Below are 57671 nucleotides of genomic sequence, written 5' to 3'. Positions count from 1 at the left end.
CCGCGAGGTTTGCGCGTCGGCCAGGACTACGTGGTCGATCCCGTAGGCCAGCACGGCCCCGTCGGGACTCACCGCAAACGCGCTGAGAGAGTCGACGCTCAACCCAAACCCATGAGGTCGCGCGGTGACGCTGCTGAGATCGATCCAGGCCAGGCCGTCGAACGCCGAATTGACCAGCAGCTTATCGCCGGATGCCCAGGCGATCTGATCGATGAAGTCCGGCAGCGTCCCGTAATACGTCAGCCCGCGACGTTCGGGTGCGCTCGTCGGCGTAGCGGTGTACGTCGCAGTCGGCGTCGCGCTCGGCGTGAAGGTGGGCGTCGGCGTGACTGCCTCCCCACCGAACAGCCGGTTTGCCGTCGCCTGTACTGCCGCCGCCGTTTCCGTCTGGTCCGGCCCCGTCAACGTGCCGGTCGGGGACTGCCGGAGTTCGATGCCCTGTACCGGCGCAATCGACAGCATCAACAGCCCTATCGTCAGGAGAGAAAGGACAAACAAACTCGACCGTATGCGCATCGTCGTTTCCTAAAGAGTCCTGCTGTCTCATAAATCCATACGGTTCCAGTATAGAAGGGTAAGTTGAGATACTTCAACTCACTACCGTAATCGCTAAGTCGGCTACATGTCACATGCAGCGCAAAGGCAGTCGGTCAGCGAAAAGATGCCCTTGACGGCGCGCGGAAAGTATCATAAACTGAACGACGTTCATCATTGAACGTCGTTCAGTATAATACGGCGTTCAAAAGGATGGGTCTATGGAGCCGGATGGGCCAACCCGCCAGAACCGGATCGAACGCAGGAAAGCCGCCACGCGGCGCAAAATCGTGGACGCAGCCAGCCGGTTGTTCAAGGCGTACGGCTTCGACGCCACCACGATGGAGCAGATCGCGGAAGAAGCAGATGTCGCCAAGGCGACGCTGTACAGCTACTTTCCGGCCAAGGAAGCGATCCTCAACGAATACGTGAAGCAGGCGTTTCAGGAACAAAACGCCGACAAGCGCGCGCTGCTGCGGGATCTGCCGGATACGCGCGCGCGCCTGACGGCGATCCTGAACGAGCTGATCAAGCGGGTGCAGGCACAACACGCCATCTTCGAAAAGTACCTCGCCTACCGGGTCCAGAACGTCGTCTCGCTGCATCCCCCGGAGGGCGGGACGGTCAAGAGCGACTTCGACTCGTTAGCAGACGAGATCATCACGCTGGGACAGGCCGCGGGCGAGATTCGCGCCGACTTGCCGCGCGACATGCTGATCGACCTGTTCGAGTTCGTGTTCGTTGAGGTCGCCAAGCGGTATTACATGCAGCCGGACGCATTCGATGCGCGCGCGGCGGTTGCGCAGGGGGTGAGCCTGTATCTGAACGGCGCCAGCCCTGCCCCGTAGATCCGCTCCGCCTCGACCTCGCCTCGATTATCCGCGCCTTCGGGCGCACCACTCCATGCAGGAGAATCCACCATGCCCAGCATGAAGAGCCGTATGGTGATCATGATGCTCAAGCACGGCCACCTGTTACAGGGCCAGTTGAAGCGCCGGACCGTGATCGACATGAATACCTCGATCCTCGACTACCGCGCGGAGACGGATCGCGCCGCCGGACTGATCAGCAAGCCGCCGGAAGGGATCGACGTCGTGTCGGTCCAGATCGGCGACGTGTACGCCGAATGGATTCAGCCGCCTCAGGCCGCGCACGACAAAGCGATCCTGTACTTTCACGGCGGCGGGTACGTCTGCGGATCGTGCCGGGGCCACCGCCAGCACGTCGCCAAGTTCGTGAAGGGCAGCGGCGTGCCCGCACTGCTGTTCGAATACCGCCTCGCGCCGGAGCACCCCTACCCGGCAGCGCTCGATGACGCGCTCGCGGCGTACCGCTGGCTGCTCGATCAGGGCACCGATCCGTCACGCGTCGTCTTCGCCGGAGATTCGGCGGGCGGAGGGCTGGCCCTGGCGACGATGCTCGCCGCACGCGATCAGGGCACGCCGCTGCCCGCAGGCGCGGCGGTGCTCTCGCCGTGGACCGACCTCAAGTGCACCGGGGACTCGATCCGCGCGAAGGCGAAGGTTGATCCGTTCACGCCCAAGGGCGCGTGGCACGTTTTCAGCCACTACTACACCAAAGGCAGCGACGCGGGCCACCCCTGGATCTCGCCGCTCTACGGTGACCTGAGCGGGCTGCCGCCCGTGCTCATCGCGGCGGGCGACTGCGATGGGCTGTTCGACGACTCGACGCGCTTCGTGGAGAAAGCGCAGCGGGCTGGAACCGACGCGACGCTGATCGTCGGGGAAGGGCTGTTCCACTGCTACCCGGTCTGCGCGCCGATGTTCCCCGAAGCGACGCAGGCGATGGCCCAGATCTGCGCGTTCATCGCGGCCCGCGCGGCGGCGTAGAGCGAAAAACGATCCACCTTCTTTCGGGGAAAGAAAGCGGGCAAAGAAAGCCGGAGTTCGCCCTCGTTCCCTGTCGCGGAAGGCGGCAGGGAGCGGGGGCCATGTGTGGGGGCAGCGCCCCAGCGCCCGGTTTCCTCACAACATGGCGTGCCCGCCAAAACACAGTAGAATCGGCCCAGCGCAGTCACCTTCTGGAAGCGTATGGGCACATCACCTTCAACCACACTGGTCATTCCCGGCAAACCCCGGCCTTATATCATGGCACACCGGGGCAACTCGATCGAGTGCCCCGAAAACACGCTGGCCGCGTTCCGGCGCGCGTTGGCCGATGGCGCGGACATCCTCGAAACGGATCTGCACCTGACGGCGGACGGAGAATTTGTGTGCATTCACGACGCAACGGTCGATCGCACCACGTCCGGCAGCGGGCCGGTGGGCGCGCTGACGCTGGCGCAGATCAAACGCCTGAGCGCGTCGTATGGCCGCGCCGGGTTCGAGATCGAGCGCGTCCCGGCGCTGCGCGAGGTCGCGGCGCTGCTTCCGCCGGATGTGGCGCTGGCGCTGGAACTGAAGACGGATCGCTTTCTGGAGCCGGACGTATGCCGCCAGCTCGTCGCAACGCTGGACGAGTGCGGCATCCGCGCGCAGACGGTCGTGCTGTCGTTCAGCCTGAGCCGCCTGCAAGCGGTGCAGGCCGCCGCGCCGGACATTCCCACCGGCCTGATCACGCTCAATAACCCCACCCCCGCGCCCCCCGTGGCGCTGCTTGGCCCACTGTGGCCGCTGCTGCTGCTCAACCCGTTTTACGTCCGGCAGGCGCACCGCCAGGGCAAGGTCGTTTGCCCGCTCGACGTGCAGTCAGAGCGGCGCGCCCGGCTCTACCAGCGTCTGGGCTGCGACGCGATGATGTCCAACGATCCCGGCGCGCTCGCCCGCGCCCTGGGCCGGACACCCCCACCCACCTAATCACGAAAGGACCCTGCATGTCTAGCACCACCTACGAAGCCCTCTTCGCGCCGATCCTCGCGGACGTCGAGGCGGAAATGCGTGCTGCCCGCCGCGAGCAAACCGAGATCGCGCCGATCCTGTGGAATGTGATCGATTACCAGTTCGGCTGGGACCTGGACGAAGGCGACAGCATGGCGCAAAAAGTCACGGGCAAAAAGATCCGCCCGCTGCTGATGGCGCTGGTCGCGCAGGCCGTGCGCGGCGAGTACCGGCACGTGCTGCCCGCCGGGGCCGCGCTGGAATTCATCCACAACTTCACGCTGATCCACGACGACGTGATGGACAGCTCCACCGACCGCCGCCACCGAGCCGCTGTCTGGACGCAGTGGGGCGCTTGGCAGGCGATCAACTCCGGCGACGGGTTGTACGCGCTGGCGATGCTCGCCAGCACGCGCCTGCGGCAGATCGGCACGCCCGCCGAAAAGATCGTGCGCGTCTTCGAGGCGCTGTCGCGCGCGTGCCTGCAAACCGCCGAGGGCCAGATCCTCGACATGGACTTCGAGCACCGCAAGCAGGTGAGCGTGGACGACTACGTGACGATGGTCGCCAACAAGACCGGTGCGCTGATCGAGTGCGCGGCAATGGTCGGGGCGGTGCTGAGCACGGATGACGAAACGATCGTCGAGCACTATACGCGCTTTGGCCGCGACCTGGGGATCGCGTTCCAGATCCGCGACGATTACCTCGGCGTGTGGGGCGACGAGGCGCAAACCGGGAAATCGGCCACGAGCGACATCCGCGACAAGAAGAAGTCGTACCCGGTGCTGGTCGCCTTCGAGCGCGCCTTGGAGGCCGACCGCGAGCAGATGGACGCGATCTACCGCCAGCAAACGCTCTCAGACGCAGACGTACAGGCCGTATTGGACGTGCTGGCCCGCACCGACGCGCAAACCCACACCGACCAGATCGCGCGCGACTACTACGACAGCGCCATGAATCGACTGGCGCAAACCGGAATCAACAACGCGGCGCAGGACGCCATCAGGCAGTATGCAGCATTCATGGTCCGCCGCGCGTACTGAAACGAACGAGATTGTGCAGATTAGCCAAAATGGTGATGGAAAGGATGGCGTATAATTCCGTGCCATATTCTGGTCAAGCTGTCACTATAAAGTTAATGGACGTGCATGTAAGTCCCTTAGTTTGACAAGCGTTCACAAATCCTGGTACGATGCACGAGAACATGCTGCACGCCAGCTTTCGTATGGGTACAGACGGTACGGAAGCTGTTCAGATCCACCAAAGACCGTCTCAGGCGTCACAAGGAGGTGATCAGCACACCTGTTGTCACGCAGTATCCCAACTCCCTTGGGCGCGCAGCGCCCCCAGTCTGATTGCACGGTGAAGTCCCTTACGTAAAGTGCGTTACAACCGAGGAGAAGTCTAATGCAAAAGTTCAAGTCCCTCCGGTTCCTGCTGCTGGTCGCCCTTCTCGCCATTGCGATTAGCCCCGTGGCGGCGCAAGACGACGAAGCGACGGTGACGGTCGCGCCCGACGATCCGATCACTATTGTTGTTGCCACCGACCTGACCGGCCCGATCGCCGAATTTGGTCTGGACATCGCGCAAGCTGTTGAAGTCGCCGTGGCCGAAATCAACGACGCTGGCGGCATCGATGGTCATCAGATCGAACTGATCACCGAAGACGACCGCTGCTCCGGTGACGAAGCCACCACCGTGGCGAACCGCGTTGTGTCCAACCCGCAGGTTGTTGCTGTGGTCGGTCACATCTGCTCCGGCGCGACGACCGCTGCCTCTGACGTATACGAAGAAGCCCGCATCCCGATGATGTCGCCCAGCGCGACCGCCGCCGGTGTGACCGAGCGCGGCCTGGACGTGGTGAACCGCGTGGCCTTCCGTGACGACGTTCAGGGCGTGGTTGACGCCAATTACATGTACAAGGTGCTCGGCCTGACCAAGATCGCCGTGATGCACGACAACGACACCTACGGCCTGGGTCTGGCGGAAGTCGTCCGCGACACCTTCACCGAACTGGGTGGCGAAGTGGTTGCCTTCGAAGGCATCAGCGTGGACGACCAGGACTACCGTTCGGTGCTGACCCCGCTCGTGACTGAATCGCCCGAAGCGATCTACTTCGGTGGTTACGTCCAGCAGGCCGTGCTGCTCGTTCCGCAGATGCAGGACGTTGGTCTGGGCGACGTGATCTTCTTCAGCGACGACGGTGTGTACGGCGAAGCCTTCATCGAAGGTGCGGCGGATGCGGCTGAAGGCGCGTACGCGAGCTTCGCGGAAACCCCCGAAACCGACCCCGAGCGTCTCGAGAACTTCGACAGCACCTACGAAGAAATGTTCGGTGTTGCGCCGGAAGATCTCGGCCCGTTCCACTACCACGCGTATGACTCGGCCAAGATGATCCTGGCCGCGATCGAAGCCGTGGCCGAGCCGCAGGACGACGGCAGCCTGGTGATCGACCGTGAAGCCCTGGTCGCCGCCGTGCGCGGTACGGCTGACTACGACGGCCTGACCGGCACGCTCACCTGCGACGATAAGGGTGACTGCGGTGCGGGTTACATCGCCATCAATACGGTTGAAGACGGTGCGTGGGTCGCGGTCGAAGTGCCGGAAGACCTCGTTGCCCCCGAGGCCATGGCGACCGAAGCCGCTCAATAACAATCAGGTGTGGGGGAAGGCAGTCATGCCTTCCCCCCTTTTTTATCGAATGTTACCAGTGCCGCGCATTGGATCTGGCTCTGGCCGCTGGTAGAATTTTGCGCAGTTCCGAGCACTGCCCGTCGCCCATTATCTCGGCGGGTCGATTATGTCCCTGCAGGGGGGGACACGGCGTGTACGCCCGTGGAATGCCACCGGCGGGCGTCGCCCTGGATGGAGGATAGCATGGCGGAAGTATCCCAGGCCCGCCGTTTCAACCGGTTCATAGAATTGGATTACGAACAACTCAGCGGTCGCTATTTTTCGTACGGCGCGCTGTTGGCCGTGTTCCGCATTTTGTGGGACATCGCCCGCACATCGGGGCTGCTGGGATCGTCGCACGAGAGCACGCTGCGATCGATCAGCTCGGCGGCAGGGGACATCCTGGGCGTCTATGCCGCCCTCGGCGTCATCGCGCTGATCTTCATCCTCATCAGCCGCGCGCGCAGCGATGAAAACATCTCGTCTTTTAAACTGGTGACCAACGTCGCGGGCGTCATTATTTTCCTGCTGTTCGCGGCACGGGTCAGCAACGTGGTCGAAACCGATCAATATCCCATCGCCGTGTGGGGCCTCCAGCTCACCAACGGGCTGGTATTGGGCGGGGTGTACGCATTGGTGGCATTGGGCTACACCCTGGTTTACGGCATCCTCTTTATGATTAACTTCGCACACGGCGAAGTCCTGGTGCTGGGCACGGTCGGCGGCTGGTTCGCGCTGGCCTACGTGTTAAGCCTGGGCGACGGCGTCTTCGAGGTCGGCGCGGCCAGCATCGCCAGCGTGATCCTGGCGCTCGTCGTCGGCATCCTGTTCCTGCCGCTGGAAACCATCGCGTCGCGCTTTGGTCGCAGTGAACGGACCGCGAACGTCGAGGTCAGCTCGACGTGGATGCTGACCCTGTTTTCGCTGCCCATTCGCTTCGGCGTGGGCGCGCTGGCCGGATACGCGCTGCTTCAGGCGCTCGGCGGTTTCGTGCCGAACGTTTACGAAGTCGTCAACACGGTCCTGGCCCTGCTGTTCATCGTCGCGTGCGGTATGCTCACCTCGACGCTGACGGCGGTCGCGCTGGAACGCATCGCCTACCGCCCGCTGCGCCGCGCGCCGCGCCTGACGCCGCTCATCAGTGCGATCGGCGCGTCGTTCTTCTTACAGCAGGCTATGGCGAATATTTTGGGGCCGCAGCAGCGGTTCTACGAGCGCCCCAAGCTGATCAGCGGCACGATTGACATTAACATCGGCAGCCTGGGCGTGATCCCGGTGACCAAAACCGGCATCATCATCGTCCTGGTGTCGATCCTGCTGATGGTGGTGCTGTACCTGTTCGTCCAACGCTCTCGCACCGGGCGCGCGATGCGTTCCGTGGCCGAAGACAAGGACACGGCAGCACTCATGGGCGTAGACGTCGATCACGTGATCGTCGTGACCTTCGCCATCGGCGCGATGCTGGCCGGAGCGGCGGGTGTGATGTTGGGCTTCCACAACCTGTCGTTCAACTGGCGCAGCGGGTTCATCCCCGGCTTGAAAGCCTTCACCGCGGCAGTGCTGGGCGGCATCGGCAACATCCCCGGCGCGATGTTCGGCGGCTTTTTCCTGGGACTGGTCGAAGCGCTCGGTCCGATTGCGCTGGGCATTCCGGCGGAATACAAGGACGTCATCGCGTTCAGCCTGCTGGTGCTGGTCTTGATCTTCCGCCCGACCGGTATCTTCGGTGAAGTGCTCTCGGAAAAGAAGGTCTAGCGATGATCTACGGGCGTGTTCAATCCTTCATTGCTTCCATCCGGCCAGGGCTGAAATCGGGCTTCATCGCCGGGCTGATCATCTCGTTCCTGATCCTGATCGGCGTGCCGGTCAACATCCCGAACCTGACCGTGTTCCTGATGCTGTTCGTGGCCGGGATCTTCGGCGTCCGCATGGGCCGCCGCCTGCGCGATGACGGCATCGCCAAGGTGCTGTGGAACGGCGTGGCGGTCGGCGTCGGCGCGACGATCGTGCCGTTCCTGCTGATGTCGCTCGTCAACAGTTGGCAGGCCCACAACATCGACGTCAAACAGTACTTCAACGCCGTTTCGACCGAAACCACCTCGATCCTCTCCGGCGTGCCGGAAGACGAGCTGTTCCCCAACCCGCCGACCAACCCGCTGACGGGCGAGTACCTGCGCGAAGACGCGGTTGCACGCACCGATCCCATGCGCCTGACGTTCGATAAGGACACGGCGCTGGTGCTCCAGTTCGGCCTGACCGGCGACTCGCTGTTCGACATCAATCTCTACATCGGCGGCTTCTACGGCTTCATGCTGCTGCTGGTCATCGTCTCGACGCTCAGCGCAGGTCTGACGCTGGCCGCCATCCGCGCCGATCTCTCCCGCTATCAGGAGAACATCTCGACCGGTCTGGGCGGCAACCCGATCACGCACTGGGGCATGCTGCTGCTGCCCCTGATCCTGTTCGGCCTGTTCTGGCTGACGCGCGGGCAGGGCGGCGGCTCCAAGCCGCTGATCGACCTGGGCGGCAGCGCGCAGCAGGTGCAGTTGTTCACCACCTTCCTGATCATCCTGTTCGGGCTGGTGTCGATCCGCTCGGCGCAGCCCAACGATCACGGCCTGTCCCCGGCGACGCAGTTCGGCATCATCACCGTCATCGTCGCCAGTTTGGCGGCGCTGGCGGCGTGGCGTATCAACGCGGCGGGCGCGAACTTCATCGGCCTATCGAACGAACCGCGCGGCAGCGAAGTCCTGAGTATCGGCATCATCGTGCTGGCGGCCTGCGGACTCATCATCCAGAGCTGGGTGGCGCTGCTGAAGCCGGGCCGGTTCGAGTCGCAGCTTGCGGGCGCGTCGATGATCGCCGTGGTCGGCATCCTGCCGCTCTACCTGAACCAGTACCAGAACGACGTGCTGACCTGGGTCGGCATCAACGTGCTGCTGGGGCTGGGCCTCAACATCGTGATCGGCTATGCGGGCATGCTCGACCTGGGCTACGTGGCATTCTTCGCGCTCGGCGCGTATGCCTACGCGTTCCTGTCGTCCAACCAGACCGTGCTGGACGACAACAACCAGCCGACCGGCCTGCGCTTCGCGGGCAACGACGAAAAAGTAGTCCAGATCGCCGCGTGGATCACCCTGACCGCCATCGTCGCGGGTCTGGTGATGTACTTCGGGCTGCGAATCTGGCAGCGCTCGAAAGCCGCCGCCGAACTGAACGCGCAGCCCAGCCGCCGCCTGTTGAAATCGATCAAGCCGTACCCGTCGAACGGGACGTCCGCGCTGCTGATCCTGATCGCAGTGGCGGCCAGTGCGGTGGCGGGCATCATCCTCGATCGCACCGGCGTCTATGACAAAGTATTCCACGGCACATCGCCGTTCCTAATCGGGTTGATCGTCGGCTTCTTCGTGGCGGGCATCGCCGGAATCATGCTCGGCATCCCGGTGCTGCGCCTGCGCGGTGACTATCTGGCGATCGTGACGCTCGGCTTCGGTGAGATCATCCGCCTGCTGTTCACCAACCTGCGCGACTTCACCGGCGGCCCGCAGGGGATTCTGCAAATCCCCCGCCCGCTGCCTGACGACGCGAAAGGCTCGATCACGTATCTGGCGCTGGTGTACCTCGTGCTGATCGGCGCGGCATTCGTCGCGTTCTTCTCGACGCGGCTCAAGGCCTCGCGCATCGGGCGCGCGTGGAACGCCATGCGCAGCGATGAAACCATCGCGCAGTCGATGGGCGTGAACCTCGTCCAGACCAAGCTGATGGCCTTCGCCATCGGCGCGGCCTTCGCCGGGATCGGCGGCGTGCTGTTCGCAGCCCGCCAGCGCAACATCTACCCGGCAGACTTTGACCTCAACGTCAGCATCACGGTGCTCAGCCTCGTCATCATCGGCGGGATGGGCAGCATCCCCGGCGTGATCATGGGCGCAATCGTGCTCATCGGCATCCCCGAAATGCTGCGCGAGCTGGCAACCTACCGCATCCTCGCCTTCGGCGCGCTGCTGGTGGCCATCGTCATCATCCGTCCCGAGGGTCTGCTGCCTGCGCCTCCGACACAGCTTGGCGAGCGCGCACGGCAGTTGGTCGGCGCACGAAAGGAAAGCGAGTCATGACCGGCGGAACCGAATCCCAACAGCCCGTCCTCCGTGCGGTCGGCGTCACCAAACGCTTCGGCGGCCTGACCGCGGTCAGCGACCTGGAACTGACGATCATGCCCGGCGAAATTGCGAGCGTGATCGGCCCCAACGGCGCGGGCAAAACGACGTTTTTCAACTGCGTCAGCGGTTTCTATACGCCCGAAGAAGGTGAGATCCACTTTTTGGGGCATCCCATTCACGGGCTGCGCCCCGACCAGATCACCGCGAAGGGCGTGGCGCGCACCTTCCAGAACATCCACCTGTTCAGCGGCATGACCGTGCTGGAAAACGTGATGGTCGGCGCGCACGTCAATCTGGCCGCGACGCCGGTCGGCGCGCTGCTGCGGCTGCCGATCAACGGCGCGGAAGAAAACGCCGCGCTGGCGAAAGCGTACGAGCTGCTCGAATTTGTCGAGTTGGCCGATTCGGCGGATCTGCTGGCGACCAACCTGCCCTACGGCAGCCAGCGCCGCCTGGAGATCGCACGCGCGCTGGCAAGCGACCCGGCCCTGCTGCTGCTGGACGAGCCTGCCGCCGGGATGAACCCGCAGGAAACCGAGCAGACCATGAACTTCATCCGGCGGCTGAGCGACGAGCGCGGCCTGACGATCCTGCTCATCGAGCACGACATGGGCGTGGTCATGAGCATTTCCGATCAGGTGACCGTGCTCGACTACGGGCGTAAGATCGCAGAGGGCACACCCGAAGAGATCCAGAAGAACCCGCTCGTCATCGAAGCCTATCTCGGCGCGCCCGCCGATCAAATCGTGTCCGGCTTCCTGGAGAGCTGACCCGCGTAAACCGACAGGACGGTAAGCAACATGCCACTGCTAGAGGTCGAGAACCTCCACACCTACTACGGGAAAATTCACGCCCTGAAGGGCATTTCGCTGACGGTTGAAGAAGGCGAGATCGTGACCCTGATCGGCGGTAACGGCGCGGGCAAAACGACCACGCTCAACAGCATCAGCGGCGTCGTGCGAAGCGGCGAGGGACGCATCGTCCTCAACGACGAGGACATCACGCACCTTGCGCCCCATCACATCGTAGAACGCGGGATCGTACAGTCGCCGGAAGGCCGCAAGATCTTCTCGCGCCTAACGGTGATGGAAAACCTGGAAATGGGGGCGTTCACGCGCCACGACACGCAGGAAGTCGCCCGCGACCTGGAATTCGTGTTCCACACCTTCCCGCGCCTGCGCGAGCGCCAGAGCCAGCTCGGCGGCACGCTGTCGGGCGGGGAGCAGCAGATGCTCGCCATTGGCCGCGCGATGATGTCGCGCCCGCGCGTCCTGCTGCTGGACGAGCCGTCGATGGGTCTCGCGCCGCTGCTGGTGCGCGATATCTTCCGCATCATCGTCTACCTGAACGAGCGCGACACGACGATTCTGCTGGTCGAGCAGAACGCGCTGATGGCGCTGGCGATCGCACACCGGGGCTATGTGCTCCAGACGGGCCGCATCATCCTGTCGGACACTGCCGAGGCGCTGCGCCAGAACGAGACGGTCCGTGCGGCGTACCTGGGCGAGCACTAGCCGCCCACTTGAGGGGGAGCAAGCTTCCGTGAAACGACTGAGTACATTATTGATCACGATGCTGGCGCTGGCCCTGCTCGTTTCGGCCTGCGGCGGCAGCCCCAAGGCCCGCGCGCGCGACATGGTCACCTACCTGCCCGAAGAGATTGGGGAATGGGAGCTGGCTGACCGCACCGAACTGCTGACCAGCACCATCACCAGCATGGGTCACATCACGCTGTCGTACGAAGGCCCCGACGACGCGATCGCGTATATCGTCGTCGAGGCGCACCCGTCAGAGGACGCCGCCGACGTGGCGATGGTCAGCCGCGAGCGCGAGCTTCAGCTTGACGGGCTGACGCTCGAAGCCGATCGCGCGCCGCAGCAAACGACCGCCCAGCTTGCGCAGACGGATCGCGTACGTTACGCGCTGCTGAAAGAGGGCGATCTGGTGGTCGAGATCGACGCCATCGCCGCCGAAGGCGAAGACCCGGTCAGCGACGACAACTTCGCCGCCCTGCTGGACGCGGTGCGCGGCGGGCTGGCGATGACTGTGGAAGACTAGCGCTTGAGTTCATAAGAGCAGTTGAGCGGCGCGCTTTCGTACGGGAACGCGCCGCTTTTTGTGCCATCCAACACCCGGGAGGTGTGACCTCCGTGCGTTGCAAGTCCTGGTCCGCGCATTATACTCTCTGTCCGATGAGCACCGACTGACCCACTACGCGATCCGCAGGCAAACAACGGGCCTGCTAAGAGACAGTTACGGAAGGAACCCATGTCTGAATTCGACCAAAAAGCGATCAACACCATCCGGATGCTGGCCGTCGATGGCGTACAAAAAGCCAACTCCGGTCACCCGGGCATGCCGATGGGCGCTGCACCGATGGCCTACGTGCTGTGGACGCGCTACCTGAAGCATAACCCGCACGATCCCAAGTGGATCGACCGCGACCGCTTCATCCTGTCGGCGGGCCACGGCTCGATGCTGCTCTACTCGCTGCTGCACCTGACCGGCTACGACCTGCCGCTGGAACAACTCCAGCAGTTCCGCCAGTGGGGCAGCCTGACCCCGGGCCACCCCGAATATGGCCAGACGGTGGGCGTCGAAGTCACCACCGGGCCGCTGGGCCAGGGCTTCACCAACGGCGTGGGCATGGCGATCGCGGAGGCGCACCTCGCCGCGACGCTCAATACCCCCGCGCACAAGCTGATCGATCACTACACCTACGCGATCGTCAGCGACGGCGACCTGATGGAAGGCATCACGTCCGAGGCGGCATCGCTGGCCGGGCATCTCAAGCTGGGCAAGCTGATCTACCTCTACGACGACAACCACATTTCGATCGAAGGCAGCACGGGGCAGGCGTTCACCGAAGACGTCGGCGCGCGCTTCGCCGCGTACGACTGGCACGTCCAGCGCGTCGCGGACGGCAACGACATCGATGCGATCGACGCAGCCATCCGCGCGGCCCAGGCCGTCACGGATAAGCCGTCGCTGATCATGGTCCGCACCACGATCGGTTACGGCAGCCCGAACAAGGCCGGAAGCGCCAAGTCGCACGGCGAACCGCTCGGCGTGGACGAAGTGAAGGCCACCAAAGAGGCGCTCGGCTGGCCGCTGGAACCGGCGTTCCTGATCCCCGGCGATGTGATGGAGTTCTACCGTCAGGCGGTCGAAAAGGGCAGCGCCGCGCAAGCCGCATGGCAGCAGGAGCTGGAAGCGTGGAAGTCCAGCGCCGCGCCGGAACAGGTCGCCGCGTGGGATAGCATGTTCGGGGATCTGCCGGGCGATTGGACCGCCGATCTGCCGGACTTTGCCGACGCCAAGCCCGTCGCCACGCGCGTGGCGTCCGGCCAGGTGATGAACGCGCTCGCGCCGCATCTGCCCGGCTTCATGGGCGGCTCGGCGGACCTCGAACCTTCGACCAAAACCGAACTCAAGGGCATGGGCTGGTTCAGCCCGGAAACGCCCGAAGGCCGCAACCTGCACTTCGGTGTGCGCGAGCACGCGATGGGCGGCATCGCCAACGGCATGGCCGTGCACGGCGGGCTGATCCCCTATACCGCAACCTTCCTGATCTTCTCCGACTACATGCGCCCGACGATCCGTCTGGCAGCGCTGAGCCACTACCCCACGATCTTCGTGTTCACGCACGACAGCATCGGTCTGGGCGAAGACGGCCCGACGCACCAACCCATCGAACAGACCATGTCGCTGCGCCTGATCCCGCACCTTGAGGTGATCCGTCCCGCCGACGCGAAAGAAACGGCGGGCGCGTGGGTCCGCGCGATCAAAAACGCGCATACGGGCCACGCGACGGTGCTGCTGTTCACGCGCCAGAATCTGCCCGTGCTGGACCTCGATCCGCAGGCGGTCATCGACGGCGTCGATCGCGGCGCGTACGTCGTGTCCGAGGCGGACGGCGGCCAGCCGGACGCGATCCTGATCGGGACCGGCTCGGAAGTCGAAATCGCCATGAACGCGCAGAAACTGCTGGCCGAGCGCGGCGTCAAGGCGCGCGTGGTGAGCATGCCCAACTGGGCGAGCTTCGAAGCGCAGCCGCAGGACTATCAGGACAGCGTCCTGCCGCCGCAGGTCAAGGCCCGTGTGGCGATCGAGGCGGGCGTGACGACCGGCTGGGAGAAGTGGGTCGGCACGGAAGGCGCAGTCGTGGGCGTGGACCGCTTCGGCGCGTCGGCTCCGTACAAGCAGATCTACGCGGAATTCGGCCTGACGGCGGCTGCCGTCGCAGAACAGGCGCAGAGCCTGCTCGAAAAGGCGTAGTAGCAGCGGTTAGCCGTTAGCGATTAGCGTTAGCCAGAAGCTAAAAGCCAAAAGCCTATCGCGCCGCACATATCCCGTGAAATACAAAGGGCAGGTCCGCGTGACCTGCCCTTTTTGCGTGTCCGTTTCCTGGGTGGTATGACCGCGACCTCACCCCCGGCCCCTCTCCAATCTGGGTTGGAGAGGGGAGACAAGCAAAATCCGGTGGCCCGGTAGGGGCAATTCATGAATTGTCCACAAACACAGGCGGCATTTTCCCCTTCCCTCCGCTTGCGTGGGGCCGGGGGATGGGGGCGTAGGGGCGTATAGCGATACGCCCCTACAAGAAACTGCGTACGGCAGGGAATAAAAAATCGGGCGGGTTAGAAACCCGCCCCTACAAAATCGCGTTAAATTTTGCCTGTCGCCTCAATCCAGCACGCCCTCGGCGGCGAGGATCGCGCGCAGATGATCGCGCCGCGCGGCCCCGGCGAGCGTCTCCAGGCGGCGCACCGCCAGCGGATCGATCTCCTCGCGCAGCAGCCGGATCTCGTCCGGTGTGGGCGGCGGCGTCTCGTGCAAATCGGGCGCGGCGTCCAACTCGAAGCCAGTTTTGGCGCGCACGCGCTCGATCGTCGCGCCGGGGTGCAGCGACGTCAGCCGCATACGCCCCCCGGCCCAGTCGAACTGCCCCAGATCGGAGATCAGGTAACACGGGCCGTTACCTTGCGTGCGCGCGGGGCTGTGCCCCAATCCGCTGACGTAATCCACCCGCGGTACGAACACCGCGCGCGAATGGCGCGGCACGTACATATACATCTGCGTGGCGTGCGTGGACACGTCGGGGATGCCTGCCGCGCCGGGCAGCCGCAGCCGGGGCGCGGCGTAATTCTGCCCGATGGCGAGGTTGTTGAAGTTGCCCGCCGCGTCCACCTGACCGGGGCGGAAAAACTCTTTCGGGGCCAGCGTGGGCAGCAGGTCCGCCGCCAGCGACACGAAGCTGGCATGGGCCAGCGCCTTGCCCAGCCACAGCGCCTCGGCGCGCGCAATGCCGACCGGCGCGGCCTCCAACACGAAGCCCTGCCCGATCGCGGAGGCGAAACACGCGTTTGGCGCGTGCGTGCGCTGTGCCAGGATGTAACCCGCCGCAACCAGCGGCGTTGCCATGCCTTGAGCAAGCAAATCGCCGTCGTGCACCTGCCTTGAGATGCAGACGGCGATCAGCTCGTCAAGCGTGTAATCCGCTGCCGGATGTAATGCCGCCATCAGTCGCGGCGGTTGCCGAAAACCAGCGACGCGTAATACATCAGGGTCAGCAGCGACGTGAACACAGCGGCCACGTACGTGAACGCGGCGGCGGTCAGGATCGCGCGCGACCCGCTGCGGTCCTGCGCGGTCGCCAGCAAGCCGTTCTGTTCCAGCATCTTCAGACCGCGACGACTGGCGTCAATCTCGACCGGCAGCGTCACGACCGTGAACAGCGTCGCGCCCGCGAACAGGATCAGGCCGATCATCGCCAGCCCGGTCGCGTTGAGGAACAGCCCCGCGATGATCAGCAGGATGCCGATCGACGGGCCGAACTGCGCGCCCGGCAGCAGCGCCGTACGCAGACCCATCAGCAGGCTGTTCTGCTGGTGCTGCTGGACGTGTCCCAACTCGTGCGCGGTGACGGCCATCGCCGCCACGGAAGGCTGCATCGCCACGCCCTGCGACAGACGAACCACGCCGCGCTGCGGATCGAAATGGTCGCTCAACTGCCCGCCGGTCACTTCGACCGAGATCGGTTCGATGCTGCCGCTGCGCATCAAGATCTGGGCCGTATCCTGGCCGGTGACGCTGCGGCTGTTGGCCGTCTGGCCCCACTTCCGGTACGCCGACTGAATCCACATTTGCGCCAGGCCGGTGATCACCAGCGTTGGCAGCATCACAAACAAGAGGTAGTTCGGATCCCAGTAAAACATCGTTCCTCCAGTACCAAGATCGCTGAGAAAACCCCAACACAACCCGGTGAACGGGGTCCGCGAGCGTCTCGCCCCGGCGGACCACACGTCATTTTAAACGCAAACTCCAAGAGTAATTATCCCACACCTTGGGGGGTTCCCCTATCAGAGCAGGATAAGAAGCGCGTAGGAGCCGGGTAAGAAACGCGCCTAGGGCTGTGCCGTCACGACAGGCTCAGCGACCGTCGGCTGGACCGGCTCGCCGGTGCGCAGAATCGTCAGCGCCGCTTCAAGCTGCGGATCGGGCATCGTCGCGGGATCGTAAACTTCACCCGCTGCGATCTCGAACGGCACGTTCACGTCGGGATCGATGCCTACTTCACTGACGGAGCGCCCGCTGGGCGTATACCAGCGCGACACCGTGATCCGCACGCCGCCGCCGTTGGACAGCGTGTGCCACGTCTGCACGGAGCCTTTGCCGAACGTCTTAGTCCCCACGATCGTCGCGCGGTGGTTGTCCTGCAATGCGCCGGCGATCAGCTCGGAGGCGCTGGCGCTGCCCGCGTTGACCAGCACTACCATCGGCACGTCGGGCGCAACGGCGTTTTCGAGCGCTTCGTACGTGCGCTCGCGCTCGGGGCCGCGCTCGGTCACGACCGTGCCTTCTTGAATAAACGCGCTGGCGACTTCGATCGCGGTGGTCAGATAGCCACCGGGGTTGCCGCGCACGTCGAGGATCAGGCCCTTGAGGTGGTTGGCGTCAATCGCTGCCAGTGCGTCGCGCAGCTCCTGCGAGGAGCCAAACTCGAACTGGCTCAGCCGCACGTACCCGATGTCGCCGTCCAGCACGTCGTACGTGACGCTGGCGACGGTGATTCGATCGCGCGAGACCTCGAAGTCGAGGATCTCGTCCACGTTGGGCCGCTTGATGCCCAGATCGACGTTGGTCCCGGCAGGGCCGCGCACCTGCGCGATGATCTCGTTCTGGTCCAGGCCGGTGATGTCTTCGCCGCTGACCTCCACGATCACGTCGCCGGGCAGCAAACCCGCCGCCTGCGCGGGCGAGCCATCCATGATCGTCACCAGTTCCAGGCCGCCGGTCGCTTCATCGGTCCGCACCGTCGCGCCGATGCCTTCATACTCGCCGCTCATCGACTCGTTGATCTGGTTAAATGTCTCGGGGTCCATGTAGCCGGTATGCGGATCGCCCAGCGATTCCAACATGCCGTTCAGCGCGCCTTCCATCAGCGTACCGTCGTCCAGCGCATCGACGTAGTTATCATGCAGCAGCGTCCAGGTTTCCCAGAACGGCGTAAACAGCTCGTCCGTGCCGGTCGGCGATCCCGACTGCGCGCGGACGGCGGTGCTCGGTTGGTGCGTGCCGAGCACATATCCCACTACAAACACTGTTACCAACGCGGTCAACACCACGCTGACCGTCGCCGTCTTCCGATACAATCTCAGCCCATGCATTATGACCTTGCTCCGTTGCTGTCTATTCTTGCGTAAGATTATACGTCCAATCATAGACTCAGTGGATAAATACTGCATGAGACCTTACACAAGAAGGCGGAAAAACCGGATGTGGGGGTGTATCAGGAAACACCGGTGAGGCGATTCACGTACGCAGCGAACTGGCCGTCGGTGCAGGCGTCCATATACCGCAGGATTTCGCCGCCCGCCACGGGGTAATCGGGGTAACACGAGGTCGGCCACGCGCCGCGCGGCGCTTCGACCACGCCCGTGACCAGCAAGCCGGGTAGATCCGCGTCATCTTCGAGCCGGTCCACCACGCGCTCGGCGGTGACGATGACGTGCTCCGCGACAACGCACAGTTCCGGATCGATGCCCAGATTTTTGTTCAGGCGCGCGTTGCCGTGACGATCCACGACCAGCGCGTGCACCACGGCGACATCCGCCGCGATCGCCGGAAACGCGATCAGCTCGTCGCCGCTGTACGGATCGCGCACGGTCTTCACGTCGGGCCGCAGCCGGGGCAGATCGGTCCCCTGCCACGCGTGGGACGGCATGAAGCCCACGCCCGCCATCCGCGCGCGGATGCCCATGGCGATGCTGGCTTCGGTTTCTTCGATCACCTGGAGGCTGCCCGCGCTAGCCGCCTGGGTAAACATCGGCGCGAGGCCGAACGCTTCCAGGCCGAAGTAACAGGTCCGCGTGCGCGCCACGCAGCCCGCGCCAACCAGCAGATCGGATTCGTATCCGGCGGTGAACGCCAACAGGGTGAGATCGGTAGGGGGATGGGGCTGCCGCAGCAGTTCGGTGACAAAAGCCACCGGGCGGCGGTAGAGCAGGTTTCCGCCGAGCGCTAGGGTCATGCCCGGCTGGACGAGGCTCGCCGCCTCCGCCAGAGACACCCGGCGATCCGGGTCCAGGCGCATTTTAGTCACGATGCGCGCGTGCTAGAACAGCCCCGGAAGCAGGACGCTGCCGGGCAGCGTCGCCAGTTGCATCGCGCCAGCGGCCAGGCCGACCAGCAGCACCAGGAACAAGAACGCGCCGACGACACGCTTCAACATAACAGCCTCGATGGATCTAATGAACGGATGTGGTGGCTCACACCACGCAGCACTTATACCAGCCCCGGCCCGAAAAGTCCAGACTCCGCGAGGCAGCGGCGGACAAAAGCATGCCGGGCATCCGGTTTCCAAGACTGTGTCGCGCCGGAACATCCCGAAGGCCGCGCGCTGCCGAGCACCGGCTTGAGTGAAACCCCGAAAGCATCTGCACTGGCCTATCGTCTTTCATTAGAGCGTGAAATATCTCCCGATGTTGAAGTTCCGCGTGTAAAGGCATACACTTTCCATTGTAGCATATCCGCTATGCGTAGCATTGAGAATCACCTTCCGATATCGAAATAATTCCCTTACCGAGATATGGATAAAAAGGAGCATAAAATGTCTACCGAACAGAATAAAGCATTGGCCCGGCGCCTGGTTGATGAGGTATTGAACAGAGGCAATCTGAATGTAATTGACGAGATCATCTCCCCCGACTTCATTGAGCACGAAGAACTTCCCCCCGGCATGCCGTCCGGTCGTGACGCGCCCAGAGCAATGTTCGGTATGCTGCACAGTGCTTTCCCAGATTTTAAAGCCACCATCCAACAACTGATCGCCGAAGGTGACAAGGTGGTATTTCATATGACGTGGACGGGCACTCAGCAAGGCGAGTTTATGGGGCTTCCCGCCAGCGGCAGGCGTGTGTCGTTTGACGTCATCGATATTGTTAGCATTGTTGATGGCAAGGCCACCGAGCATTGGGGCATCATGGACCGCGCGAAGATGCTGGAGCAGCTTGGCGCAATGCCCGGATAACGGCTGGCGTCAGGCGCCTGACGCGAGTTGGTGAATCTCCGCGCTCGTTGGGGCGAGGCCGCAGGTGAAGTTACCTCGCCTCCCCCGCGCAAAAAAGGGGCGCATCCGCGGATGCGCCCCTCCAAATCCATGAATGGGGTACGCCGTGATGGGCGGGATTACCGCTCGTCGATGGGCGTCCAGATCTGATCGACCGGGCCAACGTAGGTGCCGCGCGGACGGATCAGGCGGTTGTCGTGCCACTGCTCGATGATGTGCGCCGTCCAGCCAGCCACCCGCGACATGGCGAACAGCGGCGTCATCATGTCCGTCTCGATGCCGATGGCGTCCAGCACGATCGCGCTGTAGTAGTCCACGTTCGGGAACAGCTTGCGCTCGATGAAATACTCGTCGGCCAGGGCCAGTTCTTCGAGTTCCATCGCCACGTCGATCAGCTTGCAGTTCTGGGTGTAGTCGCACAGCGCTTCGGCGTGCTGCTTGAGCACCGTCGCGCGCGGGTCCATCGCCTTGTAGACGCGGTGGCCGATGCCCATGATGCGGCGGCCCTTGCCCTTGACCTCGCGCTCGAACCATTCCTTCGTATTGCCGAAGTCCGCGATCTCGTTGAACATGCGCATCGCCGCTTCGTTCGCGCCGCCGTGCTTGGGCCCCTTCAGCGAGCCGATCGCGCCGGTGATGGCGCTGTACATGTCGCCGTCGGTGCTGGTGATCACGCGCGCGGTGAAGGTGCTGGCGTTCATGCCGTGATCGGCCAGCAGCACCAGATAGACGTTGAGCGCGTCGATCTCAGTCTGGTTCGGCTCGTGCCCCTTCAACATGTAAATGAAGTTTTCCGCAATGCCCATGTCGTCGCGCGGCTCAAGCACCGGCTTGCCGGACCGGATGCGCTCCCATGCGGCCACGATGGTCGGCATCTTGGCTGTCAGGCGCATCGCCTTACGCAGATTCGCGTCGGGGCTGTTGTCTTCAGCGGCGGGATCGTACAGGCCCAGCGCGGAAACCGCCGTGCGCAGGACGGCCATAGGATGCGCGCTCACCGGGTAGCGGTAGATGCCTTCGATCTCGTCTTCGGGCAGACACATTTCGTCAACGAGTGTCGCCTTGAACCGTTCCAGCTCGACCTTGTTCGGCAGCCGGACGTTCCACAGCAGGAAGATGATCTCCGAAAACGAGGCGTGCGCCGCCAGGTCGAGGATATCGTACCCGCAGTAGGTCAGCTTGCCGATGTCGCCCTGCACGCGGCTGAGCTTCGTATCGGCAATGACGACACCTTCCAAGCCTTTTTTCTGTTCTGCTTCTGCCATGTGTGTGTGTACTCCTTAAAAAGCAGTTGGTAGAAACCAGAGCGTAAAAAACTTCCCGCAGTTCGCCTGACGGCGGGAAAGGGTGAAGCGCTGAAATGCCACGTGGGGAATCTAGCTTGCCAGAAGGCTTCGTCGTCGATGAGGTGCTGGACAGGCTATCGTTTGAGCATAGTCGCTTCAATGCATAGAGTATATCATCGGATTATTTTGGCAACAAACGATCTTAGTAAATCGTGATTAATAGTTCCCTTGAGATACCGATCGTGAAGGGTAAAATGGGAGAAAAAGCAGCAAGAGTTGGCCGGACTGCCGCGTATAGAGTATGATAACGGCTATTATGGCAGGTAAGCTCACCTGTTCTTCTCTTCCACCACTGTCGCACCACACAGAAAGGTTGATGGAGGCCTAGCCATCATGGCGACTCTCGTTACAACCGTTACCGAAACGCTGCGCTATCGCGGCAAGTTAGGTCAGTGGAGCTGGGTCGGTCACCGGCTTGCGGGCCTGGGCACACTTCTATTTTTAACCATGCACGTGATCGATACATCGTGGGCGGCCTTTTTTCCTGACCAGTACGAGGACGCGATCCGGCAGTACCAAAGCCCGTTGTTCACTATTGGTGAATTTCTCCTGATCGCAGCGGTCGTTTACCACGCATTCAACGGCCTGCGTATTATTTTGTTCGACTATAAACCAGAGTGGTGGGAGCACCAGTCGCGCGCGGCGTGGATTGTCTTCGGCGCGAGCGCGATCGTGCTTGCACCCACGTTCCTCCTCATGTTCGGCCACGTGCTCGATTTCTACGACGGCGAACACGACATCGCGTCACTGGAAGAAATACTCAAAGTGCAGTCCCAGTTCGTGCTGGGCTTTGTCGTGATCATCGTCGTCGCGCTGGTGCTGTCCGCGTTATACGGCGCGATCAAACGCAGCAGCGGGCAGTTCAACATGCCGGGCCAGGCCGAAGGCTTCATGTGGTCGTTCATGCGCTTCTCCGGCATCCTGATCCTGCCGCTGGCGTTCGGCCATCTGGCGATGATGCACGTGATCCAGGGCGTGTTCGACATCACCGGCAGCGGCCTGACCGTGGTCGGCACGGACATCGTGAACCAGAGCGGCACGGCGGTCGAGTTTGTCGGCGCGCGGTGGGATATGCTGGTCGCGGGGGTGGCGATCTGGCGCATTTACGACGCCATGCTGCTGGCGCTGGCCGCCATTCACGGGTTCAACGGTCTGCGCTACGTGGTAGACGATTACGCGCACAGCCCGATGGTCAACCGCGCGCTGAACTGGGCGATCCTGTTCGGTATGATCGCGCTGATCGTCGTGGGCGCGGCGGCGCTCATCAGCGGGGCGGACGACGCCGCGTTCAAGATTGCCTCCGATAGCGTGGCAGCGGTCCAGGGCGCGCACTAATGCAGGGACCAGTCGAGGACTAACATGCAAACACATCAATTTGACGCAATTATCGTAGGTGCGGGCGGCGCAGGACTCATGGCCGCACTTTATGCCTCGCGCGGCGTCAAAACCGCCGTCATCAGCAAGCTCTACCCGACCCGCTCCCATACCGGCGCGGCCCAGGGCGGCATCGGCGCGGCGCTGGGCAACCTCGAAGAAGATCATCCCGAATGGCACGCCTTCGACACGGTGAAGGGTGGCGACTACCTGAGCGATCAGGACGCCGCGCTGCGTCTGGCGGAAGAAGCCGTCAGCGCCGTGATCGAGCTGGAGCACCTGGGCCTGCCCTTCGACCGCACGCCCGACGGGCGCATCTCGCAGCGGCGCTTCGGCGGGCACACCAGCAGCTTCGGCGGGCAGCCGGTTCGCCGCGCGTGCCACGCCGCCGACCGCACTGGCCACATGATCCTGCAAACGCTCTACCAGCAGTGCATCAAAAACGACGTGATGTTCTTCGATGAATACCACGTCATCGACCTGCTGCGCGGCGCGAACGGGGTCGTGGGCGTGGTCGCGGTGAACATCGACGACGGCGAGCTGCACATTTTCCACAGCAAGGCCGTCCTGTTTGCGACCGGCGGCTGGGGCCGCGTCTGGGAGATCACCAGCAACGCCCTGACCCTGACCGGCGACGGCACGGCGCTGACCTACCGGCGCGGCGTGCCCATGCAGGACATGGAATTTTTCCAGTTCCACCCGACCGGCCTGTATCCGATGGGTATCCTCATCACCGAAGGCGTGCGCGGCGAGGGCGGCGTGCTGCTCAATGACCGGGGCGAGCGCTTCATGGAGCGCTACGCGCCGAGCATCAAGGACCTCGCCAGCCGCGACGTGGTATCGCGCGCGATTTACCTGGAAGTCCGCGCGGGACGCGGCATCAAGGGCAAGCGCTACGTGCACCTGGACGTCACGCCCGAAACGGTCAACCGTTATCTGGCCGAAGCGGGCGAAAGTCGCCGCATCACCGCCGAGTACGTCGAACAGAAGCTGCCCGACATCCTTGACTTCACGCGCACGTACGTGGGCGTCGATCCGGTGAAAGAGCCGATGCCGGTCCAGCCCACCGCTCATTATGGCATGGGCGGCATCCCCACCGATCTCGAAGGCCGCGTGATCATGGATGCGCAGCGCACGCCGCTGCCCGGCCTGTACGCGGCGGGCGAATGCGCCTGCGTCAGCGTGCATGGCGCGAACCGGTTGGGCACCAACAGCCTGACCGACCTGATCGTGTTCGGGCGCGCGGCGGGCAAGCACATGGCCGACTACTGCAAAAACGTCGATTTCGAGCCGCTGCCTGCCGACGCGGGCCACGAAGCCGGGGCGGAATTAGAGCGCATTCGCCAGTCGAGCGGGTCGCGCAAGCCGTACCAGATCCGCTCCGAAATGCAGCAGATCATGATGGACCACGTGAGCGTGTTCCGCACCGCCGAGGGCATTCAGGAAGCGATCGATAAGGTCCGCACGCTGAAGGCAGAATGGCAGAACGATCTGGCGATCGACGACCGGGGCAAGCGCTTCAACAGCGACCTGCTCGAAGCGTGGGAGCTGGGCTGTATGCTCGACATCGCGGAAGTGACGGCGGTGTCTGCCCTGGCCCGCGAAGAAAGCCGCGGCGCGCACTCGCGCGAGGACTTCCCCAAGCGCAACGACGAAAAGTGGATGGTGCACACCCTGGCCTACCCCACCGACGACGGCGGCATCCGGCTCAATCACGACAAAAAGGTCGATATGACCCTGGCCGAAAAAGATCCGCGCTTCAAGCCCAAGGAACGCGTCTACTAAGTCCGAGCCACGAGTGCAAAAGAGGATACAATGCGGGCTATATTGCGAATCCGGCGCTTTAACCCGGAGAAAGACAGCAAGCCTTACTGGGGGGAATATACCCTCGAAGACATCCAACCGACCGACCGTGTGCTCGACCTGCTGAACCGCGTGAAGTGGGAGCAAGACGGCACGCTGGTCTACCGGCGCTCGTGCGCACACGGCGTCTGCGGCTCGGACGGGATGCGGATCAACGGCGTCAACCGGCTGGCGTGCAAAGTGCTCGCCAAGAGCCTGACCGACGGCGACGGCGACGCGCACGTCCAGATCGAGCCGATGCTGGGCATGAAAGTGCTCAAGGATCTGGTCGTGGACATGGAGCCGTTCTTCGCGCACTATCGCGCGGTGCTGCCGTACTTCGTCAACGACACGCCCGCGCCCGAAGATGGCCGCGAGCGGCTGCAAAGCCAGGAAGACCGGGAGGTCTTCGACGACACGACCAAGTGTATTCTGTGCGCGTGCTGCACGACGAGCTGCCCCAGCTTTTGGGCCAACGGCGACTACGTCGGCCCGGCGGCGATCGTGCAGGCGCACCGCTTCATCTTCGACAGCCGCGACATGGCCGCCGACAAGCGTCTAGACGTGCTGGCCGAGCCGGACGGCGTGTGGCGCTGCCGCACGATCTTCAACTGCACCAACGCCTGCCCGCGTGACATCGAAATCACGCGCGCCATTGGCGAGGTCAAGCTGGCAACGCGGCGCGGCGTGGAAAAGCAGCGCGAGGTCATGCGCAAGGAACACGCCAAGTAGCGGACCGCTCGACCTGATTGGATAACACATCACCGTAGGGGCAATCGTGCATTGCCCCTACGTATCTCAGGGCGGGACTTGCTCCGCCCGTGGGGCGAAAAGCCGGGTAGGGCAAGCCCCTACCCCTACGAAAATACAACCACCGATCACCAGCACAGCCGGAACCCCGGCTGCCAACACAGCTCGGAGACACTCTAAAATGCTCGTCCTCCTCGAAGGTAACATCGCAGCGGGCAAATCCACCCTCGGCGTGGCGCTGGCGCAAAGCGCTCATTTCCAGTTCGTACCGGAACCCGTCGCGCACTGGCAGACCGGCTTCGCCGCCAACCTGCTGGAACGCTTCTACGCCGATACGCCGCGCTGGGCATTCACCATGCAGATCGGCGCATTCGTGACGCGCGCCCAGATGGCCGCGCCGCCCGCCACGGATGGCGCGATCGCCGTCTTCGAGCGCTCGGTGTACTGCGACCGCTACGTGTTCGCCAAGAATCTGCACGACCAGGGCACGATGGACGAAACGGAGTGGGCGGTATACTGCCACTTCTGGGAGCACTTCACCGCCGCCATGCCCGCGCCGGACGCGATCCTCTATCTGCGCACGCCCGCCGAAGAATGCCTGCGCCGCCTGCAAATCCGGGGCCGGGCGGAAGAAAAAGCGATCCCGCTGGCCTATTTGCAGCAGCTCGAAGCCTGCCACGACGAATGGCTAGGCGGCCCATCGGCGCACGGCATCCCCGTCCTGACGCTGGACGGCGCGCAAGCCTGGACCGCGGATGACGTCGCGGAGCGCCTCGCGCAGATCCTGCCCACGCCCTAACGCCGCTTTCCCTACGCTGCCCGGCAAAATGTGGAGCGCGCGGGCCGTGTGCGCTACACTGGATCGTGATGCGCCCACGTGGGGGGAGTATGGAAATAGGATCTGCCCGGCGGAGCCGCCGCCAGGGCGGGTTGGGAATCAGGGTAGGATCGCATGTCATACCGCCGCTCAGGGCCTTCCCCCCTACTAATCGTCATCTTCGTCGCCGCGGTCATCTTCGGCGGTTATTACGTGTGGGATGGGTTCCTCCGTTTTTTGGAGGACCGGGGCAACATCACGGCAGAAGTCACCCGCGCCGCGCTGATCACCTCGACCGCCAACTTCAGCACGCAGCGCCCGACCTTCGCCGCGCCCGCCACCTCGACCTCGCTGCCGCCATGCGAGTGGTTCATCATCATCGTGGAACGCGCCGTTTACCGCGAGTGCCCCAGCCAGAATAACGACGAGTGCCCGCGCGTCGATACCATCCCTTACGGCAATCAGGTCTGCGTTTATGGCCGCTCCATCGACAACCCGGAATGGTACGAGATCAACCTCAACCCGGACGGCGCATTCACCGACATCGTCTACATGCACGAGAGCGTGATCGAAGCGCTGGAGCCGACGCCGAAGCCGACCATCACCTTCACGCCACCGCCGACCATCACGCCGCTGCCCAGCGAGACGCCTACACCGACCGTGCCGGTGACACCCACCGAGACGCCCAACCCGGCCACGCCGCCCACCAACACGCCCATACCCACGCCGACCGCCAGCCCACGCCAAATCGTCATATAGCCGTTATAATAGGGGCAGCGGGAGCTGAGCAACGGCTCAGAGATGCACTGTCAGGATGCTTACCCACCGTTTCGCAAGACCGTGCAACACGCGAAGACGCGCAGCGTATAGTATACTTAGAATGGTCTTACTAAACGGTTCATCCTCAAAATCCGGCCCAACGATCAAAGGCTCTTAGCAGCCTTTCTTGCATTCTCCTACTGGGGGAACGTGCCGGAAATGAGGGTTACAGTCACTCTCAACCAGAAGTTACAAGCTACGCCAGGGCGGGACAAAAACCCCATGACCGATCAGGAATTGACTCCGGTAGCCGCACCCAAGCACGTATTGGCTATCGTCAATCCGGCTTCCGGCTCCAAGCGCGGCGCAGACGTCATCGAACGGCTGCGTGAAATCACACGCCCTCGGATCACCCTTCACATCACCACGCCGAACTTTGACTTCACCTCAGCCATCGCGGAGGGAGTCGCCAATGGAGCGGATCGTATCCTGCTGGCCGGAGGCGACGGCACGCTGATGGAAGGGGTGTCCGGCGCGCAAAATGTGCTGGGCGAAGCAATGCTGCCGTTTTCGTGGGTTCCGGTTGGCACGGGCAACGTCGTATCGGGCTTCCTGGGCCTGCCGCACCGGCTCGATCCGGCGCTGCGGCTGGCGCTGGGACCGGGCGTCATCCGGCGCGTCGATCTGGCGCGCGTGGGCGAGCGCTGCTCGGTGCTGCGCGTCTCGACCGGCTTCGAGGCGGACGCAGCCTACAACGTCACCCGCGAAGACAAGGACCGCCTGGGGGTGCTGGCCTACGCCATTCCCGGCATCAAGTCGCTGCGGCAAACGAAGCCGATCGAATACCTGATTTCGCTGGACGGCCAGCCGCCGATTCACGTCGAAGGCATCATGGCATTCGTGACGGCGACCGGCGCGCTGACCTGGATCAACGGCCTGTCGGTGATCAACGAGGCGATCCAGCCCGACGACGGCCTGCTGTACGCGGGCGTGCTGCGGCCCCTCAACGCCGGGCGCGTGTTCAACAGCGTGACCAATCTCGTCGCGGGCAGCGGCTTTCCGCCCGAATCGATCATCTACTTCTCGGCGCGCAAGCGGATCGTGGTGGACTGCGTGACGCCGCAGCCCACGCAGATCGACGGCGACCCGCTCGGCACGACGCCTATCGTCGCGGACTTGATGCCCAAGGCGCTGCCGATCGTCATCTCGCGCAGCCGCAGACGGTTGCCGCTCAACCTCGAATGGCTGATCCAGGATCACAACGTGCAGCACAACGGCGAGTAAATCCGGGCGGTGTGACCGGCTGGTAAAAAAACAGGGGCGCTCCGTGATGAAGCGCCCCTGTGGTTTTTCGCACGGGGAAATCGTTATGGCTCGCGCGCGGGCACGGTGAAGCGGAAGGTGCTGCCCCGGCCCGGCTTGCTTTCGACGGCGACCTCGCCGCCGTGTTTTTCGACGATCGCCTTCACGATCGCCAATCCCAGGCCGCTGCCCTCGATGCGCCGCGTCTCCGTCGACACGACGCGATAGAACCAGTCAAAAATGTAGGGGATGTGCTCCGGCGCGATGCCGATCCCCTCGTCCTCCACGGCCACGACCGCCGCTTCGGGCGCAGAATCGATGCGGACGCGAACCGTGCCGCCGTTGGGCGAATATTTGATCGCGTTGCTGACCAGATTCACGATCGCGCTGGACAGGCGGCGCTCGTCGGCCATCACGCGGCAGCCGTCGGGCGCGGGCAGCAGCTCCACCGCGACGCCGCGCCAGATGCGGTCGCTCTTAAGCTGGTCGATGGCCGCGTCCGCCAGCTCGTTCAGCTCGACCTCATCCAGTTGTAAATCCTCGCCCGCTTCAAGCCAGGTCATATCGACCAGCTCGCTGACGATGCGCAGCATGTGATCCATCGTGTGCTGCGCGCGCCGCGTAAATTCGTCCTGGCGGGCGTTCAACGATCCGGCGGCCAGCACCACGTCGAGCGCCATGTGCGCCGACGCGATCGGGGTTTTGAGCGTGTGGATGATCGTGCCCATCTGGAGCGCAAGCTGGCCCTTGGCGCGATCGTCGGGGGCGACTGCCGAGGCCAGAATCGCCACGCGCCCGATCTCCTCCACGGCGATCACGCGCCCCTGGTAGATCGCGCCGCCGGGCAGAATCAGGTTGCGCACCTCGGTGCTGCCGTCGCCCGCATAGCCCAGAAGGGTCGCCCGGATCGGCTCAAGCGCGGGCAGGTTGTCGAGCGTGCGCCCTACCACGCCCGCCGCTGGAGTGTGAAAAGCCGTCTCAGCCGCGGGATTGAACATCACCACGCGGCCAGCGCCATCGCAGGCGACCACGACATCGGAGACGCTGCGACACAGACTCTCCAGACTGCTTGGCTGGACGTTCTCAAGCGGCATAGCTACCCTCATTCCCCCAGAATCAGCGCCGGAAGATCGCGCAGCGCGTACGCCGCGCGCGTGCCATGCCATGTCAGCAGCGAGCCGTCGATCAGGTGAACGCGCCCGCTGCGAGCCGCTGGAATATCGAGCGCGCGAATCGCGTCGGCATTCTCGGCGGTAAAGGCATACGGCTCGTCCGGCAGCAAAACCAACTCCGGCTGCGCAGCGACAACCTCGTCCAGTGAGATGCGCGGATAGCGCCGGTCACGCCCAGCAACCTGCGGATCATCCGCCGGGAGGGGATCGCCTTCACCCAGGTCGGCAGCCAGCGGAAACTGGCGCTCGCGGTCGGCAAACACGTTCACGCCGCCGCAAACCCGCAGCACGTCGTGCGCATAGGTGTCAGCATTGAAAGTCATCCAGGGGTCACGCCAGATTGGTGCAAAAGTGGGGACGAGCGGCGCATTTCGAGTGGCAGCCAGGGTGTAGTCGTAAGCCCGCTCGATTTCATGCACGCGTGGAACCATCACCGTATGGTCGAACACATCCATGATGGTCCAAAGCAAATTCAACACATCTGCAATGGAGCGCGGCCCCGTTACCCACACTGGGATATCCGCAGCTTGCAGACTTTCTGCATCCTCGCGCCGGTTCTCCTCGTCGTTCATGAGCACCAAATCCGGCCCCAGACGAACGATAGCCTCGATGTCTGGATTTTTTGTTCCCCCTACCCGTGGAAGTAACTGTACACCCGATAGAGGGCGGACGCAATAAGCGGTCACACCAACGAGGCGCTGACCAAGATCCAGGTCAAAGAGGGATTCGGTGAGGCTGGGGACCAGCGACACGACGCGCTGGGGCACAAAATCGACCGGGGACGCAAACTGCCAGTGGTATGCTTCTGGCGGAGAATCGGACTGCGGTGCATCGTCCATCAAAGACTGCCTCCTTACAGGCGTCAGGAGCTGTGATGGCTTTTGCACGCGCGCCACACCGGGCAGCATCACCGCCCCGCCTGGCCCCTTTCCGCAGTGAGGTGGAAAAGGGCCAGAAATGGGCAGTCAGGTGAATCGCCCGGCAAACACGTCACGGGGCGAACCGTCAAAAGCGCAGAACAGGCTCCGGCCTATTCCTTTTACCGCACGATCGCCTGCTCGCGCTCCGGGCCAACGCTGATCACGCTGACCGGTGCGCCCGCCAGCGCTTCGACACGCTCCACGTAGCGCTGCGCGTTGGTCGGCAGATCGCGGAAGCGGCGCAGGCGGGTAATTTCGGTTTGCCAGCCGGGCAGCGTCTCGTATACCGGGACAACTTCATCGGTCGCAGCGGTGTCGAGCGGCAGCGTCGTGACGCGGCCCTGCGGCGTGTCGTAGGCGGTGGCGATATGCAGCGTATCCATCCCGCTGAGCACGTCGAGCTTGGTCAGCACCAGTTCCGTGACGCCGTTGACGCGCACGGCATAGCGCAGCGCGACCGCGTCCAGCCACCCGCAGCGGCGCGGGCGGCCCGTGGTCGTGCCGTACTCGCTGCCGACTTCGCGCAGGCGCTGGCCGACCTCGTCGTCCAGTTCGGTCGGGAACGGCCCGTTGCCGACGCGCGTGCAATAGGCTTTCGACACCGCCACCACGCGATCGACTTCCTGCGGGCCGAAGCCGAGGCCGGTGATCGCGCCGCCCACGGTAGCCGAGGAGCTGGTGACAAACGGGTAATGGCCGTGATCGATGTCGAGCAGCGTGCCCTGCGCGCCTTCGCACAGCAGACGCTTGCCCGCGTCCAACAGCGCGTGCACGACCTCGGTCGTGTTGTGCAGATAGGGCGCGAGCCGCTGCGCCGCTTCGTAGTACTGCGCCATCGAATCTTCCGCGTCGATCGGCTCCAGGCCGTAGATATCGACCAGCACGCGGTTGGCCTGTTCGATCTGGGCGCGCACAGCGTCAACAAACGCATCGGGATCGGCCATCATGCCGGTCAGGATGCCGGTGCGCTCCGCCTTGGCGCTGTAGGCCGGGCCGATGCCGCGCTGCGTGGTTCCGATCGAGCCCGATCCCAGCGCGCGCTCGCTCGCGCCGTCCAGTGCGATGTGCGCCGGGGTGATCACGTGGGCGCGCGGGCTGATGTGTATGCGCGTCGAGGAAACGTCGACGCCCTGGCCCACGAGCATGTCCAGTTCCTCGACCAGCCGCAGCGGGTTGATCACCATCGCGCTGCCGAGGATGCACGTCAGGTGCGGGTGGATGATGCCCGACGGCACGAGGTGCAGCCCAAAGCGCCGCGCGCCAACCCGGACGGTATGTCCGGCGTTGTCGCCGCCCGCATAACGCGCCATCGCGTCCGACTGTTCGGCCAGCCAATCCGCGACGCGCCCCTTGCCTTCATCGCCCCACTGGGCGCCGATCAATACCGTTACGGGCATGCTACTTCTCCCCCTGGCTAAAACGCTGCACAATCCGCGACCGGGCTTTACAGCCGGGTCGCCGCATTCACCGCCGCCGGACTACCCCTGCGGCGCAGAACCGGAGTCTGCCACATGCGAGGGCAGCCCGCCATGTCAGTTCGGACAGGGGCGCGCCGTCACACGCTCGATCCGGGATGGCCGAGCGACACGGTAACCTGCTGGTTGCCCCATACTTCGATCTCGCCCTGCGGCCCGAAGGCCATCGCCGCGCCCGCCGAAAGACCGAGGCCGTACGCTTCGGGATGGCGGTGCACCATGTCGCGCAGGCTCTCCGCCTGATCGGCGCTGTAACCGGGCATGACCAGCGCACCCTCGATCCACCCGATCCCCGGATGGATCATCGTGCCGCGCACGTCATACGAGGCCAGCACCCCGGCGCTGTCGCCCACGGCGTAAATCGTCGCGCCGCGCCCGAACGCTTCTTGCATCGCGTTCAGCACCACGCCAGACAGCGCATCGGCCAATACGTCCACGTTGGGACCGCCGCCGAGGATGATCACCCCGGCCTCGTTGATCTGGCGAAACAACACGTCGTCTTCTTCGGTCAGGATATCGACCAGATAGCCCGTGCGCGCGCCCATCTCTTGCAGCGAGTCCATGTGCGCGTCGGCGTCGTCGATGCTGCCCGCCGCCCAAATATAAGCAATCGGCCCCTGCGAGTGGGTCCGCACCAACACGCGCGCCTCGATAGACTGCACGTCCTCCGAGAGCACCGCGCCTCCACCGGAAACGACCAGCCAGCCGCCCCCGCTCCGCCAGCGAAAGATGTTCACCTGCGGCATAGGTTACGTGTTACCTTCCCCCAAAAAAGTGATCAGCGATCAGTAGTCCATGTTCGGTACAAGCCCAGGCCGGATGCGGTGCGGTTCTCGATGTAACCTCACCCCCGGTCCCTCTCCAATCAAGTTGGAGAGGGGAGACAGGCACGATTACGCGATCCGTCGGGGCGGGGCTTGCTCCGCCCGGTTTGTAGGGGCGTATAGCTATACGCCCCTACGCGACGTTTTTCCAACTATGCTAGAGCACGTACGACGCGACCGCGCTCGCCAGCAGATCGACCGCCAGCGGGATCACGCGCTCGTCGAAGTCAAAGCGCGGATGGTGATGCGGGTAATCGAGGCCGCGCTCGCTGTTGGCCGAGCCGACGAAGAAATACGTCCCCGGAACGGCGTCCAGAAAATACGACACGTCCTCGGCCAGCATCGTGCGGTAGCCCGTGACGATCTCGATGTCCGGCGCGGCGCGTTCGAGCGCGGGCCGGATGTGCGCGTTCACGTCCGCCGAATTGATCACCGGCAGCGTCAGGTACGCAACCTCGACGTCCGCCGTGCAGCCCAACGACTGCGCGATCCCGGTGGCGATCTCCTCCACGCGCTGCTGAAGCAGGTCGGCCATGTCGCGCGTGAAGGCGCGCACCGTGCCGCGAATCTCGGCGGTCGGGGGGATCACGTTGAACGTCTCCCCCGCGCGCAAGTACGTCGCGGACACCACGGCCACATCCGTGGGCGAGACGTTGCGGCTAACGATACTTTGCAGCGCGACGACGATCTGGCTGGCCGCCACCACGGGATCGTTGGTAAGATGCGGCAGCGCACCGTGGCCGCCCTTGCCGCTGATGCGGATCGTGAAATCGCCCGCCGCCGCCATGAACGGGCCATCGGTCAGCGCAACCTGGCCCAGCGGGCGCTCGTTCCACAGGTGCAGGCCCAGCGCCACGTCCGCCTTCGGATTTTCCAGCGCGCCGTCCGCGATCATCGCGCTCGCGCCCGTGCCGAGTTCTTCGGCGGGCTGGAAGATGAACTTTATGCGGCCCTTCAGCTTCGAGCGTTCCGCGCTGAGCAGCTCCGCCACGGCCAGCCCGATCGAGGTGTGCGCGTCGTGACCGCAGGCGTGCATCGTGCCGCGCGTCTGCGAGGCGTAATCGACCTCGTTCTCCTCCACGATCGGCAGAGCGTCCATATCCGCGCGGACGAGCACGGTCGGGCCGTCGCCGCCTTCGCCTTCCAGAATCCCGATCACGCCGGTCTTGCCGATGCCGGTCTGCACTTCCAGCCCCAGCCGGGCCAGCGTCTCGGCCACGATTCCGGCGGTGCGGACCTCTTCAAAGCCCAGTTCCGGGTGCTGGTGCAGGTCACGGCGGCGCGCGATCCAGGCGTCCTGTCGCGCTTCGATCTGTGGTTTAAAGTCAATAACGGTCATAAGCGGCCCCCTCGCTTCAGGCCGCCCGACTGGCCGGGCAGCCAGTCGAGTCAATCAAGCTGAAAAACGCGAAATGATTCCGAATAGCGCGGCCCGTCGCCTATCCACTCGCGGTCAACGCCCTCGCGCTGGCGGCGTGCCATCTCGTCCATATCCCCGATCTGGCTGACGTGCTCGCGCAGCGCGGCGATCTTCGTCTCCAGATAGTCCGTCACGTCGATCTTGACGGTGGGCTGCGTCGGCAGGCACATGTAAACCTGCTTGACCTTGTGCGGCTGAAGCCCTTCCCGGCGGTACAGCTCGGGGAAGGTCAGATGATCGCGCGCGGAGGGGAACACGGCGTCCAGCGCCGCCTCTGCGATGGCAAGATGATCGGGGTGATTGAGGTAGCCCGTGCCATACCAGCGCCCCGACGGATCGCTCGCCACGACCGTATCGGGCCGCTTCAGCCGGATCAGGCGCGTCAGTTGGCGGCGCAGGTCCAGCGTGGGCTGAAGCTCGCCGTCGAGATAGCGCAAAAAGATGACTTCCTTCACGCCCAGTCTGGCCGCCGCCGCGCGTTCTTCCGCTTCGCGCAGGGCGATCAACTGGTCGGAGTGCATGTTCACGTCGCCCGACCCCTTATCGCCGCTGGTCGCCATCACGAAGATGATGTGTTTGCCTTCGGCGGCCCACCGCGCAAACGTGCCGCCGCAAAAAAATTCGGGATCGTCAGGATGGGCGAAGATGCCCATCACGCGCTGGATCTGGGGCGCGCCAGTTGATTCCGCCATTGGTTCCCAACCTGCTCGTTGAGTGGTATGCCCGATTCACAAATGAGGTGTGCCGCAACCGCCGTTCCGGTCTCTCACGCGCCCACGGCCCGCAGCCACACCGATCCGCGGCGCGGCGGCATGAGGATCGTACCCAGGCGCATACGCGTGCGTAAGCGCCCGGGATCGTGCCTGTATGGAGGTCAGCGTGTGGCCGCGTTTGGATCCGCGCCACGCGGCAGGATCTACCCGCCGGACTCGCCCTGGTTCGACGAATCGCCGCCGGAGTGCGACTTCCCGCCGCCGTGACGCCCGCGCCCGCGACGGCCCCGGCTGCGACGCCGTCCGCTGCCCTCTTTGTGCTCCTGCTGGTTCGCGTCGGCCTGCGGGCGGCGGCTGACCTTGCTGAGATCAATCACGTCGGTCATATCGATCTCTTCTTCCGGCTCCTCCGCGACTTCTTCCTCGGCGGGAGCAGGCGGCAGAGACGACCGGCCCCGGCTCGCGCCGCAGTCGCATTCGCCGCCCTCGTGCTTGGCGCATGGCTGCTCGGCCTTCGCCTTGAGCGCTTCCCACTCTTCCAGCGGGATGATCTCCTCGCGCGTGACGATGTGGCGCGTGTCTTCGACCATTACCGTGACGGCATCCTTGAGCGGGTGCACGTCGATCACGCGGCCTTCGCCGTGCGGCGTGCCGATGCGCTTGTTGCGCTTGGGAAGCTGCTTGCGCGCCTCGACGTACTGCTCGTATTCGTAGATCAGGCAGCAGCGCAGGCGTCCGCACATGCCCGTGATCTCCGACGGGTTGAGCGAAATGCCCTGCGCCTTCGCCATCTTGATCGAGATCGGGCTGAAGTCTGTCAAAAAGGTGCTGCAGCAGCGCGGAATCCCGCACGCGCCCATGCCGCCGATCAGCTTCGCCACGTCGCGCGGGCCGACCTGCCGCATCTCCACTTTGGCCTTGAAGCTGCGCTGAAGCGCGGAGCGCAGGCGGTTGGTGTTGATCTTGTCGTCGGCGCTAAACAGCAGCGCCAGCAGCGTCCCGTCGAAGTTGTACTGTGCGGCGACAAACTTCGCCATCTCGTAGCCGCCCAGCTCCGCTGCTTTTTCGCGGCAGGTGATCAGCGCCTCGACCTCGCGCGACTTCCACAACTGGGCGCTCATCTGGTCCATCGGCGTGGACTTGCGCAGGATCGGTTTGTACTCGCGCAGCGTTTCTTCGCCATCGATGGGTAAGATATTCATCACCTGGCCCATCTGCATGCCGCGCGCCGTCTCGACGATCACGTGCTCGCCCACCAGCAGCTCGGGCAGATGGGTGCAGTCAAAGTGGTACAGCTTGCCTACTTCGTTAAAACGCACGCCGGCAATCGAGCCGGATACGGTCTGCGTCTGTTCGTCATTGATAAGGGTCATAACGGCCTTCCGAAAGGGTTCTCGTGCACGTTTCGGAATGAAACGTGCCGCTTGTTAACTATAGAAGATGTGCGAACCGTTTGCAACGCAAGTTTTGGCCGCGCACGGCGGTCAGCCGTTCGGCGGATTGGCTGAAAACGGTGTAAACTAGGGCCGAAGTAAGGCTCTCCCTGCCGAGGCGAAGGAGACACTCGTATGACCTATTCTCGTTTACCCGCCCGTTTGGCGCTGGCGCTCGTTTTGGGCCTGTTCGTGCTCAGCGCATCCGCCTGTTACAAAAACGCGGGCGAAAACGTGCAGCCAACTTCGAATCGCGTCGATCTGAGCGATCTTGAAACACCAACGGTGGTCGCCACCAGTACGCCGCAGGTGACCGCGACGCGCGTCACGCCCACCACGGCAGCCGTGCAGGAAGTAACCGCCGACGCCACTGACGCGGGCAGCGTCCTCGGCCCCACCCCGACCCAGCTCGACCTGTTCGGGCCGACCACCAGCAGCGACACCGTGCTGAATCAGGTCACGCCGACGACCGCCGCGCCGGGCATCACCACGCCGAGCATGAGCGACATCCGGCCCTCGGCCACGCCCGCGCCGACGATCAATCCCGCCCTGCGCCTGACGGCGACCGTCACGCCACAAGCGGGCGATGCGGGCAACGCCGCGCCTGCCGCCGTCGATGACTGCGTGCACGTGGTCCAGTCAGGCGATTCGCTGTTCTCCATCGCGCAGCAGAACAACGTCGCGCTGAGCGATCTCGTCGCCGCCAACCCGACCTTGCTGACGGCGGGCGAAAACTCGATCCTCCAGTTGGGCTGGGAACTCCAACTGCCGGGCTGCGGCGCTGTGCCGACCCCGCAGATCGAAGCGCCGCTCGCGCCAGCCGCCACCAGCCCGACGACCGCACCGGCGGCGGGCGGCCCCACCACGCACGTCGTGCAGGCGGGCGACACGGTCTTTTCCATCGCGCGGCAGTACGGCGTCAGCGTGGACGCGATCGTCCAGGCCAACAGCCTGACCGTCCAGGGCAACGTCGCGTACATCACCGTGGGTCAAACACTGGTAATCCCCGCCGCGCAGTGATCCGGTGCGCGCTACGTTCTGCTAAACTCTGAACATCCATAACGCGGCTGCTCAGCACCACCGGGCAGCCGCACCCGTCCTTCCCCTCAATCGCAGCGGAGGTGACATGCATCTTAAACTTCCGGCGTTCCGGTGGCAGATCCAGCCCGGCGAACCGGTCATTGACGGCCCCGTTCGTATCACGCCCATGGCCGCCACGCTTCACGTGGGCTGGCAGTCCGCCGCGTTCGCGTGGGCGCGCCCGGCGGGCCTGCTGGTCGAGCAGAATGGGCAAACCGAGCGGATCGACATTCCCGACGTGACACGCCGCATCCAGGCCGGGCTGCTGGGCGTGGGGGCGGCGGTCACACTCGCCATGTGGGCCAAACAAAGTCGAGACAGGAGCAAAAGCGCATGAGCGAAGAAATGAACAAATTTTTCTTTTCGAAGCTGGAAGACGAAAAACAAGCTTATGACCTGCTGGACAGCATGACCACGGTCGCGCATCCCAGCGCCGTGTACGGCGAGCCGATCACCGTGGGCGAGCGCACGATTATCACCGCAGCGGAAGTCTCGGTCGGGTTAGGCTTCGGTTTTGCGCGCGGCGGCGGGGGTGGTGATACCGCGTCCGAGAGCGACGCCGACTATCCCGAAGACGCGGAGCCGGTTTCCTCGTCCGCATCCCCCGCACAGGGCTACGGCTTCGGCGGCGGAGGCGGCGGAGGCGGTTATTCGGCGGCGCGTCCGGTGGCCGTGATCAGCGTGGGGCCGGAAGGCGTGCGCGTGGAGCCGGTGGTCGATCCGACCAAGATCGTGGTGACGTTCCTGACCGTGCTGGGCAGCGTGTTGATGATGCGCCGCCGCATGACGCGCGGCGGCAAGTAACCCTGCCCGCAGCAGCCTCCTAAAAGCAGAACGGGGCCGTCACAGTTGAGCGTGACGCCCCGTTCTTTTTGGGTTGGGTGGGTAGAGCCGCAGCATCCGATGGCTGTTATGAATCGCCGCCGTACTTGTTCATCATCAGGTTCAACACCGAGTCCATATCGACGCTGTCCTTACCGCCCATGAGCGAGAAGCTGCCCAGGAAGCCGCTCTTGGACTGGCGGGCTTCGAGGTCCATGGTCATCTCGTCAAAGGTATCCGCGTTCAGGCTGCGCAGCATCTTGCGTTCCTTGTCGGACAGTTCGTAGTCCTTCAGCGCGGCATCGGGATCTGAGAGCAGTTTAGCACGATAGGCCGTATCGGTAATGGCACGACTGACGATGGTGGTGAGGGCTTCGCGCGACATGGTTTTCCTCCTGCATATCCGTCCGCTGTATAGCGAATACGGTACTTGATTTTCGGTCCGCATACAAGTGACTGAACTTGATTTGAGTATCCCCCAAGGGCGTGACCGTGGCGTGACCGCAGCGGCATCGATTCAAGTTCTGTACGGTTTTTTATGAGACCGATATAGTTTTCTGCCCACATGTGATACTCGCGTGCCCGTTTTCCTGTTATTTGACACGCGATTCAACAGGCTGCCTTGAGGTATGCTATTGGAGGTTAATCGTTTTAGGTCACCCTACGCCCGGCACGAGGCTGTGGCGCGAAAGTGAGCATGACAGTGGACAACTCTACGATAGCGGCCCTGATTCCCCTGATCATCATCCAGATCGGCCTGCAAATCTACACCCTCTACGACATCTACAAGCGCGGAGGCGCGAAGGGCAACACCGCCGTGTGGGTGGTGATCGTCGCCCTGGGTCAACTGCTTGGCCCCATCCTCTACTTCGTGTTTGGGCGCAAAGAAGAGATCGAATGACCGCCATCGAAATCCGTGGGCTGACCAAACACTTCGGCCCTGTCAAAGCGCTGGACGGGATCGACCTGGATGTGCCCAGCGGCGCGATCTTCGGCTTTTTGGGGCCGAACGGCGCGGGCAAAACCACGATGCTGCGGCTGATGACCGGGCTGGCCCGGCCCACGGCGGGCACCGTGCGGATCGACGGGATCGAGGTGGGCAGCGGCCAGCGGCCACCGATCGGGTATCTGCCCGACACGCCCATGTTTTACGGCTGGATGAACGCCCGCGAGTTTTTACGCTACATCGCGGACCTGCACGGCATGACCGATCCGCCCATCGACGCGACGCTGGAGCGCGTCGGGCTGCTGGACGCGGCCAAAAAGCGCGTCGGCGGCTATTCGCGCGGGATGAAGCAGCGGCTTGGGCTGGCCCAGGCGCTGCTGCCGCAGCCGTCCGTGCTGCTGCTGGACGAGCCGGTCTCCGCGCTGGACCCGGCGGGGCGCAAGGCGATTCTGGACATTCTCAACGACCTGCGCGACAGCCTGACCGTGTTCTTCTCGACGCACATCCTGGGCGACGCCGAGCGTGTCTGCGACGAGATCGGCATCATCGATCACGGGCATCTGGTGATGCAGGCCCCGCGCGACGCGCTGCTGGCTCGCTACGCACGCCCGATCTTCGAGGTGGACGTGCTGCCGGAAGCGGTCCCCCAGTTGGCGGGGCTGGCGGAACAGCTCGGCGCGCAGCCGTGGGTCACCCGCACGGATCTGGACGGCGCGCGGCTGCGGCTGCGCGTGCGGGACGTGGACGAGGCGCGGCGCGAGCTGCTCCCGGCACTGACGGGGCTGGCGCTGCTGCGTGTGGAAATGGTCGGCGCGACGCTGGAAGACATCTTCCTGTCCCTGACCAATGGTCAAGATCCGGCGGAAAAGGACATCTGATGCGCGTCTTCCGTGTTCAATTACGTAAAGAACTGCTTGAGCTGTGGCGCACGCGCAAAGTGCTGATCGTCGTGGTGGTGTTGGTCGCCTTCGGACTGATGTCGCCGCTGTTCGCCAAGCTGACGCCGGAACTGCTCAAGTCGATGGGCGACCAACAGAATATCCAGATCATCATTACCGAGCCAACGACGAAGGACGCCACCGACCAGTTCGTCAAGAACACGACCCAGTTCGGACTGCTGTTGGGCGTGCTGATGAGCTTCGGCACGATCGTCGGGGAGCGCGAGCGCGGGCAGGCTACGCTGATCTTCCCGCATCCCCTCCCGCGCGAAACGTTCGTGCTGGCGAAGTTCGCCGCGCTGGCGATCCTGTTCGGCCTGGGGCTGCTACTCGGCGCGCTGGCCGATTTTCTGTATACGGTGTTGCTGTTCGAGGCTCCGCCCATCGGCGGGTTCGTGGCGCTGGTCGCCTTCATTTACCTGTGGCTGCTGTGCCTGATCGCGCTCAGCCTGCTGGCGAGCGCCCTGGGCCGCTCGATGACCAGCGCGGGCGGGCTGGCGTTCGCCTTCCTGCTGGTGGTGCTGGTCGCGTCCTCACTGACGCGTTACGCACCGGGCAAGATCACTGATTGGGGGCATACCCTGGCGGTGGGCGCAAACGGCCCGGCACAGTGGGGCGCGCTGATCATCACGCTCGCGCTGACGGCGCTGGCCGTCGGTGGCAGCGCCTATGCCCTGCGCAAACAAGAAATCGATTAAAATAGTGCTACCGTTGCCACGCGCCCAGTTCGTCGAGAGACAGCGCGATCAGGGACGAGGCAGCGGCGTGCTGGACCTGGCCGGAACGCCATACCGTGCGCACCTCGTCCAGCGGGCAGAGGATCGTTTCGTAGGCTTCCAGGTCGTCGGCGTCCGGCTCGGCCACCTTACGCGCGCCCTGGGCCAGAAACAGGTGGCCCCAGCCCGCCTCGCGGTTGCTATCGACGACGAAGGCCGCCAGCGGCGTCCACCGCTCGGCCTTCATGCCCGTTTCTTCGAGCAGCTCGCGCTGGGCGGCGACCAGTGGATCTTCGCTGGGGTTCACGTAGCCGCCGGGCGGATCGAGCAGCACGCGGCCAATGCCGTGTTTATAGTGGCGGAAAAACGGGACCGTGCCGTCTACGGTCACGGCGAAGATCAGCACGTAGCGCGGCATTTCGAGCCGCACCCAGTCGTGAATGACGCGGCCATCGGGAAGCTGAACGTCTTCATCCCAGACCTTCAGCCAGGGGCTGCGATCAAGAGTCAGGCGCTTATCGAGCACATGCCAGGGCGATTCGTCCATTGAAGACTCCTGAAGTCGGGAAAGCACAGCACCAGTGTAACACGTGCGCTGCAAAACTAAGGAGGAAATAAGCGTCAGCGCATTTGTAATGGCTTTCCCCGTACAATAATCTAAAATTCGATCTGTTTTTCACATTTTCCTTTTAGCGCAATTTAATTCTTGGACAGTATTTTAATTACAAGAGTCAATTAGCCTGTCCAACCTAAGCTTTACTAAAGTGGCGGCCTGCGTGAAGGTCATCCACCGGACCGTTTTTCTGATGATCTACTATATCAAGATCAAACCGCTCCATACACTCCTCATGTACCTCCTCGTCACGGCGATGTGGCTGGCGTCATGCGCCTACATCGTGCAGATTCTCCGGCAGCCGCTCACCGTCGTACGTGCCGCAAGCATTGTCGGGCTGGTCCTGATAACCTGCGTGATGCTGGTCCTCGTCCACTATCACTGGCTCCGGCAGCAGGAAACAACCCGGCGTGCGCTGGACGACAGCCAGCGCACGTTCAGTACGCTCATGAGCAACCTGCCCGGCATGGTCTACCGCTGCCTCAACGACGAAGACTGGACGATGGTCTTCGTCAGTGAAGGATGCCAGGCACTGCTCGGCTATCGCCCGGAACAGCTTCTCGCGTGTAAGCCGGTATCGTTCATCGATCTCGTCCACCCCGACGATCGCGCCACGATGCACGGCGTGATCGATCGTGCGCTCGAAGCGAATCAGTCCTACGAGCTGACGTACCGCATCAAAACGGCGAGCGGCGAAGAAAAGTGGGTCTGGGAACAGGGGCAGGGTGTCTCTCTGAACGGTGACATCATGCTTGAGGGGTTCATCACCGATATCACCCCACAGCGCCGTGTCACCGATGCCCTGCGCGAAAGTGAAGCCCGCTACCGGCTGCTGGCGGAAAATGCGCAGGATGCGATCTACCGATACCAGCTTCACCCCAAAGAAGGCTTCGACTACGTCAGCCCGGCGGTAACGGCTTTCACCGGCTATACCCCCGATGAAATCTACGCCATTGATCAGGCCATACACTTCATCGTCCATCCCGATGATCACGCGGTGCTTTCCGCGCCGCTGTCTGCTTCGATCTGGCGACCTTTGCCGCTGCGCCTGAAACACAAGGACGGACATGTCGTGTGGGTGGAGCTGCGCAATACCCCGCGCTATGGGGCTGAGGGAGAGCTAATCGCCGTCGAGGGCATTGCGCGAGACATCACGGCGGAACGCGAGATCGCGGCAGCGCTGCGCGAAAGCGAGGCGCATCTGCGTTCTATCTTTGACGGCGCGGCGATCGGCATCATGCGCCTCGATTTAAAGGGCAACATCCTGGAAACGAACGCTGCGCTGCAAACGATGCTCCAGTACAGCGCGGAAGAACTGCACCAGCGCCCGCTGGCAGATCTGCTGCCGGAAGGCGACGTCAACCAGTTGCAGCAGCAGTTCTTTTCACTTGCTGCCGGAGAGCAAAACGAGTATCGCACCGAAAAGCTCTACCGCCGTAAGGATGGATACCTCATCTGGTGCCGTGCGACGCGCTCTCTCGTACGCAACGTGCACGGCCAGCCGTTGTTCATCATCAGCATGTTGGAAGACATCACGGAACAGCGCGAGGCCGAACAAGCCCTGGCGCGCCGCACCGAGGAAATTGCCCGGCTGTACGAACTGGGCAAGCAGCTCGGCCAGATCGTCCAACTGAGCGAGCTGTACGGCCAGGTTTACCGGGTGGTCAACGAAACTATGGCCTGCGACAGCCTGATCCTGTCCACCTATGACGTGGGCGACAATCTGATTCGCTGCGTTTACTTCCAGCACGACGGCGTGGAACTCGATGCGTCCGAACTGCCGCCCATCCCGCTGGAGCCGGAGGGCATGGGCACGCAAAGCATGGCGATCCGCACGGGGGAATCGCTGCTGCTGAATGATTACCAGACGCATCTGAACCGGGCCAGCGTCAAATACTACGTGAGCACGGACGGGCTCGAAGACACCACGACGCCAGCCGAAGACGAAAATGTCCCGCGCTCGGCCCTGATCATTCCGCTGAAGCACGAAAGCCGTGTGATCGGCGTGCTTCAGGTCATGAGCTACCAGCTCAACAGCTACACCGACACCGACTTCAACGTCCTGAACGCGCTCGCCCCGCAGGTCGCCATCGCGCTCCAGAACTCGATGCTGTTCGAAAAAGCACAGCGCGAAATCGCGGAACGCAAGCGCGCCGAAGAAGCCGAGCACGCCCAGCGCGCCCTGGCCGAAGCCCTGCGCGACAGCGCCGCCGCCCTGAACGAAAGCCTGGACCTCGACGACGTGCTGGACCGGATTCTGTCCAGCGTGGGCCGCGTCGTGCCGCACGACGCCGCGTTCATCCTGCTGATCGATGACAATCGCGCCCGCATCGTGCGCAGTTGGGGCTTCGCAGAGCACGGCGTGGGGGATCAAGTTCCTCTCCTCGAAAGAACGTTCACGTCACTGATCAATGAGATTTCGCTGGCTGAAAACATCCCTCCTTTTATCACGCAAGACATCAAAACCGATCCCCGCTGGACGACGATATTGCCCGGTACGGAATGGGCCCATTCGCATGTGGGAGTGCCCCTGAAGCGCAGCCAGGAGATCGTCGGGTTCCTGGGCGTGTTCAGCGCGGAGATCGGGTTCTTTTCCGAAGCGGACGGCGACCACCTGCGCGCGTTTGCCGATCAGGCGGCGACCGCGCTGGGCAACGCGCACCTGTACGACGAAGCCAACCTGTACGCGAGGCACATGGAAGAACGCGTCCGGCTTCGTACCGAGGAGCTTCAACACGCCAAAGAGCGCCTGGAAGCGATTCTCGACAACGCCACCGAAATCATGATGCTGCTGCGGCCAGATGGTATCATCGAGCAGGCCAACCGGATGCTGAGCGATACGTTCGAGATCGAACAGGACGAATGCATCGGCAAGCCGCTGACGTGCATCGTCGTGCCCTCGCAGATGGCCGTCCTTTCCGGCATGCTGGACACCGTGACCCAGACGGGCCAGTCGCAGCGCACCGAACTCGACATTCACAGCAAGCGCAGCGCGTTTGAGGCGGAAATCACGCTGACGCCCATCGTAAAGAGCGGCGGGCAGATCACGGGCATCGTCTGCCACATCCATGACATCACCTCGCACAAGGAAATCGAGCGCCAACTGCGCGAAACTATCGAAAGCACGAACCAGCTCAACGAGATGAAGTCGCGCTTCGTGTCGATCGTCTCGCACGAATTCCGCACGCCGCTGGCGGTCATCCAGACGGCGATCGATCTGCTGGTGCGTTACGAGGACCGCCTCAACAGCGAGCAAAAAATCAAAGAGCACACGCGGATTCGCGCCGCGATCCGCAACATGGTCGCGCTGCTGGATAACGTGCTGGTGTTCAGTCGCGGCGAGGATAAACGCATGCAGCTCCGGCCCGAGCCGGTCGATCTGAACGGGTTCGTGCGCGAGCTGATCGACGAGATGAAACATTCCGTCGGCTCCAAGCACATCTTCGCGCTGACGCTGGACGGCGATCCGATCGCCACCGTCGATCCGCGCCTGCTGCGCCACATCCTGCTCAATTTGCTGACCAACGCGGTCAAATACTCACCGCCGGAAACGACCGTAAAAATAGACCTGAACTGCATGGGCCGCGAGGCGATCATCACCGTGGCTGACCAGGGCATCGGCATCCCGGACGAAGACCAAACACACCTGTTCGAGCCGTTCCACCGGGCCGGGAACGCCACCGAGATCAAGGGAACCGGCCTGGGACTGGCGATCGTCAAACAGTCGGTGGACCTGCACCACGGCACGATCCGTTTCGAGAGCACCGAAGGCGTCGGCACGACGTTCTACATCCACCTCCCCTACCTGCTCGACAACATGCAGCCGATCTCCCAATTCCCGCTCATCTAACCCACGCCTGCATCACAAACCGCTTTTGAATGCGCTCCGCCTGTGCGTTACAATCGCACATCTGTTTGGGAGGAGCGAACCCCGTGGACCTGACACACGAGCTTGAAACTGCAAAGACTATCGCCCGCATGGCGGCCTCCATCTGCCAGAACATCCAGGACGAGCTGATCGTCACGGAAAAGTCGGGCCACGAACCGGTCACCATCGCGGACTACGCCTCGCAGGCGCTGATCCTGAGCGCGCTGGCGAATAATTTTGAAGACGACGCGGTGCTGGCCGAGGAGCACAGCGAGGAATACGAGCTGCTGCTGAGCGATCCGCAGCGCCAGCTTGTGGCGCGCTACGTCGAAGACGCGCTCGGCGGTTACGTGTTCGCGGAGGATATCAGCGCCTATCTTGACTTTGGCCGCAAGCACGAGGCGGAACGGCTGTGGGTGGTCGATCCTATCGACGGCACGAAGGGCTTCGTGGCCCAGCGCCACTACTGTGTGGCGATCGGCCTGCTGATCGCGGGGGAGCCGGTGCTTGGCGTGCTGGCGAGTCCGGGCTTCTACAGCGACGAGGCCGATCCGCCGGAGGATCTGGGTCTGCTGACCTACGCGGTACGCGGCGGCGGCGCATATCAGGAAGCGCTTTATGGCGGCGAGCGCGAGCTGATCCACGTCTCCGCCGCCAACGATCCGCAGCGCGCGATCGTGCTCGCCAGCTTCGAGGGCAAGCATACCGACATCGACCGCATCCGGCGCACTGAGGCCGCGCTGGGTCGCGGGCCGGACGCGCCAATCAAACGGCTCGATAGCCAGGACAAACATGCCATGATCGCCAACGGGATGGGCGATATTTACCTGCGCATGGTCCCCGATCCGTCCTATCAGGAAAAGCTGTGGGATCACGCGGCGGGATACGCCATCGTGACCGAAGCGGGCGGCCAGGTGACCGATCTGTTGGGCCAGCCGCTCGATTTCACCGCCGGGACGACCTTCGCGCGCAACCGGGGTGTGCTGGTGACCAACGGCACGCTGCACGCCGCGACGCTCGACGCGATCCGGCAAGCGATGGACGAGTGACCGTTCAAGAAGAATGACCGAGGTATCTGGCAGGGGCGATTCAACGTTTTTTAACGTTTAAATTCGGATGCGCAGAAAGCCAGGGCGGGTTTGAAACCCGCCCCTACAAACCCCCGTTGGGCACTGCTCGTCTCCCCTCTCCAATCGGATTGGAGAGGGGTCGGGGGTGAGGTTTCTACCATAACCGGATTATTTTGTTAAACCGCATTGAATTGCCCACACGTGACGTCCCTATTGTCGTTTTTCTCCCCTCCCCAATCAACTTGGAGAGGGGCCGGGGTGAGGTGTGAGCGCATGACCGACCCAATCCGAATGCTGCACTTTGCCGACGTGCACGTCGGCATGGAAAACTACGGGCGCACCGATCCCAGCACGGGCCTCAGCTCGCGCGTGGTCGATTTTCTGCGGCGCATGGACGAGATGGTGGACTACGCGGTGCAGCACGACGCGGATCTGGTGATCTTCGCCGGGGATGCGTTCAAGTCGCGCAACCCCACGCCGACCTTTCAGCGCGAATTCGCGTGGCGCATTCAGGATCTGGCGAAGCAGTGCCCGGTCGTGATGCTGGTCGGCAACCACGACCTGCCGACGATCGACAAGCGCGCGTCGAGCATCGAGATCTACGAGACGCTCAACGTGCCCAACACGATCCTGGGGCGCGAATACCGCACGTATACCGTCGAGACGAAGCGCGGCCCGGTGCTGGTCGGCACGGCCCCCTATCCGCTGCGCGGCACGCTGCTGCGCGACGCGGAGATCCCGCACAACAGCACCATCGGGGAAATCGACGGCCTGATGGAACAGCAGCTTGACCTGAAGCTTCAGGCGCTCGCCAGCGTCGCGGCGGACGCGGACATGCCGCGCGTGCTGACCGGCCACTTCACCGTGACCGGGGCAGTATGGGGCAGCGAGCGCAGCGTGATGCTGGGCCGCGACGTGCAGGTGCTGCTGAGCACCGTGGCCGATCCCGCGTGGGATTACGTCGCGCTGGGGCACATCCACAAGCACCAGAACCTGACGCTGGGCCGCACCGACGCCCCGCCCGTCATCTACAGCGGCAGCCTGGAACGCATCGACTTTGGCGAGGAGCGCGATCCGAAGGGTTTCCTGTGGGTCGAGCTGGCGCGCGGCGCGACATCGTACAAATTCGTGGAAGTCGACTGCCGCCCGTTCATCACGCTGCGCGTGGACGTCAAGGGCAAGGGCGATCCGACCGGGGCCGTGCTGGACGACATCGCGCGGCACGACCTGCGCGACGCGATCGTGCGCGTCATCGTCAAAGCCGATCCCGAGGCGGAGCTGCTGCTGCAAGATCGCCCGATCCAGCAGGCGCTCTACGACGCGGGTGTAAATCACGTCGCGGCGATCCAGCGCGACGTCGAGCGCCCCTCGCGGATGCGGCTTGGCGCCGCGCCGGAAGGCATGACGCCGGAGCAGCTTTTGGAACGCTACCTGCTGACCAAGGATCTCCCGCAGGACCGGATCGACGTGCTGCTCGACCACGCGCGGGAGATCTTCGACGGCGGCGATTGATTGCACTCACCCCCATAAATATGACACCGGATGTCAGGAATAGAGCGTTATACTGAAACTTCCCGCTGGATCATCAGGAGGAAGCTGTATGTCTGCACCGAACATTCCGGCTCCGACCGTCACCCGCCCCTTCATTCTCGACGATTACGGCATCCCCAAGACGATGGACGGCGTGCTGCCGTGGTCCTACGCGACCGAACGGCTCGCGCCCGCGCGCAACTATTGGGTCTCGACCACGCTGCCGGACGGGCGTCCGCACGCGCGGCCTGTGTGGGGTGTGCTGGTCGATGGCGTGCAGTATTTCGGCGGCGGTCCGCAGACGCGCTGGGCGCGCAATCTCGCGGCGCGGCCCGAGGTAGTGCTGCACCTGGAAAGCGGCGACGAAGTGGTGATCGTCGAGGGCACGGTGACCAAGCTGACCGAGGAAAACGCCGATCCCGACCTGCTCACGCGCATCGACGACGCGTACGAGGCGAAGTACAACATGCGGCACGGCACGCCGGTCTGGCAGCTCACGCCGCGCGTGGCGTTCGGCTGGACGAAGTTCCCCGACGACACGACCAAGTGGGTGTTCGAAAGCAGCGAATAGCCGCTAGCGGTTAGCGGTTAGCAAAGGCACAAGCACAAATCCGGCGCTGAATGTCTTCGTAGAGGCGGGGTTTGTTCCGCCCGTCGCCTGAGAAACACGGCCCCGTCTGCATGGATGCGCAGGCGGGGCCGCTGCGTTTAAAACGGCTGGTTGCGCAGCATGCGGATCACCCGGTCGTACGAGACGATGTAGTGCAGCACGATCACGACACCCAGGATCAGCGCGGTCTGATCCTTCCCCGCGTCGGACAGCAGGATCACCGCCGCAGCGAAATAGACCGCTTCTAGCAGCAGCCGCACCGGTCCCGGCACGACGACGGGCGGATCGGGCTTCGGATCGTTCGGGATGCGGAACGTGCCCCACAGCGCCGCCGCGATCACCGGCAGCCCGATCGCGGTAATCCACTGCCACGCGCCGTCGTGTGTGGTCCAGCCCCAATAGGCCATCGCCACGAGTCCGGCCAGCTCAAGAATAAACCGCAGCGCCAGATTGATCGGGTTATTGCTCATCGAGTCCCCCTGCGTTTAGGTACGTTCACGCTGTTTGGATTTTAGCAGCGTAGGCGCGGCAGAGAGCTATTTTCAACGAAATAGCGTGATAGAACATATCACTGTAAACTATTTTAGTAACATTGAGATTCGCTGAGAGGTAGGAACCCATGAGTGGATGGCTCTTTGATGTCCCAAAAACGCGGCGGCGCTATCAAGCACTGGTGAAACATTACCAGCAGGCAGGGCTAAATGCGGATAATTTCGCGTGCCAGCACTATGCAGTGTGCGAGCACTCGCAGCGGGGCGCGAAGAACTTGTTTAAGGGCGGGACACTTGGGCTAATGCCGTTATATGATGTGTCGTATAACGGCACGCCGATCCGTATCTTTATCATTGGCAAGGAAGATGGGTATACTCCCGAAAGTCGTCGCTACGGTAAACCCGAACTTCATCCCTATGGTATACCTGCAAACTTCTCCATCCGCTGCAAACAATGTTTGCAAGCAACCCAAAGGACGACCCTGAACCCTCACATCAAGGGTACACTGCTCACTCTCCAACGCATCTTCGAGGTGCAATCCCAGTACTTATATGCGAGCTACGCGCTCGGCAATGGATTACGATGCGCGTTCCAAAAAGATCCAAACTCGGAAAACCATTCGGATTTGCCCGATACGCCCATCATGCGCCGTAATTGCTTCCCTTACTTGGTCAAGGAAATCGAGATCCTTGAGCCAACGTTGGTGATCACACAAGGAAATTGGGCGATTGATGCCAATCATCCAGTGATGGCACAGCTTCACAGAGCCTTTGGTCCTAGCAAGCGGCTTATGATGAGTAGTAATGGGAAACATGGCCTGTATGAGTTTCCCTCATTCATGTACTTGACCAGCTACCATCCAGCAAGACTTGGACCCTGGAAAACGCGGCTTGCTCCAGATGCGCTATGGCCAATGATCGACCATCTGAAGGACATTGGATACCTGCCGCGCATTTCGTCCGAAGAGGCAGCGCAGTATGAAGCGATAGTAAAGCCAGCTGTGGACAAGCTGTTGAACAGACTAAACTAAACCTCAGGGTGGATCTAGGTCCGCCCCGCTGTATTTTCCCCACATCTTCCCACCATTCCCCGCGAATGCGCTATACTTGCCCATGCGAACGGAAGTGCTAGTCAGCCCGGTCCGCTGCCGCGCCCGGCGGCGGACGTGAAAGAGCGATCCCGAATGCTGCCCACCCGACTCGAAATGCGCAACTTCCTGGCCTACCGCCAGCCCGACCCCATCGTGTTCGACGGCGTGCACCTCGCCTGCCTCAGCGGCCCCAACGGCGCGGGCAAATCGTCCCTGCTGGACGCGATCACGTGGGCGCTGTGGGGCAAAGCCCGCACGCGCAGCGACGACGACCTGATCCACCAGGGCCAGTCCGAGATGATGGTCCAGCTCGACTTCATCCAGGGCGAGAGTCTGTACCGCGTCGTGCGCAAGCGCCAGAAGGGCAAAACCAGCAAGCAGGGCCGCAGCACGCTCGACCTGTTCGTGTGGGACGCCGCAAACAACCAGTTCCAGTTGATCAGCTCACCGTCGATCCGCGAGACGGACGCGCGCATCGTCGATCTGCTGCGGCTGAGTTACGACACGTTCGTAGACTCGGCCTTCTTGCAGCAGGGCAAGGCGGATTCGTTCACCCTCAAGCCGCCCGGCGAGCGCAAAGCGATCCTCTCGAAGATCCTGGGCCTCGAGCAGTGGGCCGACTACGAAGAGCGCGCCAAAAACGCCCTGCGCCAGATCGAGCACGAGGTCGGCGTGATCAACCTGCGGCTGGACGAGATCGCCGTACAGGAAGCGGAAGAACCCGCTCTGCTGCGCGCGCTCGACGTAGCGCAGGCGGATGTGGCCGAGGCTGCCGCCCTGCGCGAGCAGGCCGAGGCCCATTACGCCGAGGTCGCCGGGGCGCAGGAGCAGATGAACGCCGCGCAGGCCCGGCTGGCTCAGGCCCAGCACCACATCAAGGAACGCAAGCGCGACCTGGCGGAGATCGAGGCCGAGCAGCAGCGCACGCTGGACCAGCTTGGGGCGCTGCGCGCGCTGATCGAGGACCGCGACTCCATCGAGCAGGGCTACGCGCAGCTTCAGGCCGCGCGCCACGCGGATCAGGCCCTGGGCGAAAAGCTCCAGGCTATGAGCGCGATCAAGGACCGGCTGACCGACGTCAACGCACGCATCCAGGCGGCCCGCGCGGAACTCGAAGCGCAGGCCAAAGTGCACTCGGACCGCATCGGCAGTGCGGGACGAATCGCGGGGGAGATCGAGACGTATCAGGCCGACCTCAGCGACGTGCAGGGCGAGGTCACGCAGCTCGAATCGGACGAATCCCGGCGCGACGACCTGCGCGAGGCGATCAGCAGTTTCAACGAAGAGATGGCCGAGCGTAAGGCGGTCAACCGCACGCTGTACGACGAGATGCAGGCCATCAAGGCGCGCATCGCGGACGTGCAGGGTGCGCAGGCGGTCTGCCCCACCTGCGGCCAGCCGCTCAGCGAGGAGCAGAAAGCCGCGCTGCTGGTCGAATTGCAGGCGGATGGCACGCAGCGCGGCGACACGCACCGCGCCAATCAAGCCCGCATGACCGAAATCACCGAGACGATCAAGGCCCACCGCGCCGAGATCGAGGCCATCGACGTGGAACTGCGGCGGCTCCAGCCCCTGCGCGACCGCGTGGCGACGCTCGGCCAGAACGTCGAAGCGGCGCGCAACGCGAACGACACGATCCAGTCCGAAAGCGCGGCATTGGAAGCGGTCGAGGCGATGCTGGAAGCGGGCGACTACGCACGCGAGCTTCAGTCACAGCGCGACGCGATCCAGGCGGAAATCGACGGGCTGGGCTACGACTCCGACGCGCACAGCGCCGCGCGTGAAACGCTGAGCACCTATCACGATTACGAGCGCCGCCAGCGCGACCTCGAAGCCGCATTGAAGCAGGTCCCCGATCTGCAAACGGCGCTGGAGAACACCGCCGCCCGGCGCGAGCGGTGGGAAGCGGCGTTGGCCGAGGAAGAAAAGGAAGCTGCCGACGCCCAGACCGAGATCGACGCGCTGGCGGAACTGGTCGAGGAGGCGCGGCGGCGTGAGGACGAGGTCCGGCGGCTGCGCACGGCGGAAAAACGCGCCGAAGAGGGGCGCATCCGCGCGCAGCAGGCGCTGGCGGCGCTCGACGCGGCGCGCAGGCGCAAAGAGGAACTCGTGCAGCGCCAGCACGACCTGCTGGAGCGCAAGAGCATCTACGAGGATCTGCGCTCGGCGTTCGGCAAAAACGGCGTCCCGGCCATGATCATCGAAGCGGCCATCCCGGAGTTGGAGGAATCCGCGAACCACCTGCTGATGCGCATGTCCGGCGGGCGCATGAACGTGCGGCTGGATACGCAGCGCGAGAAAAAGACCGGCGGCACGGCGGAAACGCTCGACATTTTGATCAGCGACGAACTCGGCACGCGCAGTTACGAACTTTACTCTGGCGGCGAGGCGTTCCGCGTCAACTTCGCGCTGCGCGTGGCGCTCAGCCAGATGCTGGCCCGCCGCGCCGGGGCGCAGCTTCGCACGCTGTTCCTGGACGAGGGCTTCGGCACGCAGGACGAAAACGGGCGGCAGCGGCTGGTAGAGGCGATCACCGCCGTGCAGGACCACTTCGATCTGCTGCTGGTGATCACGCACATCGACGATCTGCGCGACGCCTTCCCGGTGCAGATCACCGTGACCAAAACGCCCGACGGCAGCCGGGTCGCAGTGGGGTAGCCGACCGATGCCGCTCTCCCTCGACCGCCAAAACGACTACCGCGCGTTATACGCGCGAATGCACCCTGGCTGGCTGCCCGCCACCGACCAGTACGAAGCATTGATCCGCGCACACCTGCGGCCCGGTATGCGCGTGCTCGACGTAGGCTGCGGGCGCGGCGGCGTGCTGGAACAGCTTGGCGCGGCGGTGGATCGCCCTTTCGGGCTGGACCCCGACTGGCGCTCGCTGGCGGAGCACCGCCTACCCGATCTGCCGCGCGCGGCGGGCACGTCCGAGGCGATCCCACTCCCGGCGGAAAGCGTCGATCTGGTCCTGAGCAGTTGGGTGCTCGAACACCTGCCCGACCCGGCGCGCACCTTCGCGGAAGTCGCGCGTGTGCTGCGGCCCGGCGGCGCGTTCGTGTTCATCACGCCCGGCGCGTGGAGTCCGGCGGCGGTGCTCAACCGGGCGCTGCACCCGCTGCAAGCGCGACTGGTGCCGCTGCTCTACGGGCGCGCAGAAACGGACGCCTTCCCGGTCACGTATCGCGCCAACACCCGGCGGCAGATCGAGGCGCTGGCGCGCGCGGCGGGATTGGCGACGCTGGACTTCCGCGCCATCGAGGACCCGACCTACTTCGCGTTCCACCCGCTGATCTTCCGGCTCAACGCGGCGCTGGCGCGCATCACGCCGCGCCGCATGGCGGAGCATTTGGTAGGCGTGTACAGGAAATCATAAGGAGATATTTCGATGGGACTTGCAATATCACCTTACCACGTCGTTTTTAAGGATTTTCCCACGCCCGAATCCTGGCCTCTAGATTTCAAGATAGACGTTTTTCTTGCACGAGTGGATGGATGGCATTTACAGATTGCTGATAGGTGTATCAATGGTTGGCAAGATAATGAAGGAAGACAATGTATTACTGCACCTCACCACAGCTTCATAACCCATCAGATTCCAGATGCAGGCTGGGCAGTTTTACAAATTGTGATGAATTACTTTGAAATCATCGGCCTATTCAAGTTTTTTCGTCACTCCGAAGCAGACGACACCTTTGAACTCTTTAAGCAGGGCGTAATCGATGTCTTTCCAGAGCATGAAAGTAATAAGCAAACAGTTAAGCTTCTCTTTGCACTACGTAACGGGCTTTATCATCAAGGCGTTCGTGGAAACAACCTTTATATAAGTGGTAATGAACCCAAGCCGCTTGATTACGATTCAGAGGAAGGTCAACTAAAGATTAACCCACACTTGTTTGTGCGTCGGCTACGAGAACACTTTGCTGAATATGCACAAAGTCTCAGAGATCCTACACAAACGGAACTACGCGGAAAGTTTAAAGCCGCATTCTACGACTATTACGCTTCATAGAGTTGTAAAAGCCGAAGCATTCCTGGTACGCCCTAGTCGGGGCAATTCATGAAGTGCCCTTACACGCGCGCCGTTTTTTGTAGGGGCGTATAGCTATACGCCCCTACGTCATCTCCCGCAGTGTCATCGCCAGCCGATCCAGTAGCGCGGCGGAAAGCAGATGCTCGCTGCCCGGTCCGGTCACGTAATGGCCGGGGTATCCGGGATCGGTGAACGTCACGCCCTCAAAGCTGCGCGCCGCCGCGTAACGCGGGATGACGTGCAGGTGCACGTGGCGTTCCTGGTTTTGCAGAAACACGTAGTTGAAGTGGTCGGGCTGGAAAGCGGCCTCTAGCCGAGCCGTCATGTGCGCGATCTGCGCGTGCAGATCCTGCCACTCGTCCGGCGTCAGGTCGGGCACACGCTCGATGTGGCGGCGCAGCGCCAGGAAGCCCTTGCCGAGCAGGTTCTGATTGCGGTTGAGCACCATCTGCCAGTACGCGCTGGTGAGCAGAATCGGGCCGAGATCCGGCGCGCAGAGTGGGCACGCGTCCATGCGCTCACCGCCCCGTTTCGGCCACGCGCTCCGGGGCGCGCTCGACGGGTCGCGGGGCGGTTTCCGGAACATCGACCATCAAGTGCATCGCGAAGTAGGCCAGTGCCGCGCCCACCCCGATAAAGCCCGCGATATACCACACCCACTCGAAGCCGAGCGTGTTGATCACCTGCCCGGCCAGCCACGGCCCCAGGCCGGACGCGATCATCAGGTTCAGCGAATACACGGCCAGATAGCGCCCGCGCATGTGATCGGGGGCCAGCCGCGCCGCGATCGCCTGCCCGACCGGCACGGACAGGATCTCGCCCGCCGTGATGACGACCATCGCCAGCGCGAACAGCGCGTACGTCTGCGTGTAGCCGAACATGCTGAAGCCGAGCGCATACAGCAACGTGCCTACCGACAGCACCAGCATCGAGGGCAGGCCGCGCTGCCGGATCTTGCGCGTCACAGGCAGCTGAAGAAACACGATCAGCACCGCGTTCAGGCTGATCAGCAGGCCGAACTTTTCCAGCGCGATGCCGTGCTCGTCGCGCAGGTACACCGACAGGGTGGTGTTCATCTGGAAGTACACCAGCGACACCGCCGTGGCGATCAGCACGAACACGAAAAAGGTCCGGTCGCTGAGCACCTGCCCGTACCCGCGAAAGGTCCGCAGCAGCGAGTCCGGCTTTTGCTGGGGCGCGTCTTCGGACCGGTCGGGCTTGGTTTCGGGGATGAAGATGAACAGCAGCACCGCCGTGATCACGCTGGCGACGGCGTCCACGGCAAACACCAGCACGAACGAGACGCCCGCCAGCAGCCCGCCCAGCGCCGGGCCGACCACCAGCGCCAGATTGAACATCACGCGACTGAGTCCGAAGCCCTCGGAGCGTTTTTCCGGCGGCAGGATATCCGCCTTCATCGACTGCCACGCGGGCGTGGCGATGCTGTCCGCGATGCCCAATATCGCCGCGAAGCCGCAGACCAGCGTGAAGCTGCCCGCCAGCACCACCGCCAGATTGCCCAGTGCGCTGGCGACCAGCCCGAACAGGACGACCGGCTTGCGGCCCAGGCTGTCTACCAGCGCGCCGCCCAGCGTGCCGCCCACAAAGTTCGTCGCGGCGAAGATGGCGAAGACGATGCCCGCCCGCGCCATGCTGATGTCGAATTTGTCGGTCAGAAACAGGGCAAAAAAGGTCAGCAGCAGCGTGTTGCCCACCATGTCGATGAACGCCGCGCCCATCAGCACCCAAAACTGCCGGGGATAGTCGCCGTAAACGTTGAGTAAACGTGCTGCGAGGAAGCTGCGAATTCGGCCTGCGCTCATGACTGTTGCTCCACTAACGGTCACATTCGCCGGAACGGCATTGTAGTTGTAATTTTATAATACAGGGCGCATATCAACGCCGATCTTACCAGGATCGTGTAAATGAAATCATGCGCGCAAAAGCCTCATTACCATTGATTCTCACAAATCATGATTTTTTCACCTTTCCCACGGATTAGTATAACGTGAACTAAACCCGATCTGGAAATATTTGTCAAAAAGTCCGGGTTCTGGGCGGCGATGGCAACCAATCTGCGGGATCGCCAGCACGACACCGGACGGCCCCAAAAACACCGCCCTCAACTCGCGTACAGGTTGCTTGCAGAGCGGCGCGGAAAGATGTAGGCTCTCCCCTATGCGAGAGACACAAGCCATCATCGAACGAGTGCGGCGCATCACGACGACGCTGCAGCACATCGACCTGTCGGTGGACCCGGCGCTGACGCAGCTTCAGCCCGGCCAATCCGTGCTGGCGATCCCGCAGGAAAACCCCGCGTGGACGCCCTACCTGCGCGAGCAGTGGCTGCCGGTCGATGCGCAGGGCGCGCGGCTGACGGTCGAGCTGCCCGCCGCGATCCATTACGCGCCCGGCCAGGTGATCAGCCTGCTGGCCCCGGTCGGCAAGCCGGTCCCGCTGCGCCCAGGCGCGAGGAACCTGCTGCTGATCGCGGAGGATGCCACGCCCACGCCGCTGGTCTGGATCGCCAGGGAATGCGTGCGCAACGGCGCCGCCGTAACGCTGGTGCTCGGCGGGCAGGCGCTGGACTACCCGCTCGAACAGTTCCCGGCGGAGGTCGAGATCCTGCGCGGCGATACGGACTGGTCGTGGCCGGAACAGGTCGAGACGCTGACCTGGGCCGATCAGGTGATCGCGCTCGCGCCGCCGTTTTTGCAGGCGGAATCGTACGGGCGGCTGCATCATGCCATCTCGCAGCTACGGCATCGCGCCCCGGAGCACTTCGCGTGCGGGCTGTTTTACGAGCGGCTCGCCTGCGGCACGGGCGCATGCGGCGCGTGCATGACGGCCTGCCAGGATGGCGACCGGTTGGTATGTGTGGATGGGCCAGCCTTCGATCTGAAAGACGTGCGATTCTCATGAGCGAGCTTCACTTCCACCAGCCCCAGGGCGGCGTGCTGTTCGTCGGCGCGCACCCGGACGACGAAACGGTGATGGCGGGCGGCATTTTGGCCCTGCTGCACGAACGGAACATCCCCACGCACCTGATCTGCGTGACGGACGGGCGCGGCGGCGAATCGGGCGGCGTGCCCGAAGCGGATACGCCCGACGCACGCGCCACGGTGCGCAAAGCGGAGCTGCTGTGCGCGGCGGAGGCGCTCGGCCTGACGAGCGTCACGCTGCTGGGCTACATCGACCCGATCATGGGGCCGGACGACGAGTTGTTCGGCTTCGACGCGGACGAGGCGACCGTCGCGCAGCAGATCGTGGACGTCATCCACGACAGGGGCGTATCGGTGGTGCTGTCGCACGGCACGGACGGCGAATACGGCCATCCGGCGCACAAGCAGGTCAACCGCATCGTGACGCACGTCGTGCACGCGCTGACGCCGGACGTGCTGCACTACACCGTCATGGCGGCTATCCCGAGCGTCGAAGATCGCCTGCTGAACGCCAGCGATCCCGCGCATCTCGCGCTGGACATCATGCCGTGGATCGAGCAAAAACACGCCGCGTACCTGTGCCACCACACGCAGCACGCGCTGTTCAAACGGCGGCGCAAGCTGACCGACGTGCGCGACGCGGTGCGCCTGCACGAATCGGTGCGGCGGCAGTGGCCGGAAACGCCCGGCCATCCCGACGACTGGTTCGCCCGCGCGCTGATCGACGGCGGCGCGGTGCGGATCGACCAGCCCGAACAGCACACGGAGCAAACGAGCGAGTCATGATCGAACTCACCCGCCCCGGTAAAACCACGCTCGTGGTCGAAAATCCGGTCATGCCCGCCGCCGGAACGGTCGGCTTCGACGGCTCGGCCTACGCGGACCTGATCGACCTGAAAAAGCTGGGGGCTATCGTCACCAACCCGGTAAGCTGGCGGCCCCGCCACGCCGCACGCGGATCGCGCGTGGTGCCGCTGCCCGCCGGGGCGCTGGTGCATACCG

The 57671-nt window shown here is 63.5% G+C and carries 52 protein-coding genes and 2 pseudogenes (1 of these 54 running past the window's edge); 36 read left to right on the top strand and 18 right to left on the bottom strand.

The genetic code is table 11. The features are described 5' to 3' along the window. Positions 1-516 carry the start of a WD40 repeat domain-containing protein gene (locus V7116_RS09170; RefSeq protein ID WP_324391607.1) on the bottom strand. 651 nt of this gene lie to the left of the window's left edge, so 516 of the gene's 1167 nt are visible here — the first part of the coding sequence; its start codon is at positions 514-516; its stop codon lies beyond the left edge, outside the window. Between the two features lie 239 nt (positions 517-755). On the opposite strand from V7116_RS09170, the gene V7116_RS09165 reads away from it, so the two are divergent. The 12 genes and pseudogenes from V7116_RS09165 to tkt all read left to right on the top strand — a co-directional run bounded on the left by V7116_RS09165 (position 756) and on the right by tkt (position 14479). Continuing rightward, entirely contained in the window at positions 756-1382 is a 627-nt protein-coding gene (locus V7116_RS09165) for a TetR/AcrR family transcriptional regulator (RefSeq protein WP_324391606.1), read from the top strand. A gap of 72 nt (positions 1383-1454) precedes the next feature. Next, entirely contained in the window at positions 1455-2384 is a 930-nt protein-coding gene (locus tag V7116_RS09160; protein ID WP_324391605.1) for an alpha/beta hydrolase, read from the top strand. 201 nt (positions 2385-2585) lie between these two features. Further along, the gene (locus tag V7116_RS09155; protein ID WP_324391604.1) at positions 2586-3350 is read left to right on the top strand and encodes a glycerophosphodiester phosphodiesterase; all 765 of its coding nucleotides are present in this window, start codon (positions 2586-2588) and stop codon (positions 3348-3350) included. Between the two features lie 17 nt (positions 3351-3367). Further along, on the top strand, positions 3368-4414 hold the full coding sequence (locus V7116_RS09150) for a polyprenyl synthetase family protein (RefSeq protein WP_324391603.1): 1047 nt from the start codon (positions 3368-3370) through the stop codon (positions 4412-4414). A gap of 364 nt (positions 4415-4778) precedes the next feature. After that, a complete protein-coding gene (locus tag V7116_RS09145) occupies positions 4779-6023 on the top strand; it encodes a branched-chain amino acid ABC transporter substrate-binding protein (RefSeq protein WP_324391602.1) in 1245 nt (414 codons plus the stop codon). Between the two features lie 597 nt (positions 6024-6620). Next, on the top strand, positions 6621-7799 hold the full coding sequence (locus tag V7116_RS09140) for a branched-chain amino acid ABC transporter permease (protein WP_442891804.1): 1179 nt from the start codon (positions 6621-6623) through the stop codon (positions 7797-7799). 1142 nt (positions 7800-8941) lie between these two features. After that, positions 8942-9205: pseudogene (locus V7116_RS25755) on the top strand (ABC transporter permease subunit); the annotation flags it as partial. 3 nt (positions 9206-9208) lie between these two features. After that, complete coding sequence (locus V7116_RS25750; protein ID WP_442891803.1) at positions 9209-10156, top strand: branched-chain amino acid ABC transporter permease; 948 nt, start codon at positions 9209-9211, stop codon at positions 10154-10156. Further along, a complete protein-coding gene (locus V7116_RS09130; protein WP_324391599.1) occupies positions 10153-10971 on the top strand; it encodes an ABC transporter ATP-binding protein in 819 nt (272 codons plus the stop codon). Before V7116_RS25750 ends, V7116_RS09130 begins: the two co-directional genes overlap by 4 nt. 30 nt (positions 10972-11001) lie before the next feature. Beyond that, positions 11002-11715 carry an ABC transporter ATP-binding protein gene (locus tag V7116_RS09125; protein ID WP_349258487.1) on the top strand — a complete coding sequence of 238 codons (714 nt, stop codon included), beginning with the start codon at positions 11002-11004 and terminating at the stop codon, positions 11713-11715. 28 nt (positions 11716-11743) lie between these two features. Beyond that, positions 11744-12259: a hypothetical protein gene (locus V7116_RS09120; protein WP_324391598.1), complete on the top strand. Its 516-nt coding sequence runs from the start codon at positions 11744-11746 to the stop codon at positions 12257-12259. 210 nt (positions 12260-12469) lie between these two features. Continuing rightward, positions 12470-14479: a transketolase gene (gene tkt, locus V7116_RS09115; protein ID WP_324391597.1), complete on the top strand. Its 2010-nt coding sequence runs from the start codon at positions 12470-12472 to the stop codon at positions 14477-14479. A 408-nt stretch (positions 14480-14887) separates the two neighbouring features. Here tkt and V7116_RS09110 read toward each other — a convergent pair whose 3' ends face one another. From V7116_RS09110 to V7116_RS09095, 4 genes are all read right to left on the bottom strand, one after another. After that, positions 14888-15724, bottom strand: a complete 837-nt coding sequence (locus V7116_RS09110) for a CoA-transferase (protein ID WP_324391596.1) — start codon at positions 15722-15724, stop codon at positions 14888-14890. Then, positions 15724-16419 carry a zinc metallopeptidase gene (locus V7116_RS09105; protein ID WP_324391595.1) on the bottom strand — a complete coding sequence of 232 codons (696 nt, stop codon included), beginning with the start codon at positions 16417-16419 and terminating at the stop codon, positions 15724-15726. Before V7116_RS09105 ends, V7116_RS09110 begins: the two co-directional genes overlap by 1 nt. Before the next feature lie 189 nt (positions 16420-16608). Continuing rightward, on the bottom strand, positions 16609-17856 hold the full coding sequence (locus V7116_RS09100; protein ID WP_324391594.1) for a S41 family peptidase: 1248 nt from the start codon (positions 17854-17856) through the stop codon (positions 16609-16611). Positions 17857-17993: 137 nt separating this feature from the next. Next, positions 17994-18797, bottom strand: a complete 804-nt coding sequence (locus V7116_RS09095; protein ID WP_324391609.1) for a CoA transferase subunit A — start codon at positions 18795-18797, stop codon at positions 17994-17996. Between the two features lie 516 nt (positions 18798-19313). Here V7116_RS09095 and V7116_RS09090 point away from each other — a divergent pair. Continuing rightward, the gene (locus V7116_RS09090; RefSeq protein WP_324391593.1) at positions 19314-19733 is read left to right on the top strand and encodes an ester cyclase; all 420 of its coding nucleotides are present in this window, start codon (positions 19314-19316) and stop codon (positions 19731-19733) included. 158 nt (positions 19734-19891) lie between these two features. Here V7116_RS09090 and V7116_RS09085 read toward each other — a convergent pair whose 3' ends face one another. Next, positions 19892-21037, bottom strand: a complete 1146-nt coding sequence (locus V7116_RS09085; protein ID WP_324391592.1) for a citrate/2-methylcitrate synthase — start codon at positions 21035-21037, stop codon at positions 19892-19894. 414 nt (positions 21038-21451) lie between these two features. Here V7116_RS09085 and sdhC point away from each other — a divergent pair, with 414 nt between their 5' ends. The 6 genes from sdhC to V7116_RS09055 all read left to right on the top strand — a co-directional run bounded on the left by sdhC (position 21452) and on the right by V7116_RS09055 (position 27944). Next, positions 21452-22453, top strand: a complete 1002-nt coding sequence (gene sdhC / locus V7116_RS09080; RefSeq protein WP_324391591.1) for a succinate dehydrogenase, cytochrome b556 subunit — start codon at positions 21452-21454, stop codon at positions 22451-22453. 24 nt (positions 22454-22477) lie between these two features. Then, positions 22478-24277 (top strand): succinate dehydrogenase flavoprotein subunit, encoded by a 1800-nt coding sequence (sdhA, locus tag V7116_RS09075; RefSeq protein ID WP_324391590.1) that lies wholly within the window; start codon positions 22478-22480, stop codon positions 24275-24277. Between the two features lie 30 nt (positions 24278-24307). After that, the gene (locus V7116_RS09070; protein WP_324391589.1) at positions 24308-25066 is read left to right on the top strand and encodes a succinate dehydrogenase iron-sulfur subunit; all 759 of its coding nucleotides are present in this window, start codon (positions 24308-24310) and stop codon (positions 25064-25066) included. A gap of 199 nt (positions 25067-25265) precedes the next feature. Beyond that, positions 25266-25883 carry a deoxynucleoside kinase gene (locus tag V7116_RS09065; protein WP_324391588.1) on the top strand — a complete coding sequence of 206 codons (618 nt, stop codon included), beginning with the start codon at positions 25266-25268 and terminating at the stop codon, positions 25881-25883. Between the two features lie 153 nt (positions 25884-26036). Next, on the top strand, positions 26037-26660 hold the full coding sequence (locus V7116_RS09060; RefSeq protein ID WP_324391587.1) for a hypothetical protein: 624 nt from the start codon (positions 26037-26039) through the stop codon (positions 26658-26660). A 282-nt stretch (positions 26661-26942) separates the two neighbouring features. After that, on the top strand, positions 26943-27944 hold the full coding sequence (locus V7116_RS09055) for a diacylglycerol/lipid kinase family protein (protein ID WP_324391586.1): 1002 nt from the start codon (positions 26943-26945) through the stop codon (positions 27942-27944). Between the two features lie 83 nt (positions 27945-28027). On the opposite strand, the gene V7116_RS09050 is transcribed toward V7116_RS09055, so the two are convergent. The 7 genes from V7116_RS09050 to V7116_RS09020 all read right to left on the bottom strand — a co-directional run bounded on the left by V7116_RS09050 (position 28028) and on the right by V7116_RS09020 (position 35859). Then, entirely contained in the window at positions 28028-29056 is a 1029-nt protein-coding gene (locus V7116_RS09050; RefSeq protein WP_324391585.1) for a sensor histidine kinase, read from the bottom strand. An 8-nt stretch (positions 29057-29064) separates the two neighbouring features. Continuing rightward, positions 29065-29973, bottom strand: a complete 909-nt coding sequence (locus tag V7116_RS09045; RefSeq protein WP_324391584.1) for a helical backbone metal receptor — start codon at positions 29971-29973, stop codon at positions 29065-29067. Positions 29974-30173: 200 nt separating this feature from the next. Further along, positions 30174-31451 (bottom strand): adenylosuccinate synthase, encoded by a 1278-nt coding sequence (locus V7116_RS09040; RefSeq protein ID WP_324391583.1) that lies wholly within the window; start codon positions 31449-31451, stop codon positions 30174-30176. 158 nt (positions 31452-31609) lie between these two features. Then, positions 31610-32275, bottom strand: a complete 666-nt coding sequence (locus V7116_RS09035; RefSeq protein ID WP_324391582.1) for a Type 1 glutamine amidotransferase-like domain-containing protein — start codon at positions 32273-32275, stop codon at positions 31610-31612. Positions 32276-32510: 235 nt separating this feature from the next. Then, entirely contained in the window at positions 32511-33692 is a 1182-nt protein-coding gene (locus V7116_RS09030; protein ID WP_324391581.1) for a M20 metallopeptidase family protein, read from the bottom strand. A gap of 50 nt (positions 33693-33742) precedes the next feature. Continuing rightward, positions 33743-34465 carry a PIG-L deacetylase family protein gene (locus tag V7116_RS09025; RefSeq protein ID WP_324391580.1) on the bottom strand — a complete coding sequence of 241 codons (723 nt, stop codon included), beginning with the start codon at positions 34463-34465 and terminating at the stop codon, positions 33743-33745. A gap of 224 nt (positions 34466-34689) precedes the next feature. Continuing rightward, positions 34690-35859, bottom strand: a complete 1170-nt coding sequence (locus V7116_RS09020; RefSeq protein WP_324391579.1) for a PSP1 domain-containing protein — start codon at positions 35857-35859, stop codon at positions 34690-34692. Positions 35860-36054: 195 nt separating this feature from the next. On the opposite strand from V7116_RS09020, the gene V7116_RS09015 reads away from it, so the two are divergent. From V7116_RS09015 to V7116_RS09005, 3 genes are all read left to right on the top strand, one after another. Further along, on the top strand, positions 36055-36939 hold the full coding sequence (locus V7116_RS09015; RefSeq protein WP_324391578.1) for a LysM peptidoglycan-binding domain-containing protein: 885 nt from the start codon (positions 36055-36057) through the stop codon (positions 36937-36939). Positions 36940-37045: 106 nt separating this feature from the next. Beyond that, on the top strand, positions 37046-37336 hold the full coding sequence (locus V7116_RS09010; RefSeq protein WP_324391577.1) for a hypothetical protein: 291 nt from the start codon (positions 37046-37048) through the stop codon (positions 37334-37336). After that, entirely contained in the window at positions 37333-37803 is a 471-nt protein-coding gene (locus V7116_RS09005) for a spore germination protein GerW family protein (protein ID WP_324391576.1), read from the top strand. The genes V7116_RS09010 and V7116_RS09005 overlap by 4 nt, the downstream gene beginning before the upstream one ends. 106 nt (positions 37804-37909) lie before the next feature. Here the strand turns inward: V7116_RS09005 and V7116_RS09000 are convergent, their stop codons facing one another. Next, entirely contained in the window at positions 37910-38206 is a 297-nt protein-coding gene (locus V7116_RS09000; protein ID WP_324391575.1) for an Os1348 family NHLP clan protein, read from the bottom strand. Between the two features lie 318 nt (positions 38207-38524). Between V7116_RS09000 and V7116_RS08995 the strand changes: the two genes are divergently transcribed. The 3 genes from V7116_RS08995 to V7116_RS08985 are packed head-to-tail and all read left to right on the top strand — an operon-like array spanning position 38525 to position 40403. Continuing rightward, positions 38525-38722 (top strand): PLD nuclease N-terminal domain-containing protein, encoded by a 198-nt coding sequence (locus V7116_RS08995; RefSeq protein WP_324391574.1) that lies wholly within the window; start codon positions 38525-38527, stop codon positions 38720-38722. Further along, positions 38719-39645: an ABC transporter ATP-binding protein gene (locus V7116_RS08990; protein WP_324391573.1), complete on the top strand. Its 927-nt coding sequence runs from the start codon at positions 38719-38721 to the stop codon at positions 39643-39645. The genes V7116_RS08995 and V7116_RS08990 overlap by 4 nt, the downstream gene beginning before the upstream one ends. Further along, a complete protein-coding gene (locus V7116_RS08985; RefSeq protein WP_324391572.1) occupies positions 39645-40403 on the top strand; it encodes an ABC transporter permease in 759 nt (252 codons plus the stop codon). Before V7116_RS08990 ends, V7116_RS08985 begins: the two co-directional genes overlap by 1 nt. A 7-nt stretch (positions 40404-40410) precedes the next feature. Here V7116_RS08985 and V7116_RS08980 read toward each other — a convergent pair whose 3' ends face one another. Continuing rightward, entirely contained in the window at positions 40411-40968 is a 558-nt protein-coding gene (locus tag V7116_RS08980) for an NUDIX hydrolase (protein WP_324391571.1), read from the bottom strand. Positions 40969-41227: 259 nt separating this feature from the next. Here V7116_RS08980 and V7116_RS08975 point away from each other — a divergent pair, with 259 nt between their 5' ends. From V7116_RS08975 to V7116_RS08960, 4 genes are all read left to right on the top strand, one after another. Beyond that, positions 41228-44884, top strand: coding sequence for a PAS domain S-box protein (locus V7116_RS08975; protein ID WP_324391570.1), 3657 nt, complete (start codon positions 41228-41230; stop codon positions 44882-44884). A gap of 83 nt (positions 44885-44967) precedes the next feature. Continuing rightward, positions 44968-45951 (top strand): inositol monophosphatase family protein, encoded by a 984-nt coding sequence (locus tag V7116_RS08970; protein ID WP_324391569.1) that lies wholly within the window; start codon positions 44968-44970, stop codon positions 45949-45951. 294 nt (positions 45952-46245) lie between these two features. Continuing rightward, positions 46246-47484: a metallophosphoesterase family protein gene (locus tag V7116_RS08965; RefSeq protein ID WP_324391568.1), complete on the top strand. Its 1239-nt coding sequence runs from the start codon at positions 46246-46248 to the stop codon at positions 47482-47484. An 88-nt stretch (positions 47485-47572) separates the two neighbouring features. After that, positions 47573-48073: a pyridoxamine 5'-phosphate oxidase family protein gene (locus V7116_RS08960; protein ID WP_324391567.1), complete on the top strand. Its 501-nt coding sequence runs from the start codon at positions 47573-47575 to the stop codon at positions 48071-48073. 137 nt (positions 48074-48210) lie between these two features. Here V7116_RS08960 and V7116_RS08955 read toward each other — a convergent pair whose 3' ends face one another. Further along, complete coding sequence (locus V7116_RS08955; RefSeq protein ID WP_324391566.1) at positions 48211-48582, bottom strand: YrdB family protein; 372 nt, start codon at positions 48580-48582, stop codon at positions 48211-48213. A gap of 149 nt (positions 48583-48731) precedes the next feature. Here V7116_RS08955 and V7116_RS08950 point away from each other — a divergent pair, with 149 nt between their 5' ends. From V7116_RS08950 to V7116_RS08935, 4 genes are all read left to right on the top strand, one after another. Next, positions 48732-49634, top strand: a complete 903-nt coding sequence (locus V7116_RS08950) for a uracil-DNA glycosylase family protein (RefSeq protein WP_324391565.1) — start codon at positions 48732-48734, stop codon at positions 49632-49634. Between the two features lie 153 nt (positions 49635-49787). Next, positions 49788-52352, top strand: coding sequence for an SMC family ATPase (locus V7116_RS08945; RefSeq protein WP_324391564.1), 2565 nt, complete (start codon positions 49788-49790; stop codon positions 52350-52352). A gap of 7 nt (positions 52353-52359) precedes the next feature. Continuing rightward, a complete protein-coding gene (locus V7116_RS08940) occupies positions 52360-53070 on the top strand; it encodes a class I SAM-dependent methyltransferase (protein ID WP_324391563.1) in 711 nt (236 codons plus the stop codon). Between the two features lie 12 nt (positions 53071-53082). Continuing rightward, on the top strand, positions 53083-53706 hold the full coding sequence (locus V7116_RS08935; protein ID WP_324391562.1) for a hypothetical protein: 624 nt from the start codon (positions 53083-53085) through the stop codon (positions 53704-53706). Positions 53707-53809: 103 nt separating this feature from the next. On the opposite strand, the gene V7116_RS08930 is transcribed toward V7116_RS08935, so the two are convergent. Both V7116_RS08930 and V7116_RS08925 read right to left on the bottom strand, forming a co-directional pair. Continuing rightward, positions 53810-54241, bottom strand: coding sequence for an HIT family protein (locus V7116_RS08930; protein ID WP_324391561.1), 432 nt, complete (start codon positions 54239-54241; stop codon positions 53810-53812). Positions 54242-54245: 4 nt separating this feature from the next. Beyond that, positions 54246-55550 carry an MDR family MFS transporter gene (locus V7116_RS08925; protein WP_324391560.1) on the bottom strand — a complete coding sequence of 435 codons (1305 nt, stop codon included), beginning with the start codon at positions 55548-55550 and terminating at the stop codon, positions 54246-54248. Between the two features lie 355 nt (positions 55551-55905). On the opposite strand from V7116_RS08925, the gene V7116_RS08920 reads away from it, so the two are divergent. The 3 genes and pseudogenes from V7116_RS08920 to V7116_RS08910 all read left to right on the top strand — a co-directional run. After that, the gene (locus V7116_RS08920; RefSeq protein WP_324391559.1) at positions 55906-56649 is read left to right on the top strand and encodes an iron-sulfur cluster-binding protein; all 744 of its coding nucleotides are present in this window, start codon (positions 55906-55908) and stop codon (positions 56647-56649) included. After that, positions 56646-57455, top strand: a complete 810-nt coding sequence (locus V7116_RS08915) for a PIG-L deacetylase family protein (protein WP_324391558.1) — start codon at positions 56646-56648, stop codon at positions 57453-57455. The genes V7116_RS08920 and V7116_RS08915 overlap by 4 nt, the downstream gene beginning before the upstream one ends. Next, positions 57452-57671 (top strand): annotated as a pseudogene (locus V7116_RS08910) (hypothetical protein); the annotation flags it as partial. The gene V7116_RS08915 and the pseudogene V7116_RS08910, both read left to right, overlap by 4 nt.

This window comes from Aggregatilinea sp. (assembly GCF_036822615.1).
Lineage (GTDB): Bacteria > Chloroflexota > Anaerolineae > Aggregatilineales > Aggregatilineaceae > Aggregatilinea.
This window is presented reverse-complemented; position numbering and strand designations above follow the sequence as displayed.

Coding starts and splice junctions, on each gene's coding strand:
- V7116_RS09050 (WP_324391585.1), bottom strand. CDS start 29,056: ATGCCGCTTGAGAACGTCCAGCCAAGCAGTCTGGAGAGTCTGTGTCGC.
- V7116_RS25750 (WP_442891803.1), top strand. CDS start 9,209: ATGTACTTCGGGCTGCGAATCTGGCAGCGCTCGAAAGCCGCCGCCGAA.
- V7116_RS08945 (WP_324391564.1), top strand. CDS start 49,788: ATGCTGCCCACCCGACTCGAAATGCGCAACTTCCTGGCCTACCGCCAG.
- V7116_RS09085 (WP_324391592.1), bottom strand. CDS start 21,037: ATGGCAGAAGCAGAACAGAAAAAAGGCTTGGAAGGTGTCGTCATTGCC.
- V7116_RS09110 (WP_324391596.1), bottom strand. CDS start 15,724: ATGGCGGCATTACATCCGGCAGCGGATTACACGCTTGACGAGCTGATC.
- sdhC (WP_324391591.1), top strand. CDS start 21,452: ATGGCGACTCTCGTTACAACCGTTACCGAAACGCTGCGCTATCGCGGC.
- V7116_RS09105 (WP_324391595.1), bottom strand. CDS start 16,419: ATGTTTTACTGGGATCCGAACTACCTCTTGTTTGTGATGCTGCCAACG.
- V7116_RS09055 (WP_324391586.1), top strand. CDS start 26,943: ATGACCGATCAGGAATTGACTCCGGTAGCCGCACCCAAGCACGTATTG.
- V7116_RS08960 (WP_324391567.1), top strand. CDS start 47,573: ATGTCTGCACCGAACATTCCGGCTCCGACCGTCACCCGCCCCTTCATT.
- V7116_RS09150 (WP_324391603.1), top strand. CDS start 3,368: ATGTCTAGCACCACCTACGAAGCCCTCTTCGCGCCGATCCTCGCGGAC.
- V7116_RS09045 (WP_324391584.1), bottom strand. CDS start 29,973: ATGGACGATGCACCGCAGTCCGATTCTCCGCCAGAAGCATACCACTGG.
- V7116_RS08930 (WP_324391561.1), bottom strand. CDS start 54,241: ATGGACGCGTGCCCACTCTGCGCGCCGGATCTCGGCCCGATTCTGCTC.
- V7116_RS09025 (WP_324391580.1), bottom strand. CDS start 34,465: ATGGCGGAATCAACTGGCGCGCCCCAGATCCAGCGCGTGATGGGCATC.
- V7116_RS08925 (WP_324391560.1), bottom strand. CDS start 55,550: ATGAGCGCAGGCCGAATTCGCAGCTTCCTCGCAGCACGTTTACTCAAC.
- V7116_RS09095 (WP_324391609.1), bottom strand. CDS start 18,797: ATGCGCCTGGACCCGGATCGCCGGGTGTCTCTGGCGGAGGCGGCGAGC.
- V7116_RS08985 (WP_324391572.1), top strand. CDS start 39,645: ATGCGCGTCTTCCGTGTTCAATTACGTAAAGAACTGCTTGAGCTGTGG.
- tkt (WP_324391597.1), top strand. CDS start 12,470: ATGTCTGAATTCGACCAAAAAGCGATCAACACCATCCGGATGCTGGCC.
- V7116_RS09035 (WP_324391582.1), bottom strand. CDS start 32,275: ATGCCGCAGGTGAACATCTTTCGCTGGCGGAGCGGGGGCGGCTGGCTG.
- V7116_RS09065 (WP_324391588.1), top strand. CDS start 25,266: ATGCTCGTCCTCCTCGAAGGTAACATCGCAGCGGGCAAATCCACCCTC.
- V7116_RS09130 (WP_324391599.1), top strand. CDS start 10,153: ATGACCGGCGGAACCGAATCCCAACAGCCCGTCCTCCGTGCGGTCGGC.
- V7116_RS09125 (WP_349258487.1), top strand. CDS start 11,002: ATGCCACTGCTAGAGGTCGAGAACCTCCACACCTACTACGGGAAAATT.
- V7116_RS09020 (WP_324391579.1), bottom strand. CDS start 35,859: ATGACCCTTATCAATGACGAACAGACGCAGACCGTATCCGGCTCGATT.
- V7116_RS09155 (WP_324391604.1), top strand. CDS start 2,586: ATGGGCACATCACCTTCAACCACACTGGTCATTCCCGGCAAACCCCGG.
- V7116_RS09010 (WP_324391577.1), top strand. CDS start 37,046: ATGCATCTTAAACTTCCGGCGTTCCGGTGGCAGATCCAGCCCGGCGAA.
- V7116_RS09165 (WP_324391606.1), top strand. CDS start 756: ATGGAGCCGGATGGGCCAACCCGCCAGAACCGGATCGAACGCAGGAAA.
- V7116_RS08935 (WP_324391562.1), top strand. CDS start 53,083: ATGGGACTTGCAATATCACCTTACCACGTCGTTTTTAAGGATTTTCCC.
- V7116_RS09030 (WP_324391581.1), bottom strand. CDS start 33,692: ATGACCGTTATTGACTTTAAACCACAGATCGAAGCGCGACAGGACGCC.
- V7116_RS08940 (WP_324391563.1), top strand. CDS start 52,360: ATGCCGCTCTCCCTCGACCGCCAAAACGACTACCGCGCGTTATACGCG.
- V7116_RS08965 (WP_324391568.1), top strand. CDS start 46,246: ATGACCGACCCAATCCGAATGCTGCACTTTGCCGACGTGCACGTCGGC.
- V7116_RS08915 (WP_324391558.1), top strand. CDS start 56,646: ATGAGCGAGCTTCACTTCCACCAGCCCCAGGGCGGCGTGCTGTTCGTC.
- V7116_RS09070 (WP_324391589.1), top strand. CDS start 24,308: ATGCGGGCTATATTGCGAATCCGGCGCTTTAACCCGGAGAAAGACAGC.
- V7116_RS08980 (WP_324391571.1), bottom strand. CDS start 40,968: ATGGACGAATCGCCCTGGCATGTGCTCGATAAGCGCCTGACTCTTGAT.
- V7116_RS09060 (WP_324391587.1), top strand. CDS start 26,037: ATGTCATACCGCCGCTCAGGGCCTTCCCCCCTACTAATCGTCATCTTC.
- V7116_RS09000 (WP_324391575.1), bottom strand. CDS start 38,206: ATGTCGCGCGAAGCCCTCACCACCATCGTCAGTCGTGCCATTACCGAT.
- V7116_RS09160 (WP_324391605.1), top strand. CDS start 1,455: ATGCCCAGCATGAAGAGCCGTATGGTGATCATGATGCTCAAGCACGGC.
- V7116_RS09040 (WP_324391583.1), bottom strand. CDS start 31,451: ATGCCCGTAACGGTATTGATCGGCGCCCAGTGGGGCGATGAAGGCAAG.
- V7116_RS09015 (WP_324391578.1), top strand. CDS start 36,055: ATGACCTATTCTCGTTTACCCGCCCGTTTGGCGCTGGCGCTCGTTTTG.
- sdhA (WP_324391590.1), top strand. CDS start 22,478: ATGCAAACACATCAATTTGACGCAATTATCGTAGGTGCGGGCGGCGCA.
- V7116_RS08950 (WP_324391565.1), top strand. CDS start 48,732: ATGAGTGGATGGCTCTTTGATGTCCCAAAAACGCGGCGGCGCTATCAA.
- V7116_RS09090 (WP_324391593.1), top strand. CDS start 19,314: ATGTCTACCGAACAGAATAAAGCATTGGCCCGGCGCCTGGTTGATGAG.
- V7116_RS08975 (WP_324391570.1), top strand. CDS start 41,228: ATGATCTACTATATCAAGATCAAACCGCTCCATACACTCCTCATGTAC.
- V7116_RS08920 (WP_324391559.1), top strand. CDS start 55,906: ATGCGAGAGACACAAGCCATCATCGAACGAGTGCGGCGCATCACGACG.
- V7116_RS09005 (WP_324391576.1), top strand. CDS start 37,333: ATGAGCGAAGAAATGAACAAATTTTTCTTTTCGAAGCTGGAAGACGAA.
- V7116_RS09145 (WP_324391602.1), top strand. CDS start 4,779: ATGCAAAAGTTCAAGTCCCTCCGGTTCCTGCTGCTGGTCGCCCTTCTC.
- V7116_RS08955 (WP_324391566.1), bottom strand. CDS start 48,582: ATGAGCAATAACCCGATCAATCTGGCGCTGCGGTTTATTCTTGAGCTG.
- V7116_RS08990 (WP_324391573.1), top strand. CDS start 38,719: ATGACCGCCATCGAAATCCGTGGGCTGACCAAACACTTCGGCCCTGTC.